This is a genomic window from Halomonas garicola, from assembly GCF_031935715.1.
Classification (GTDB): Bacteria; Pseudomonadota; Gammaproteobacteria; order Pseudomonadales; family Halomonadaceae; genus Vreelandella; species Vreelandella garicola.
Genome location: NZ_JASSZF010000016.1, coordinates 1 through 56308, shown reverse-complemented (window position 1 = coordinate 56308; position 56308 = coordinate 1). Strand labels below are relative to the sequence as shown.

General features: G+C 64.2%; 51 protein-coding genes and 1 riboswitch (1 of these 52 cut by a window edge). Of the genes, 26 read left to right on the top strand and 25 right to left on the bottom strand.

Annotated elements, in window-relative coordinates; translation table 11 throughout:
* Together RS027_RS07630 and ssb are read left to right on the top strand one after the other, a co-directional pair.
* A protein-coding gene (locus tag RS027_RS07630) for an MFS transporter (RefSeq protein ID WP_311955679.1) crosses the window boundary here: on the top strand, nucleotides 1-1216 show its 3' portion. 191 nt of this gene lie to the left of the window's left edge; the window shows 1216 of its 1407 coding nt (coding positions 192-1407); its start codon lies beyond the left edge, outside the window; its stop codon occupies nucleotides 1214-1216.
* 30 nt (nucleotides 1217-1246) lie between these two features.
* Complete coding sequence (ssb, locus tag RS027_RS07625) at nucleotides 1247-1798, top strand: single-stranded DNA-binding protein (protein ID WP_311955676.1); 552 nt, start codon at nucleotides 1247-1249, stop codon at nucleotides 1796-1798.
* Between the two features lie 184 nt (nucleotides 1799-1982).
* Here the strand turns inward: ssb and RS027_RS07620 are convergent, their stop codons facing one another.
* The 3 genes from RS027_RS07620 to RS027_RS07610 all read right to left on the bottom strand — a co-directional run bounded on the left by RS027_RS07620 (nucleotide 1983) and on the right by RS027_RS07610 (nucleotide 4177).
* Complete coding sequence (locus tag RS027_RS07620) at nucleotides 1983-2450, bottom strand: META domain-containing protein (protein WP_311955674.1); 468 nt, start codon at nucleotides 2448-2450, stop codon at nucleotides 1983-1985.
* A 282-nt stretch (nucleotides 2451-2732) separates the two neighbouring features.
* Nucleotides 2733-3914, bottom strand: a complete 1182-nt coding sequence (locus RS027_RS07615; RefSeq protein WP_311955671.1) for a uracil-xanthine permease family protein — start codon at nucleotides 3912-3914, stop codon at nucleotides 2733-2735.
* On the bottom strand, nucleotides 3848-4177 hold the full coding sequence (locus tag RS027_RS07610) for a solute carrier family 23 protein (protein ID WP_311955670.1): 330 nt from the start codon (nucleotides 4175-4177) through the stop codon (nucleotides 3848-3850). Before RS027_RS07610 ends, RS027_RS07615 begins: the two co-directional genes overlap by 67 nt.
* Nucleotides 4178-4680: 503 nt before the next feature.
* Between RS027_RS07610 and RS027_RS07605 the strand changes: the two genes are divergently transcribed.
* The 7 genes from RS027_RS07605 to RS027_RS07575 all read left to right on the top strand — a co-directional run bounded on the left by RS027_RS07605 (nucleotide 4681) and on the right by RS027_RS07575 (nucleotide 13332).
* Nucleotides 4681-5433, top strand: a complete 753-nt coding sequence (locus RS027_RS07605; RefSeq protein WP_311955668.1) for a GntR family transcriptional regulator — start codon at nucleotides 4681-4683, stop codon at nucleotides 5431-5433.
* A gap of 420 nt (nucleotides 5434-5853) precedes the next feature.
* Nucleotides 5854-7638, top strand: a complete 1785-nt coding sequence (gene gcl / locus RS027_RS07600; protein ID WP_311955667.1) for a glyoxylate carboligase — start codon at nucleotides 5854-5856, stop codon at nucleotides 7636-7638.
* A 99-nt stretch (nucleotides 7639-7737) separates the two neighbouring features.
* Nucleotides 7738-8514: a hydroxypyruvate isomerase gene (gene hyi / locus RS027_RS07595; protein ID WP_311955664.1), complete on the top strand. Its 777-nt coding sequence runs from the start codon at nucleotides 7738-7740 to the stop codon at nucleotides 8512-8514.
* A gap of 80 nt (nucleotides 8515-8594) precedes the next feature.
* On the top strand, nucleotides 8595-9482 hold the full coding sequence (locus tag RS027_RS07590; RefSeq protein WP_311955663.1) for a 2-hydroxy-3-oxopropionate reductase: 888 nt from the start codon (nucleotides 8595-8597) through the stop codon (nucleotides 9480-9482).
* Nucleotides 9483-9742: 260 nt separating this feature from the next.
* A complete protein-coding gene (gene pyk / locus RS027_RS07585) occupies nucleotides 9743-11218 on the top strand; it encodes a pyruvate kinase (protein ID WP_311955661.1) in 1476 nt (491 codons plus the stop codon).
* Nucleotides 11219-11350: 132 nt separating this feature from the next.
* Nucleotides 11351-12073, top strand: a complete 723-nt coding sequence (locus RS027_RS07580; protein ID WP_311955660.1) for a GntR family transcriptional regulator — start codon at nucleotides 11351-11353, stop codon at nucleotides 12071-12073.
* A 407-nt stretch (nucleotides 12074-12480) separates the two neighbouring features.
* Nucleotides 12481-13332, top strand: a complete 852-nt coding sequence (locus RS027_RS07575) for a hypothetical protein (RefSeq protein ID WP_311955658.1) — start codon at nucleotides 12481-12483, stop codon at nucleotides 13330-13332.
* Between the two features lie 133 nt (nucleotides 13333-13465).
* On the opposite strand, the gene uraH is transcribed toward RS027_RS07575, so the two are convergent.
* Nucleotides 13466-13843: a hydroxyisourate hydrolase gene (gene uraH / locus RS027_RS07570; protein ID WP_311955654.1), complete on the bottom strand. Its 378-nt coding sequence runs from the start codon at nucleotides 13841-13843 to the stop codon at nucleotides 13466-13468.
* A 316-nt stretch (nucleotides 13844-14159) separates the two neighbouring features.
* Between uraH and RS027_RS07565 the strand changes: the two genes are divergently transcribed.
* Nucleotides 14160-14813 (top strand): peroxiredoxin, encoded by a 654-nt coding sequence (locus RS027_RS07565; protein ID WP_311955650.1) that lies wholly within the window; start codon nucleotides 14160-14162, stop codon nucleotides 14811-14813.
* Nucleotides 14814-14906: 93 nt separating this feature from the next.
* On the opposite strand, the gene RS027_RS07560 is transcribed toward RS027_RS07565, so the two are convergent.
* The 4 genes from RS027_RS07560 to cydD all read right to left on the bottom strand — a co-directional run bounded on the left by RS027_RS07560 (nucleotide 14907) and on the right by cydD (nucleotide 20863).
* Nucleotides 14907-15905 carry a cytochrome d ubiquinol oxidase subunit II gene (locus RS027_RS07560; protein WP_311955647.1) on the bottom strand — a complete coding sequence of 333 codons (999 nt, stop codon included), beginning with the start codon at nucleotides 15903-15905 and terminating at the stop codon, nucleotides 14907-14909.
* Nucleotides 15902-17314, bottom strand: coding sequence for a cytochrome ubiquinol oxidase subunit I (locus RS027_RS07555; RefSeq protein WP_311955646.1), 1413 nt, complete (start codon nucleotides 17312-17314; stop codon nucleotides 15902-15904). The genes RS027_RS07560 and RS027_RS07555 overlap by 4 nt, the downstream gene beginning before the upstream one ends.
* A gap of 137 nt (nucleotides 17315-17451) precedes the next feature.
* Nucleotides 17452-19197 carry a thiol reductant ABC exporter subunit CydC gene (gene cydC / locus RS027_RS07550; RefSeq protein ID WP_311955645.1) on the bottom strand — a complete coding sequence of 582 codons (1746 nt, stop codon included), beginning with the start codon at nucleotides 19195-19197 and terminating at the stop codon, nucleotides 17452-17454.
* The gene (gene cydD / locus RS027_RS07545; protein ID WP_311955642.1) at nucleotides 19190-20863 is read right to left on the bottom strand and encodes a thiol reductant ABC exporter subunit CydD; all 1674 of its coding nucleotides are present in this window, start codon (nucleotides 20861-20863) and stop codon (nucleotides 19190-19192) included. The genes cydC and cydD overlap by 8 nt, the downstream gene beginning before the upstream one ends.
* A 204-nt stretch (nucleotides 20864-21067) precedes the next feature.
* On the opposite strand from cydD, the gene hglS reads away from it, so the two are divergent.
* Entirely contained in the window at nucleotides 21068-22471 is a 1404-nt protein-coding gene (gene hglS / locus RS027_RS07540; RefSeq protein ID WP_311955640.1) for a 2-oxoadipate dioxygenase/decarboxylase HglS, read from the top strand.
* Between the two features lie 40 nt (nucleotides 22472-22511).
* On the opposite strand, the gene RS027_RS07535 is transcribed toward hglS, so the two are convergent.
* On the bottom strand, nucleotides 22512-23756 hold the full coding sequence (locus RS027_RS07535; RefSeq protein WP_311955638.1) for a D-amino acid dehydrogenase: 1245 nt from the start codon (nucleotides 23754-23756) through the stop codon (nucleotides 22512-22514).
* Nucleotides 23757-23921: 165 nt separating this feature from the next.
* Nucleotides 23922-24038, bottom strand: a riboswitch (glycine riboswitch).
* 144 nt (nucleotides 24039-24182) lie between these two features.
* On the opposite strand from RS027_RS07535, the gene RS027_RS07530 reads away from it, so the two are divergent.
* Nucleotides 24183-24476, top strand: a complete 294-nt coding sequence (locus RS027_RS07530) for a hypothetical protein (RefSeq protein WP_311955635.1) — start codon at nucleotides 24183-24185, stop codon at nucleotides 24474-24476.
* Between the two features lie 25 nt (nucleotides 24477-24501).
* On the opposite strand, the gene RS027_RS07525 is transcribed toward RS027_RS07530, so the two are convergent.
* On the bottom strand, nucleotides 24502-25389 hold the full coding sequence (locus RS027_RS07525) for a DMT family transporter (RefSeq protein ID WP_311955634.1): 888 nt from the start codon (nucleotides 25387-25389) through the stop codon (nucleotides 24502-24504).
* 89 nt (nucleotides 25390-25478) lie between these two features.
* Here RS027_RS07525 and RS027_RS07520 point away from each other — a divergent pair, with 89 nt between their 5' ends.
* Nucleotides 25479-26408 carry a sirohydrochlorin chelatase gene (locus RS027_RS07520; protein ID WP_311955632.1) on the top strand — a complete coding sequence of 310 codons (930 nt, stop codon included), beginning with the start codon at nucleotides 25479-25481 and terminating at the stop codon, nucleotides 26406-26408.
* On the opposite strand, the gene RS027_RS07515 is transcribed toward RS027_RS07520, so the two are convergent.
* Nucleotides 26307-26774 carry a TspO/MBR family protein gene (locus RS027_RS07515; protein ID WP_311955630.1) on the bottom strand — a complete coding sequence of 156 codons (468 nt, stop codon included), beginning with the start codon at nucleotides 26772-26774 and terminating at the stop codon, nucleotides 26307-26309. The two genes, RS027_RS07520 and RS027_RS07515, sit on opposite strands and share 102 nt — an antisense overlap.
* Nucleotides 26775-26819: 45 nt before the next feature.
* Entirely contained in the window at nucleotides 26820-27191 is a 372-nt protein-coding gene (locus tag RS027_RS07510) for a hypothetical protein (protein ID WP_311955629.1), read from the bottom strand.
* A 186-nt stretch (nucleotides 27192-27377) separates the two neighbouring features.
* On the opposite strand from RS027_RS07510, the gene RS027_RS07505 reads away from it, so the two are divergent.
* Entirely contained in the window at nucleotides 27378-29096 is a 1719-nt protein-coding gene (locus RS027_RS07505; RefSeq protein WP_311955627.1) for a putative bifunctional diguanylate cyclase/phosphodiesterase, read from the top strand.
* On the opposite strand, the gene moaA is transcribed toward RS027_RS07505, so the two are convergent.
* The 3 genes from moaA to mobA are packed head-to-tail and all read right to left on the bottom strand — an operon-like array spanning nucleotide 29093 to nucleotide 31985.
* Nucleotides 29093-30091, bottom strand: coding sequence for a GTP 3',8-cyclase MoaA (gene moaA, locus RS027_RS07500; RefSeq protein WP_311955625.1), 999 nt, complete (start codon nucleotides 30089-30091; stop codon nucleotides 29093-29095). The two genes, RS027_RS07505 and moaA, sit on opposite strands and share 4 nt — an antisense overlap.
* On the bottom strand, nucleotides 30088-31374 hold the full coding sequence (moeA, locus tag RS027_RS07495) for a molybdopterin molybdotransferase MoeA (RefSeq protein WP_311955623.1): 1287 nt from the start codon (nucleotides 31372-31374) through the stop codon (nucleotides 30088-30090). The genes moaA and moeA overlap by 4 nt, the downstream gene beginning before the upstream one ends.
* A complete protein-coding gene (gene mobA, locus RS027_RS07490) occupies nucleotides 31371-31985 on the bottom strand; it encodes a molybdenum cofactor guanylyltransferase MobA (protein WP_311955622.1) in 615 nt (204 codons plus the stop codon). The genes moeA and mobA overlap by 4 nt, the downstream gene beginning before the upstream one ends.
* Nucleotides 31986-32253: 268 nt before the next feature.
* On the opposite strand from mobA, the gene RS027_RS07485 reads away from it, so the two are divergent.
* Genes RS027_RS07485 through RS027_RS07470 form a run of 4 tightly spaced genes read left to right on the top strand, consistent with a single transcriptional unit; the run spans nucleotide 32254 to nucleotide 34853 of the window.
* A complete protein-coding gene (locus tag RS027_RS07485; RefSeq protein ID WP_311955621.1) occupies nucleotides 32254-32565 on the top strand; it encodes a DUF1244 domain-containing protein in 312 nt (103 codons plus the stop codon).
* Nucleotides 32566-32616: 51 nt separating this feature from the next.
* A complete protein-coding gene (gene moaB / locus RS027_RS07480; RefSeq protein ID WP_311955619.1) occupies nucleotides 32617-33138 on the top strand; it encodes a molybdenum cofactor biosynthesis protein B in 522 nt (173 codons plus the stop codon).
* The gene (locus tag RS027_RS07475; RefSeq protein ID WP_311955618.1) at nucleotides 33131-34354 is read left to right on the top strand and encodes a molybdopterin molybdotransferase MoeA; all 1224 of its coding nucleotides are present in this window, start codon (nucleotides 33131-33133) and stop codon (nucleotides 34352-34354) included. The genes moaB and RS027_RS07475 overlap by 8 nt, the downstream gene beginning before the upstream one ends.
* A gap of 37 nt (nucleotides 34355-34391) precedes the next feature.
* Nucleotides 34392-34853 carry a DUF3465 domain-containing protein gene (locus RS027_RS07470; protein WP_311955617.1) on the top strand — a complete coding sequence of 154 codons (462 nt, stop codon included), beginning with the start codon at nucleotides 34392-34394 and terminating at the stop codon, nucleotides 34851-34853.
* Between the two features lie 2 nt (nucleotides 34854-34855).
* Here the strand turns inward: RS027_RS07470 and RS027_RS07465 are convergent, their stop codons facing one another.
* Nucleotides 34856-35407, bottom strand: a complete 552-nt coding sequence (locus RS027_RS07465; RefSeq protein WP_311955615.1) for a hypothetical protein — start codon at nucleotides 35405-35407, stop codon at nucleotides 34856-34858.
* Between the two features lie 14 nt (nucleotides 35408-35421).
* The gene (locus RS027_RS07460; protein ID WP_311955613.1) at nucleotides 35422-37197 is read right to left on the bottom strand and encodes an OPT family oligopeptide transporter; all 1776 of its coding nucleotides are present in this window, start codon (nucleotides 37195-37197) and stop codon (nucleotides 35422-35424) included.
* A gap of 272 nt (nucleotides 37198-37469) precedes the next feature.
* On the opposite strand from RS027_RS07460, the gene RS027_RS07455 reads away from it, so the two are divergent.
* The 5 genes from RS027_RS07455 (at nucleotide 37470) to RS027_RS07435 (ending at nucleotide 41402) form a co-directional block, all read left to right on the top strand.
* The gene (locus RS027_RS07455) at nucleotides 37470-38408 is read left to right on the top strand and encodes an ABC transporter ATP-binding protein (RefSeq protein WP_311955611.1); all 939 of its coding nucleotides are present in this window, start codon (nucleotides 37470-37472) and stop codon (nucleotides 38406-38408) included.
* Nucleotides 38405-39166 carry an ABC transporter permease gene (locus tag RS027_RS07450; protein ID WP_311955609.1) on the top strand — a complete coding sequence of 254 codons (762 nt, stop codon included), beginning with the start codon at nucleotides 38405-38407 and terminating at the stop codon, nucleotides 39164-39166. The genes RS027_RS07455 and RS027_RS07450 overlap by 4 nt, the downstream gene beginning before the upstream one ends.
* Before the next feature lie 52 nt (nucleotides 39167-39218).
* Nucleotides 39219-40223, top strand: a complete 1005-nt coding sequence (locus RS027_RS07445; RefSeq protein WP_311955606.1) for a nucleoid-associated protein — start codon at nucleotides 39219-39221, stop codon at nucleotides 40221-40223.
* A gap of 87 nt (nucleotides 40224-40310) precedes the next feature.
* Nucleotides 40311-40760, top strand: a complete 450-nt coding sequence (locus RS027_RS07440; protein ID WP_311955604.1) for a tellurite resistance TerB family protein — start codon at nucleotides 40311-40313, stop codon at nucleotides 40758-40760.
* Complete coding sequence (locus RS027_RS07435) at nucleotides 40761-41402, top strand: exopolysaccharide biosynthesis protein (RefSeq protein ID WP_311955601.1); 642 nt, start codon at nucleotides 40761-40763, stop codon at nucleotides 41400-41402.
* A 40-nt stretch (nucleotides 41403-41442) separates the two neighbouring features.
* Here RS027_RS07435 and RS027_RS07430 read toward each other — a convergent pair whose 3' ends face one another.
* Entirely contained in the window at nucleotides 41443-42153 is a 711-nt protein-coding gene (locus RS027_RS07430) for an SIMPL domain-containing protein (RefSeq protein WP_311955598.1), read from the bottom strand.
* 153 nt (nucleotides 42154-42306) lie between these two features.
* Between RS027_RS07430 and RS027_RS07425 the strand changes: the two genes are divergently transcribed.
* A complete protein-coding gene (locus RS027_RS07425; RefSeq protein WP_311955596.1) occupies nucleotides 42307-42855 on the top strand; it encodes a ferritin-like domain-containing protein in 549 nt (182 codons plus the stop codon).
* A gap of 160 nt (nucleotides 42856-43015) precedes the next feature.
* Here RS027_RS07425 and RS027_RS07420 read toward each other — a convergent pair whose 3' ends face one another.
* From RS027_RS07420 to RS027_RS07390, 7 genes are all read right to left on the bottom strand, one after another.
* A complete protein-coding gene (locus RS027_RS07420; protein WP_311955594.1) occupies nucleotides 43016-43987 on the bottom strand; it encodes an ABC transporter substrate-binding protein in 972 nt (323 codons plus the stop codon).
* A 95-nt stretch (nucleotides 43988-44082) separates the two neighbouring features.
* A complete protein-coding gene (locus RS027_RS07415) occupies nucleotides 44083-45450 on the bottom strand; it encodes a GntP family permease (protein ID WP_311955592.1) in 1368 nt (455 codons plus the stop codon).
* A 142-nt stretch (nucleotides 45451-45592) separates the two neighbouring features.
* Complete coding sequence (locus RS027_RS07410; RefSeq protein WP_311955590.1) at nucleotides 45593-47629, bottom strand: TonB-dependent receptor domain-containing protein; 2037 nt, start codon at nucleotides 47627-47629, stop codon at nucleotides 45593-45595.
* Between the two features lie 234 nt (nucleotides 47630-47863).
* On the bottom strand, nucleotides 47864-50350 hold the full coding sequence (torA, locus tag RS027_RS07405) for a trimethylamine-N-oxide reductase TorA (RefSeq protein ID WP_311955586.1): 2487 nt from the start codon (nucleotides 50348-50350) through the stop codon (nucleotides 47864-47866).
* On the bottom strand, nucleotides 50347-51006 hold the full coding sequence (locus RS027_RS07400) for a TorD/DmsD family molecular chaperone (protein ID WP_311955583.1): 660 nt from the start codon (nucleotides 51004-51006) through the stop codon (nucleotides 50347-50349). The genes torA and RS027_RS07400 overlap by 4 nt, the downstream gene beginning before the upstream one ends.
* Nucleotides 51003-52676: a c-type cytochrome gene (locus RS027_RS07395; RefSeq protein ID WP_311955581.1), complete on the bottom strand. Its 1674-nt coding sequence runs from the start codon at nucleotides 52674-52676 to the stop codon at nucleotides 51003-51005. Before RS027_RS07395 ends, RS027_RS07400 begins: the two co-directional genes overlap by 4 nt.
* Before the next feature lie 487 nt (nucleotides 52677-53163).
* The gene (locus RS027_RS07390; protein ID WP_311955578.1) at nucleotides 53164-54690 is read right to left on the bottom strand and encodes a Na+/H+ antiporter NhaC family protein; all 1527 of its coding nucleotides are present in this window, start codon (nucleotides 54688-54690) and stop codon (nucleotides 53164-53166) included.
* A gap of 296 nt (nucleotides 54691-54986) precedes the next feature.
* On the opposite strand from RS027_RS07390, the gene RS027_RS07385 reads away from it, so the two are divergent.
* Both RS027_RS07385 and RS027_RS07380 read left to right on the top strand, forming a co-directional pair.
* Entirely contained in the window at nucleotides 54987-55457 is a 471-nt protein-coding gene (locus tag RS027_RS07385) for a flavodoxin family protein (RefSeq protein ID WP_311955575.1), read from the top strand.
* Nucleotides 55458-55616: 159 nt separating this feature from the next.
* A partial coding sequence (locus tag RS027_RS07380) for a helix-turn-helix domain-containing protein (RefSeq protein WP_311955572.1) occupies nucleotides 55617-56308 on the top strand: 692 nt, incomplete at its 3' end.

Sequence of the window (56308 nt, the reverse complement as noted above, 5' to 3'; positions counted from 1 at the left end):
CTGCCTGCAGATTCCTTTCGGGCTTTTATCCGACCGCTTCGGGCGCAAGCGCATCATCGCCGTGGGCCTGGTGCTGTTCGCGCTGGGCAGCGCGGTGGCCGCCTTGGCCGATTCCATCACCGGCATTATTGCCGGGCGCGCGCTGCAGGGCAGCGGGGCGGTGGCGGCGGCGATCATGGCGCTTCTGGCCGACCAGACCCGGGAGCAGGTGCGCACCGCCGCCATGGCGACCATTGGGCTTTCCATCGGCATTGCCTTTGCCGTAGCCATGGCGCTGGGCCCCTGGCTTGCCGCCAAGGCCGGGCTTTCCGGCGTGTTCTGGTTTACCACCGGACTCACCGCCGTGGGGCTCTTTGTGCTGTGGCGCTGGGTGCCGGCAGCGCCGCGCCGGGTGAAACACCAGGACGTGGGCATGGACCGAGGGCAGCTCAAGCGCGTGCTTGTTCGCCCGGACCTGTGGCGTATCGACCTGTCGATTTTTGCCCTGCACCTGACGCTGATGGCAAGCTTTGTCGCCGTGCCGCTGCGGCTGGTGGACGCGGGCATCGAGGCGTCCTGGCATGGCCTTGCGTATCTGCTGATCATGGGTGGGGCCTTTGTGCTGATGATTCCGCTGGTGATCGTGGCGGAAAAGAAGCAGCTGATGAAGCCCGTCTGCCTGCTGGCTATCGGTGTCATTACGCTGAGCCTCGCCGGGCTGGGACTGCCGCTGTCCCACGGGGTGGGGCTGTTTGTGCTGCTGCTTACGTTTTTCACCGGCTTTAATTTGCTCGAAGCCATGCTGCCCTCCATGCTCAGCAAGCTGGCGCCGGCGGGCGCCAAGGGGACCGCCATGGGCGTGTACTCCACCGGGCAGTTTCTGGGCGCTTTTCTCGGCGGTACCCTGGGCGGCTGGCTGTCCAGCGCCTTTGGGCTCAACGCCGTATTTTTGGGCTGCGCGGCGCTGGCGCTTGCCTGGTGGGCTATCATGTGGTCCATGCCCAAGCCGCCGCCCCTGGCAAGCGAAGTGGTAGCGCTTGACGAGGCGCCGGCGGAAACGCTGGACGCGCTGCTCGAGCGCCTCGCTCAGGTGGCCGGCGTTGAGGACGTGATGCTGGCACCCGAGGAGCGCGTCGCCTATCTCAAGGTCAATCGTCAGACCCTCGACGAAGCGGCGCTTTCCCGGCTGTTGCCGGCGGCGGCAACACATTCCCGTGATGCCGGCGACGCCGGCTGACACCCTTACTGACGCATCAAGGAGCATCTGATGGCTCGCGGTATCAATAAAGTTATTCTTATCGGCAACCTCGGCCAGGATCCCGAGGTGCGTTTTGCGCCCTCGGGGACGGCTGTGGCCAACCTCAATCTGGCGACCACGGACACGTGGATGGATCGCCAGAGCGGACAGCGCCAGGAGCGTACCGAGTGGCACCGCATCGTGCTGTTCAGCAAGACCGCGGAGATCGCCCAGCAGTACCTGCGCAAGGGCTCCAAGGTCTACATCGAAGGGCGGCTGCAAACGCGCAAATGGCAGGACCAAAACGGCCAGGACCGCTACAGCACCGAGGTGGTGTGCAACGACATGCAGATGCTTGACTCTCGCGGCGGTGGCGGTATGGGCGGCCAGCAGGGGTATCAGCCCCAGCAGGGCGGCGGGCAGCCCCAGCAGCCCGCGCCTCAGCCGCAGCAGGGCCACCCCGGCCAGCAGCAACAGCAGCCGGCGCCGCAAAACCCGCCGCAGCAGGGCCAGCAGGGCGGAAGCTACGGCGCGCCCAACCCGGACAGCTTCGACGACTTCGACGACGAGATTCCCTTCTAAGAGCGACCTTGCTATGGCAAAAGCCCCGTTTTGACGGGGCTTTTTTGTGCCGGTGCGAGGGGCGCCGGGGCATGGTGTCAGCTCAGCGTCTGTACGCCACCGCCGACGTTGTTGACCAGCACGTGGCTACTGCCAAAGGTCTTGAGGGTCTTGTCGATCAGCGCTCGTCATCTTCAGGTCGTCCTCAGTACAGATGAACGGCCTGGAAGCGGGCCAGCGTCTCGCTGTCATCATTGGTAAGCGTCAGTGTCTTGCCGTTGACTTCCCAGCGCTCGACCTGGTTCAGGGCGTTGAGATAGGCGCGTTCGGCACCGGCCGTCTCCGGGCAGGCCATCATGGTGGTCGCCAGCTGCTCGAAGGCAATATGCGTATCGTCTTGGCTGTAGTTGCCCATCAGCTGGTTGCAGCCCGTGGCGCCGGCGACGCGCTGATCGTCTTCGTGCAGCACAAAGTGCGCCTCGCGCTGGTCATCCTGGGTATCCGCCACGGGGCCGTCGGCCAGTTCCGTGAGCTTCCAGTAGGTGTTGGCAAGGGCAACGTCGGGCGTGTCGTCGGCGGCGCTCTGGTCGGTGCTGTGGGCGGCACAGCCGGAAAGCCCCAGGGCAAGCCCCAGTAGCAGTGAGTAACCGGCTGTTCTGGTGACGTTTTTCATGCTTTCCCCTTGTGTTGAGCAGAACGGTTTCGTGTCGCTATTCGGTGCGCTTGCAGCAGCGCCCTGTCTTAGAGTCCTGTGCGGTCGCAAGTTCCCGATAGCTTTATAAGCTTATCATCAATGTATATGTGGACTGACCGTCACTGGCGTTAGCCGGGTGGATTGCTGTCGCACTCATGATGAGTTGGCGCGGGCAGAAAAATGCCGTGAACACGGCGTGTCCACGGCATCGTTAGCGGGCTTTTGCCTCGGCCGTTGGCGGCCGGGGTCAAGGCTCGCGCATCAGCTTGCGCTGTTGGCCTTGGCGCCAGGCTGATGGGCGACGGAGTCTTCGGCCGCCTCGGCGGCTTCGATGGCTTCGCGCTCCTTGGCCTCATCGGACAGCGACTTGTTGGGCAGTACGATGTTGAGCACAAAGGCGGTGATGGCCGCCACCACGATCGGCGCGCCGCCGATGATGTTCCGCACTACTTCGGGGAACTGCGCGATTGCTTCGGGAACCGAGGCGATACCCAGGCTCAGCGCCAGCGCCAGACCCACAATGGTCATGTTGCGGGCGGACATTTCATCCTTCACCAGCAGCTGGATGCCGGTCATGGTAATCATGCCGAAAACGGTAATGGTCGCGCCGCCCAGCACCGGGTACGGGATGGTGGTCATCACCGCGCTGAACTTGGGGCTCAGGCCGGCGAGGATCATGAAGACCGCGGTGATGGCGAGAACGAAGCGGCTGATGACCTTGGTCATGGCGACGATACCCACGTTCTGGCTGAACGTAGAGGTCGGCAAAGCGCCGAAGAACGCGCTGACGGCGGTGGTCAGGCCGTTGCCCAGCAGGCCACCGGTGAGCTCCTTGGTTTCCAGCTCGCGGTTCATGCCGCCAACCGAAGTGGCCGAAAGATCGCCGATGGTCTGCACCGAGTTGATCACGCAGATCACCACCATGGAGGCGATGGCGGCGCCGTGGAACTCCATCTCGAACGGCATTACCCTGGGTACCGAGAACCAGGCTGCTTCGCCGATGCTTGAGAAGTCGACCATGCCCAGCGCCAGGGAAATGATGTAGCCAACCACGATGCCCACGATGATCGCGGACAGCTTGATCACGCCCTTGCCGAACTGCGAGGCAAGCAGCACGGTCACCAGGGTGATCCCGCCAACGGCCCAGTTGATCAGATCGCCAAAGCCTTCCGCCGAGGTGTTACCGCTGCCGGCCATGTACTTTACGGCAATGTCGTAAAGCGAAAGCCCGATGACCAGAACCACGGTGCCGGCCACGACCGGGGGAAAGAGCTGGCGGATATACTGGATGAAGTAGCCCACCAGCATCATGACGATGCCGCCGATCAGCTGGGCGCCGAGAATACCCTCGATGCCAAAGCCGTTGCCGACGGCAATCAGCGTTGGCACATAGGCGAAGCCCACGCCGAAGAGATGGCCGGCAGGCGGGCGCCGAACTTCCACACGCCGTAAAGGTGGAAAATAGTGCAGATACCCGAGGCGAGTACCGCTACCTGAACCAGCAGCAGCTGCTCCTGGGGCGTGGCGTCAACGACGCCGGCAACGATGATCGGCGGCGTGATGACGCCGGCGATCATGGCCAGCAGGTGCTGCAGCGAAATGGGCAGAGCCTTGTAGAATTTGGGCCGGCTGTAGAAGTCGAACAGGGACCGGTTGGTCGTGTCTGTACGCTTCCCCAGTTCCGGAGATGCGCTTGCGTCGCTCATCGGGATTTCTCCTTAGCTTTGTTGTTGTATGCACTACAAAGAGTAGGTTGTTTCATCAATATCGAGCCACTGTACACAAAACGGTTGTGAAAAATAAATATGCTTGGCGTTTTTCTTTGCTGCCGTGACACCGCTCGGCGTTCGCCAGCTTCGCTGCGGCAGGCGCGGTAAGAGCGTCGCTGTAGCGCTGAAACAAAGTAAATTACTGAGTAAAACAACACGTTAATGATTTTTCTGTGGCTTTGGCGGCGCGTGGCGGACGGGTTTTTTATGCGCTTGGGGCGCTTATGATGCAGGCCGGTCCGGGCTAAGGGCTAGGTTAAGCCTTTAGTATAAGTGTATTTTTGTATACAAAAAGGGGCGATACTGTCTGCGTTATCGCGGCTATCGTTGACTCGAATGCCGGTGTAGCCGCTGCGCTGATGCTGTTACGCGTCCGATAGCCGAGCGCACCTGTCACCGCTGGATAAGCCCCGTTGGAGAAGACGAAAAAGGACTCAGCCATGGATAAGTTGCACGATAAGGAAAGCCAGCCGTCGGCGCCGGCCCGCGGCGGAGGGGCCGGTAAAAATGGCGACGGCGCCGAGCGGCATGAAGCCATTTACCGGGCCATCAGCGATGCGATTATCGAACATCAGCTGCTGCCGGGCGCCAGGCTGCGGGAGGATGCCCTGGCCGAGGTATTCAGCGTCAGCCGCACCGGGATACGCAAGATTTTGCAGCGGTTGGCTCTGGAGCAGCTGGTCACGCTCACGCCCCGGCGTGGGGCAAGTGTGACCCGGCCCACGGCGAGCGAGGCCCGGGACGTGTTCGCCGCCCGGCAGCTGGTGGAGTGCGGCCTGATGCCCGACGTCGCGCGGCGGATTACGCCGGAAGACGTCCGCGACCTGCGCCAGATGGCGCGCGCAGAGCGCGATGCCCTGGGGCGGAGCGAGAAAAGTCGGGCCATCAAGCTTTCTGCCGCGTTTCACGAGCGCCTGGGCGAGCTTTCCGGCAATGCCGCGCTTGCCGGTTTTATCCGTCAGCTGTGCTCGCGCTCCTCGCTGATTCTTGCCGTATACGGCAATACCGGCCACCTGGGCTGCGAGTCTCACGACCACGATGACCTGGTGGGGTACCTGGAGCGTGGCGAAGGCACCAACGCCAAGGCGTTCATGCAGCGCCATCTCAGGGAGGTTGAAGCCTCGCTTGCGGTAGTAGAAGAGCAGGCCGGCGCGCCCGACCTGCACCAGATATTCGGGCTGGGCGGCCACTAAAGCGCCGGGCTTTGCGGTGCGGTAACGCCGCCGCCGCGTGCCTGCTGACGGTGGCTAAACTCTGCGCTGGCCCTGGTCGCTGGGTTGAAGCTCCCTCCTTATCTCACAGTTTATTGACTTAATGCCTTGATTAACCGGTGAAAAATGAGCCGATCGGCAAGGCAGATGCCATTTTTTCATTTTAATGGAAAATATTTCCACAAATTATTGACAGCTCGGCGTCTAGCGCATACTTTTGAATACAAGTACTGGATACCGTTGTGGCCACCGCCCTTTAAAGACCGACGGTCGGGTGGCCGGTTTTGAACACAACCGTATCGGCTACGGCAATGTTCCTGACGGCGGGACGTTCGTTTATCGAGGGGCGCTGGCGCTTGCCTGATCAGAGCAGCCGGGGTTCCTGACTGAGGAGAGATTCAAATGGCTAAGATGACTGCTGCTGAAGCCGCCATCCACGTGCTCAAGAAAGAAGGCGTGGACGTGACGTTCGGCCTGCCCGGCGCGGCGATCAACCCGTTCTATGCGGCCATGCGCAAGGTGGGCGGCGTGGATCACGTGCTGGCACGCCACGTCGAGGGCGCCTCGCACATGGCCGAGGGTTACACCCGCACCGAGGCGGGCAATATCGGCGTGTGTGTGGGCACCTCGGGCCCGGCCGGCACCGACATGATCACCGGCCTTTACTCGGCCAGCGCCGATTCCATTCCGATCCTGTGCGTGACCGGCCAGGCGCCGGCGGCCAAGCTGCACAAGGAAGACTTCCAAGCGGTCGATATCCAGGCGATTGCCGAGCCGGTTACCAAGTGGGCGATCACCGTGCTGGAGCCGGCCCAGGTGCCGCGTGCCTTCCAGAAAGCCTTCCAGCTAATGCGCAGCTCGCGCCCCGGCCCGGTGCTGATCGACCTGCCCATCGACGTGCAGATGAGCGAAATCGAGTTCGACCCGGATACCTACGAGCCGCTGCCGGCGTACAAGCCGAGCGCCAGCCGGGCGCAGATCGAAAAAGCGCTGGGCATGCTCAACGAGTCCGAGAAGCCGCTGCTGGTAGCCGGCGGCGGCATCATCAACGCCGATGCCAGCGACCTGCTCACCGAGTTTGCCGAAACGGCGGGTATTCCGGTGATCCCCACGCTGATGGGCTGGGGCGCGATTCCCGACGACCACGAGCTGATGGCCGGCATGGTGGGGCTGCAGACGCACCACCGCTACGGTAACGCCACCATGCTCGAGTCCGACTTTGTCATGGGCATCGGCAACCGCTGGGCCAACCGTCACACCGGTGACGTCGCGACCTATACCGAAGGCCGCCAGTTCGTCCACGTCGATATCGAGCCGTTCCAGATCGGGCGCATCTTCGGCCCGGACTACGGCATCGTCTCCGACGCCAAGGCAGCCCTTGAGCTGTTCGTCGAAGTGGCCAAGGAGTGGAAGGCCGCGGGCAAGCTGAAGGACCGCAGCGCCTGGGCCAAGGAGTGCTACGATCGCAAGCGTGACACGGCCATGCTGCGCAAGACCGACTTCAAGGAGACGCCGGTCAAGCCCCAGCGCGTTTACCAGGAAATGAACAAGGCGTTCGGCAAGAACACGCGCTACGTCTCGTCCATCGGCCTGTCGCAGATCGCCGGCGCGCAGTTCCTGCACGTCTACAAGCCGCGCCACTGGATCAACTGTGGCCAGGCCGGCCCGCTGGGCTGGACCATTTCGGCGGCGCTGGGCGTGCGTCGCGCCGACCCGAAGACCGATATCGTCGCGCTGTCCGGCGACTATGACTTCCAGTTCATGATCGAAGAGCTGGCCGTGGGCGCGCAGTTCAACCTGCCCTACATCCACGTGCTGGTGAACAACTCCTACCTGGGCCTGATCCGCCAGTCCCAGCGCGGCTTTGACATGGACTATCAGGTTCAGCTGGCGTTTGAGAACATCAACTGCCCGGAAATCAACGGCTACGGCGTTGACCATGTCTCCGTGGTAGAAGGGCTGGGCTGTAAAGCCATTCGCGTCACCGACCCGGAAGAGATTGCTCCGGCTTTCGAGAAAGCCAAGCAGCTCAAGGAAGAGTACCAGGTGCCGGTCGTGGTAGAGGTGATTCTCGAGCGGATCACCAACATCTCCATGAGCGGCAAGGATCTGAGCACCGTTAACGAGTTCGAGGCGCTGGCCGAAAACGAGACCGACGCGCCGAGCTCCATCGCTTCCCTGCGCTAAGCAACGGCTACTCTCCGGCGCCGGCGGTTACCGGTGCCGGGCACTTTGATAGGCACGCCAAGCGCGTTGACATACACGCAAACACACAGGGAGATTGATATGGCTAAATTTGCCGCGAATCTCAGCATGCTGTTCACCGAGGTGGATTTCCTCGACCGCTTCAAGGAAGCCGGCGACGCGGGCTTCAAGGGCGTGGAATACCTCTTCCCCTACGACTTCGAAGCGTCCGAGATCAAAAAGCGCCTGGACGACAACGGCCTGGAACAGGTGCTGTTCAACCTGCCGGCCGGCGACTGGGGGGCCGGCGAGCGCGGCATCGGCTGCCACCCGGACCGCGTGGACGAATTCCGCGAAGGCGTGGACAAGGCCATCGAGTACGCCAAGGTACTGGGCAACACCCAGGTCAACTGCCTGGCGGGTATCCAGCCGGAAGGCGTCAGCGACGACGAGGCGCGCAAGACGCTAATCGACAACCTGCGCTTTGCCGCCGACAGGCTCAAGGGCGAAGGGCTTCTGCTGATCGCCGAGCCGATCAACACCCGCGATATCCCGGGCTTCTTCCTCAACCGCACCGAGCAGGCGATCGCGCTGTTTGACGAGGTCGGCAGCGACAATCTCAAGCTGCAGTACGACATCTATCACATGCAGATCATGGAAGGCGATATCGCGCCGACCATCGAAAAGCATCTCAAGCGTATCGCCCACGTGCAGCTGGCCGACAACCCGGGCCGCCACGAGCCGGGCACCGGCGAAATCAACTACCCCTTCCTGTTCGCCCACCTCGATGGCCTGGGCTACAGTGGCTGGATCGGCTGCGAATACAAGCCGAAGGCCGGTACCAGGGAAGGGCTTGGCTGGCTGAAAGACGCGCGCTAAGCCATACACAAGACATAAGCCGTACGTGTCCACCTTACCCACAGGGGACACGTATTCAGTGCAAGTGATAGGAGACTACTATGAGCAAGATCGGTTTTATCGGACTGGGTATCATGGGTCGCCCGATGGCAGGCCATCTGCTGGACGCCGGCCACGACATCTACACCGTTGTGCACAACTCGCCGCTGCCGTCTGACCTCAAGGAAAAGGGCGCCAACGTCGTCGACACCCCCAAGGCGGTTGCCGAGCAGTCCGAGATCATCATCACCATGGTGCCGGACACGCCGGACGTGGAAAACGTCCTGTTCGGCGAGAACGGCGTGATCGAAGGCCTGAAGAAAGACACCCTGGTCATCGACATGAGCTCCATTGCGCCGATGCCCACTCAGGACTTCGCCAAGCGCATCAAGGAGGCCGGCGGTGACTACCTCGACGCCCCGGTATCCGGCGGTGAAGGCGGTGCCATCAACGCTGCGCTTACCATCATGGTAGGCGGTAGCGAAGCTGCCTTTGAGCGCGGCAAGCCGGTTCTCGAAGTGATGGGCTCATCCATCACTCACATCGGCGAAAACGGCTCCGGCCAGACCTGTAAGGTCGCCAACCAGATCGTCGTGGCGCTGACCATTGAAGCCGTTTCCGAGGGCCTGCTGTTCGCCTCCAAGGCGGGCGCCGACGTCGCCAAGGTGCGCGAGTCGCTGCTCGGCGGGCTGGCGCAGTCGAAGATTCTGGACGTCCACGGCGAGCGCATGATCAACCGCACCTTCGACCCGGGCTTCAAGGTCAAGCTGCACCAGAAGGATCTTAACCTGGCGCTGGAAGGCGCGCGGACGCTGGACGTGTCCCTGCCGGGTACCGCCAACGCCCAGCAGCTCTTCCAGGCCTGCGCGGCCAACGGCGGCGCCGACTGGGACCACGCGGGCATGGTGCGCGCGCTGGAAATGCTGGCCAACCACGAAGTCGGCAAGTAATCCGCCGCTTGCGGCGCGCGACCGTGAGCGCCGCGTCCTGAGTCAGGTGCCACCCCCGGGCAAAGAGGGTGGCACCTGTTGCCACCATGCAAATGGTGCCCCTATCCCGGCGTCAGGCCCGCATCGTCGCTTGTTAAAGCGCCTGACGCCGGTTTTCCTCCCTCCCTCTTTGCCCCCTGGAACATTCAAGCGTGACGGGGACAGCCAACCCGCACCAACGTTAACGAATTTCGCGCCTCTCCGGCGCTGCCGAGGTCCGTATGAATAACAATACCTATGTTCCCATTCGCCGCACCAAGATCGTCGCTACGCTGGGGCCCGCCAGCGACCGCGAGGGCGAGTTGGAGCGCATGCTGCGCGCCGGCGTCGACGTCGTTCGCCTCAACTTTTCCCACGGCTCGGCGGACGACCACCGCCAGCGGCTGACTCAGGTGCGCGAGATTGCCGATCGCATCGGCAAGAGCGTCGCCGCCCTTGCCGACCTGCAGGGCCCCAAGATCCGCATCGCCCGCTTCAAGGACGGTGAAGTCGAGCTCGAAGAAGGCAAGCCCTTCGTTCTCGACATGGAGCTGGACAGCGACGCCGGCGACGACACCCGGGTAGGCTGCGACTACAAGACCCTGGCCGATGACCTGGACGTCGGCGATCGCCTGCTGCTGGACGACGGCCGCCTGGTGCTCGACGTTGACGCGGTCAAGGGCCGCGAAGTCCACACCCACGTTATTGTCGGCGGTACGCTTTCCAACAACAAAGGCATCAATAAGCTGGGCGGCGGCTTGTCCGCGCCGGCGCTGACCGACAAGGACAGGGAAGATCTGCAAACCGCGCTGGACATCGGTGTGGACTACATGGCCGTGTCGTTTCCGCGGACCGCGGCCGACATGGAAGAGGCGCGCCAGCTGCTGGGCGAGAAAGGCAAGGAGATCGGCCTGGTGGCCAAGATCGAGCGCGCCGAGGCGGTGGCCGACGACGACACCCTGGACGGCATCATCAAGGCCTCCGAAGCGGTCATGGTCGCCCGGGGGGATCTGGGCGTGGAAATCGGCGACTCCCAGCTGATCGGCGTGCAAAAGCGCATCATCAAGCGCGCGCGCACCCTGAACCGCGCGGTGATCACCGCCACCCAGATGATGGAGTCGATGATCGAGTCGCCGCTGCCCACCCGGGCCGAGGTCTTCGACGTGGCCAATGCCGTGCTCGACGGCACCGACGCGGTGATGCTTTCCGCGGAAACCGCCGCCGGCGACTACCCGGTGGAAACCGTCGAGGCCATGGACCGCGTGTGCCTGGGCGCCGAGCGCGAGCGCAGTACCCAGGAATCCGGCCACCGCATTCACCAGGGTTTCACCCGCAGCGATGAGACCGTGGCGCTGTCGGCGATGTATGCCGCCAACCATCTGGAAGGCGTCTCCGCCATTGCCTGCATGACCTCGAGCGGCTACACCGCGCTGATTGCCTCGCGTATTCACTCCGGTCTGCCCATTGTGGGGCTCGCCCACAGCGCTATTGCCCAGCGGCGCATGGCGCTTTACCGCGGCGTGGTGTCGCTTGCGTTTGATACCAGCCGCATGGAGGCCTCGGCGCTTCACGGCAATGCCCTGGCGCTGCTGGTCAAGGAGGGGCTTGCCCACGTCGGCGACCACGTCATCGTGACCCGCGGCGATCACATGAACGCCCACGGCGGCACCAACACTATGAAAGTGCTGCGCGTCACCGACGCCCACCGGCGAGACTGACCCGGCGAAGCCGGGCGTCAGCGCGATCCATCGCGGCAGAAAGGCGGCATCCTGAAGCAGACGCTGTCTTTTTGCCGCCTTTCGGGGCTAAAATGCGCCGTTTTATGGTGAACTCATTGTGGAGAACGGTCGATGAACCCCGTCTGGCGTAAAACGCTGTCGCCGTCTGCGCGGGAGCGCGGTCGCGTCAGCGATCAGGATATTGTGGATCACATTCGCGCGGCGGTGCTGATGCAGCGCCTGCCGCCGGATACCCGGCTGCCCGAAGTCACGCTGGGCGAGGTGTTCGGCGTCAGCCGTTCGGTGGTGCGCAAGGCGCTCACCCGGCTGGCCTCGGAGCACGTGCTGGACCAGCGCCCCAACCAGGTGGCGCGGGTGCGGGCGCCCACCATCGAGGAAACCCGCGACACCTTCGCCGCGCGGCGGCTGGTAGAAGGCGAAGCCGTGGCGCTTCAGGCCGGCAGCCTCGACGCCAAAGCGCTGGACGCGTTGAGCCATCACGTCGAGCAGGAAAAGCTGGCCTACGCCAAGGGCGACGAGCCGGCGCGCATCGAGCACTCGCTGAGCTTCCACCATCTGCTGGCGGAGCATGCGCCCAACCGTATCCTGGGCTCCATGCTTACCGACCTGATCGTGCGGACGTCCATTGTGATTGCGCTGTACAAGCGCCCGAGCCTGGGCTCCTGCTACCTGGAAGGCGACCATCCCCGACTGCTGGAAAGCCTGCAGCGCGGCGACGCCGAGGCGGCCAGAGCCGGCGTTGACCACCATCTGTACAGCCTGGAGAACCTGCTGGACCTGTGCCCCCGAGAGGCAGAAACCGATCTGATGGCCATCTTCGGCGCTCGTAGCTAGCGCGACTCAGGCCGACTCACCCCCAGCCGCTTCCGGCTGCATCGCAACGGCGCCCCACGGGCGCCGTTTTTTGTGGGCGGTCGTGGGCGGCGCGCTGCCGGGGAAGCGGCGAAAAACCGGCTGTGTGCCGGATGAAGGCATAAAGAACAACAACATTTCGGCGAAACTGTTGTCGCTTCGTGGCATTTTGTGTAGGTTATTATTGTATACAAGGGGTGTCGGGATCATGACCGGCGCCTTGTTCGGCTGACGCCCCTTTAGCTGTCAATCCGGACGTATCGCAAGCTGACTGTGACCCCGACAACAAAGCGCCAAGGCGCAACAACGCGGCGGGGCAGTCGGAGCCAACAGCCGGCGCTAAAGCACCGGCCTCGACTCTTACAATAAAACCAAAGGGTATTTGACTGATGTTTAACACCAAACACTCCGTGGCCGCCCTGGTAGGTGCCACGACGCTGGCGGCGTGCGCCTTCACCCAGGCCCAGGCGGCGACCTGGAGCGACTCTTTCATCGGTTATCGCTACGGCACCGACTTTACCGAGCCGGGCCCCGGTCCTCAGAAAGACGGGGACAAGCACATCGAAAAGCATATTCTTCAGTTCAACTACGTTGGCGGCCACTCGCTGGGCCAGCACCTGTTCAACATTGATCTGCTGCAGTCCGACAGCAACGACCCGACAAGCGGCGGCGATACCGGCGCGACCGAGGCCTACGTGATGTATCGCAACCAGCTGCACTACGGCAAGCTGTTTGGCGATGAGCTGGCGTTTGGCCCGGTCAAGGACGTGGCGCTGACCGGCGGCGTGGATCTCAATACCAAGAACACCGAATTTGCCCCGCGCAAGCGCCAGCTGCTGGCGGGCCCGACGCTCAAATTTGACGTGCCGGAAGGCTTTCTCGACCTGAGCCTGTTCTACTCCTACGAGTGGAACCACGCCAACTTCATCGGCACCCGTGAGTTTGACGACTACTACCAGGTCAACCTGGCGTGGGGTCTGCCCTTTGAAGCGGGTCCGGTGCCGATGAAGTTTCAGGGCTTTTTCAACTACAACGGCGCCAAGGGCAAGGGCGGCGGTAGTGAACATACCAAGCCCGAGCGCCTATCACGCCCGTCGCTGATGATGGACGTCGGCAAGCTTGCCTGGGGCGAGGAAAACCGTCTCTGGGCCGGCGTGGGCTACGAGTTCTGGCGCAACAAGTTCGGCAACAAGGGCGTGGATACCGATGCCGCCACGTTTAACCTGGAGTGGCACCTGTAGGCACTCCTATCGCAGCACGGCCAGGCTCGCACTAGCTTGCTGAAAAACCTGCCCCCGTTGCCTTGCGGCAACGGGGGCAGGTTCGTTTGGGGCGCTATACGGGAGCTAATAGTGCCGCTGGCGGCGATACGCTTTAGTTGCCGCGGTAGGTGGAGTAGCCGTAGGGGCTCAGCAGCAGCGGAATATGGTAGTGGTCCAGCTCGCCGTCGATGGCGAAGACTACCGGCACCTCGGGGAAAAAGGTTTCGGTGTCGTGGCTTTCGAACCATTCGCCGGTATCGAACGTCACCCGGTAAACGCCGTTTTCAAGCTCGGTATCTTCGGGGTAGAGCGCGTTGATGCGGCCGTTGTCGCCGGTGACGGCGCTGTTGATTTCTTTCCACTCGCCGTCGTCGTGACGCTGCTCAAGCGTGACGTTGACGTCCGGCGAGGGCAGGCCGTTTTCGATGTTGAGCACGTGCACGCTCATGGGGTTGTCGGCGGCCAGGCTGGCGCCGGCAATAGTGGCCATCAGGCTGCCGGTAGCAGGGCGGTAGTCAGCGCTGTTTTCATCAAAGGCTCCTAAGGTTGTCCAGTTATTGTACACAGTATATTTTTTATAGCACTTTCTGGTCGGCGTCAAGAAAAACCGAGCATCGACGCCGATGGCTGATCGGAGCGAAAGCTGGCAGAGCGGGTGGGAAGAGCAGGCAGAATCGTAATTAAGTAATAAGAATTTTGTATTTAATGCTATTTGTACATAAGTCGCTGCCGGGTCTATGATGGAAGCGTATGGATCAAGCTGCGTCCAATACGGACGCCAGAAACGCAACTGTCAGGAGTCAACGATGTCGCTACGTATCAACGAGACCGTCCCGGATTTTGACGCGCCGACGAGCCAGGGCAATATCAGCTTTCACGACTGGATCGGCGACGACTGGGCGATCCTCTTTTCCCACCCGAAAGACTTCACCCCGGTGTGCACCACCGAGTTTGGCGCCGTGGCCACGCTGAATGACGAGTGGCAAAAGCGCGGGACCAAGGTAATCGGCGTCTCCGTTGACGGCGTGGAGGATCACCAGGGCTGGGTCAAGGATATCGAGTCCTACGCCGGCTGCGCTGTAGGTTTCCCGATCATCGCCGACGAAGACCTCAAGGTTTCCAAGCTGTTCGACATGCTGCCGGCGGAAGCCTACCTGCCGGACGGCCGCACGCCGGCGGACAGTGCCACGGTGCGCTCGGTGTTCATCATCGGCCCGGACAAGCAGCTCAAGCTGTCCATGACCTACCCGATGAACGTCGGCCGTAACTTCGGCGAAATCCTGCGCGCGCTGGATGCCCTGCAGACCGCTGCCGGCCACGGCGTTGCTACGCCGGCCGACTGGACCGTCGGCGAAGACATCATTATTCCGCCGAGCGTGTCCGACGACGATGCCCGGGCCAAATTCGGCGAGTTCGAAGCGCCGCTGCCCTACGTGCGCAAGGCCAAGCAGCCCCAGTAAGGGTTTTGCCCGACGCCGTGCCATAAAATAAAAGCCGCCTCGCATGGCTGCGAGGCGGCTTTTTTCGTGCAGGGCTAGCGCTTCACGGCGCTATCAATGGTAGCCGTCGTCGGCCTTCACCTTGCCGCGGAACACCCAGTACGTCCAGGTGGTATAGGCGAGGATGACGGGGATAACGAACACCGTGCCGATGAGCAGGAAGACCTGGGATTCCGGCGCCGAGGCGGCGTCCCAGATGGTGTAGTCCGGCGGCACGATGACCGGCCATTTGCTGGCGATCATGCCCAGATAGGTAAAGATAAACAGCCCCAGCGCCATGATGAAGGGGCGACCCTCCTCGCGCTGCTTGACCGCGCGGTACAGGGCGGCGGCGCAGGCCATGGCGAGAATAGGGAATACCCAGATCAGGTGAATATGGCTGAGCCAGCGCTCGCGGACGTCCACGCTTACCAGCGGCGTCCACAGGCTGATCACGGCAAACACGCCGAGCACCGCCCAAAGCAGCCGGGGGGTAATGGCGTAGGCCCAGTTCTGGACGTGCCCTTCGGACTTGAGGATCAGCCAGGTAGCGCCGAGCAGCGCGTAGCCCGCCATCAGCCCAAGGCCGGTGACCACGGTGAACGGCGTCAGCCAGTCGAAGGCGCCGCCGACAAAGACCCCGTCTTCCACCGGGAAGCCCTGAATATAGGCGCCGACCACCGCCCCCTGGGCGAAGGTGGCCACCACGGAGCCCCAGCAGAAGGCGCGGTTCCACCAGTGGCGGTTCCGCTTTGCCTTGAAGCGAAACTCAAAGGAAATGCCGCGGAATATCAGCCCCGCGAGCATCAGGAACACGCCGATATAAAGCGCCGGCAGAAACACCGAATAAACCAGCGGAAAGGCGCCGAGGAGGCCGGCCCCGCCCAGCACCAGCCAGGTTTCGTTGCCGTCCCATACCGGGGCCACCGAGTTCATCATCACGTCCCGGGAGTTTTCGTCCGGGGCGAAGGGGTAGAGGATTCCCAGCCCCAGATCAAAGCCGTCCATCAGCACGTACATGATGACACCAAAGCCGATAATGCCGGCCCATACCAGGGTAATGTCCAGATTCATGACTTGGCTCCCTGCAGGTCGTTGTCGTCAAAGGGCGTATGCGCGGCGGACAGCGGACGCTTGGCGCTTCCCATGCCGTCGTTGATTTCGTCGGGCTCGGGCAGCATGCCGTTGCTGATGACCCGGGTCAGATAGTAAATACCGACCATGAACACCACGGCGTATACCGCCATATAACCAATCAGGGTGAACAGCGCCATGGCGCCGGTGAGCGACGGCGTCAGCCCCTCGGCGTGGGTCATCACGCCGTATACCAGCCAGGGTGAGCGGCCGGACTCGGTGACCACCCAGCCGGCCAGCACGGCGACGAAAGGCGCGCCGATCATGCCCACCAGGGTCTTCAGGTAGAGCGGGTGGCGATAGACGCGCCCGCCCCGGCGCAGGACAAGCCCGGCCAGCGCCACGGCGATCATCGCCAGGCCCAGGCCCACCATGATGCGAAACGACCAGAAGACGATAAACACCGGCGGCTGCTCTTCGGCCGACACGTCCTCAAGCCCCGGCACCGTGCCGTCGAGGTCGTGGGTCAGGATCAGGCTGGCGAGACGGGGAACCGCTATTTCCAGGTGGTTGGTCTGGGCGCCCTTGTCGGGCAGGGCAAAGAGCAGCAGCGGCACGCCGGAGTCAGTTTCCCAGTTGCCTTCCATGGCCGCCACCTTGGTCGGCTGATGCTCCAGGGTGTTGAGGCCGTGGAAGTCGCCCACCACCGCCTGAGCCGGCGTCAGAATCAAGAGCATCCACAGGCACATGGAGAGCGCTTTCTTGTTGGCCTCGACGTCGCGCTTGCGCAGCAGAAACCAGGCGCTGACGCCGGCCACCACAAAGCCCCCGGTCAAAAACGACGCCATGACCATGTGGGCAAAGCGGTAGCGGAAGGAGGGGTTGAAGATGGCCTCGGTCCAGGAAGTAATATGAAAGCGGCCGTCGATCAGCTCATAGCCCACCGGCGTCTGCATCCAGCTGTTGGCGGAGAGGATCCAGAACGAGGAAATGAAGGTCCCAAGCGCCACCATGAGCGCAGCAAACAGGTGCGCGCCTTCGGGCACCTTGTCGCGGCCAAACAGCAGCACGCCGAGAAAGCCGGCCTCGAGGAAAAACGCCGTCAGCACTTCGTAGCTCAGCACCGGGCCCAAAAAATTGGACGTGGCCTGGGAGAAGTTGCTCCAGTTGGTGCCGAACTGGAACGACATGACGATGCCCGACACCACGCCCATGCCGAACACCACGGCAAAGACCCTGGTCCAGAACAGCGCCAGGCGGTCCCAGGCGGGGTTCTTGGTTTTGTAGAACAGGCCGTGCAGCAGGGCGATGTAGGATGCCAGACCGATGGTGAACACCGGAAAAATGGCGTGAAACAGCACCACGAAAGCAAATTGCAGCCTGGAGAGCAGAAGCGGATCCAGCTCCATGATGACCTCCGGGGGATAAAAGGGGCGTACCGAAACAAGCCGGCAAATGTGCAGCTAAGTTTCATTCATATAGAGGTTAGCGCTTTTTGCAGCGGATTAGCACTGACCTATCGTCTATACGCTGTGTGAATATCCTATTACTGCGGGCTGCCCTCAGGGCCGTGGTGTATGGTCGCAGCGCGCGTCGGCCGGCCGTTGACCAGCGATATCGTCTGCTGAATGCCCGGTAGCGCGACCTCACCGCCGGCCTTGTGCACCAGATAAACCACGCTGCGCCCGGCAAGCCAGGCGTCAAGCGCGGCGCCCAGCGCCTGCGCCGTGGTTCGGTCGACGCCGGCAAAGGGTTCGTCGAGCACCACCAGCGCCGGGTCGCGCAGGAAAAGCCGCGCCAGCGCCACCCGGCGCGCCTGGCCGCCGGAAATCCGCCGGCCGCCTTCGCCCACCCGAGTCTTTAGCCCCTGGGGGAGCGCTCCCGCCCAGGCGGCAAGCGAGACCTGGTCGAGCGCCTGCCAGAGCGCTTCGTTGTCGGCCTCCGGGTTGGCCAGGCGCAGGTTGGCGGCGAGGCTATCGTCGAGCAGCTCGGTCTGCTGGGTCAGCACCGCGACCCGGCGGCGCAGCGCCTCCTCGGGCCAGGCGTCGAGCGCTATATCGCCAAGGGTGATGCTGCCTTCCGACGGCGCCAGCTGGCGGCCGAGCAGGGCGGTGAGAGTCGACTTGCCCGAGCCGGAAGCGCCCTCGACGGCCAGCCGCTCACCCGGAGCAAGGCGCAGCGAGAGCCCGTCCAGCGCCGGCTCCAGCGCGCCCGGGTAGCGCACGCCGACGTCGTCGAGGGTCAGCGTCAGTTCGCCCGAGGGGGGTGCTTTGGTGGGCTCCGGCTCGGCGGCAGGCGCGGGGTCGGCCAGCTCGTTGAGCCGCTCGGCCGCGCCCCGGGTGGCGCCGAGCCAGGTAAAGGCCGCCGGCAGCGCGCCGAAGGCCTCGTTCATGGCCAGCACCGCCATGGGCAGCATCACTGTTACCGCGCCGCTGATGCTGCCGGCCTCGAAGGCGCCGGCGGCAAGCCACAGGGTGACCGCAACGGCGGTGCCGGTCAGCCATACCTGCAGCGCGTTGCCCAGCGCCACCCGGCGGCCAAGCTGGCGCTGGCTTTCGTGCAGGCGGGCTTCCAGCCGTTCGAGCCGTTGCTGGCGCTCGGCCAGGGTGGCGTAGGCTTCAAGCTCCGCAAGCCCCTGCAAGGTTTCCATGACGCCGCCGCGCAGCGCCTCAAGCTCGCTTACGTGGCGGCGGCTCGCGGCCATGCCCAGCCGCGCCTGCCCCAGGGTAAACCACAGCCAGCCGGCCAGCAGCGCAGCGCCCAGCACCGCGCCGGCCAGGGGCACAAAATATGCCACGAAGGCGCTGAGCAGGGCCCCGGCTACCAGCGCCACGGCGGGCGGCGCCAGCAGCCGCAGGTAGAGGCTGTCCAGGGTGTCGATGTCCGCGGTCAGGCGGTTGAGCCAGTCGCTGGCCCGGCGGCCGGCGAGCACCCGGCTGCTTTGGCCGGCCAGCGCGGCAAACAGCCGGGTGCGCAGATCGGCGAGCAGGCGCAGCACCGTATCGTGGTTGTACAGCCGCTCCAGATAGCGGCTCGCCGTGCGGGTGACGGCAAACAGGCGGATCAGGCCGCCGGGCACGTAGACGTCAAGCGTTGCCGCCACGCCGGCGGCGAACAGCAGGCCGGTGAGGCCGGTCGCGGTGATGAACCAGCCGGACACCGCAAACAGCCCCAGCGCCGACAACAGCGTCAGCGCCATGAGCCCCCCGCCCAGCCACAGCCGGCGGCGGCGTTTGGCGAGCACGCCGAGCCAGGGGCGCAGGGTGCGCATAAGGGATGAAGAATCAGCCATGGGGCACCTCCTCGAGCCGGCCCTGATCCAGCTGCCAGCGGCGGCTGGCCAGGGCAATCAGCGCCGGATGGTGGGTGGCGATGATCAGGGTGCGCCCGGCGGCCTTAAGCGCCTCAAGGGCGCTCATGATCGCCTGCTCGCTGCGGGCGTCGAGGCTGGCCGTGGGCTCGTCGAGCAGCACCAGCGGCGCGGCCGAGAGAAACACCCGGGCCAGCGCCAGCCGCTGGGCCTGGCCGCCGGATAGCCCGGCGCCGCGCTCGCCGACGGGCGTCTGGAGTCCCTGGGGCAGGCGCGCGAGCAGCTCGCCCAGGTGCGCGCTTTCCAGCGCCCGGGTGAGCGCGGCGTCGTCGGCCTCCGGGTCGGCCAGGCGCAGGTTGTCGGCAAGCGTGCCGTGGACCAGCAGCGGGCGCTGGTCCATCCATGCAAAGCGCAGGTTTGGGGCGCGCCGGCAGGCGCCGTCCTCCTCGGGGGCGACAAAGCCCGCCGCCAGCTGCAGCAGCGTGGACTTGCCGCTGCCCGAGGCGCCGGTGATCACGATGGTATCGCCCCGGTTGACCGTCGTCGTGACCGGCCCCAGCACCGTGCCGCGGCCCGGATGGGCGACGCTTGCCGCGTCGAGCACCAGCAAATCTTCCTCGCTTGCGGGGGGCGGCGACGGGGCATCATTGCGGCGCGTGGCCGGCACCGGCTGGTCGAGCAGTTCGGCAATGCGTTCGGCCGCGCCCAGGGCGGCGGCGCGGTCGTGGTAGTGCTGGGCGAGGCTGCGCAGCGGCTGAAAGAACTCCGGCGCCAGCAGCAGGATGAAAAGCCCGCTGAACAGCGTCAGCTCGTCGGCGGGGCCGTAGCCGATATAGCCCAGCAGCCCGAAGCCCACGTAGATGGCCACCACGGCAATGGCCACCGAGGCAAAGAACTCCAGCACCGCCGAGGAGAGAAACGCCAGCCGCAGGGTGCGCATGCTGCGCACGCGGTAGCCGTCCGCCGCGGCGTGAATGCTCTGGGTGGCGCGCTCGGTGTGGCCGAACAGCCGGAGCGTGGTGAGGCTGCGCACGCGGTCGATGAAGTGCCCCGACAGCTGCGACACGGCGGCGAACTGCTCGCGGTTGAGCCGCTCGGCGCCCATGCCCACCAGCGCCATGAACAGCGGAATCAAGGGGGCGGCCAGCAGCAGAAAGATCGCCGCCAGCCAGTCGAGGTAGAGCGTGATGCCAAGCACCAGCAGCGGCACCGCCACGGCGAGTACCAGCTGCACGCGAAAGCGCGCCAAGTAGCCGTCCAGCGCCTCCACCTGCTCCACCGCCTGGTAGGCAAGCGACGCGGTGTGGTGCCCGGCCACCTGCACCGGCCCCAGCCGCGCCAGGTGATCCAGCAGTCGGTGGCGCAGGCGCTTGCGCACCGCCAGCGAGGCGTCCTGGGCCAGGGTTTCCCGGGCGTAGCCGAGCAGCCCGCGTAGAGGCAGCGTTGAAAGCCAGAGAGCAAACGGCAGCGCCATCCGGGCAAGCGGCCGGTGATCGACCAGCAAGGCGCTGGCGATCCAGGCAAAGAGCCCCGCCTGAAGTACGACCAGAGCCCCTTCCAGCAGGCCGCAGCCGGCGGCCAGAGCCAGGCGCCGGCGCTGGGTGGCGGCAAGGTCGGTGAGTAGCCGGGTGGCGGTAAGCGCGGGCATGAAGGCTCCTTGGCAGCACGGGCAACCAGCTTAAGCCCTGCGCCGGCGTTCGCCAACGTAACGCGCCGCCGGCGCCGGCCTTTTAACCCCTTTGCGACCTCGCTGGCGCCTTTATGCAGAAAAGCGGGGCAATTGTGGTACACGTCGCGGCCAAAGGGCGGTTATGGTGTGAGCACACGCTGCTGCTTGGCAAGGAGTCACTCCATGAGTCAGTGGATAAGTCCCGATCAGATACGCGCGCGCTTTGCCCGGGCGATGTCCGATATGTATCGCAAGGAGGTGCCCCAGTACGGGGCGCTGGTCGAACTGGTAGAGGCGGTTAATCGCGAAACTCTCGCCGCCGATGTCGGGCTTGCCGCCCGCCTGGCCTCCGCCGACGGGGTGCGCCGGCTGGGCGTGGAGCGCCACGGTGCCATCCGCGTGGGCACGCCGGCCGAGCTTGCCATGCTGCGCCGCCTGTTCGCGGTCATGGGCATGTTCCCGGTGGGCTATTACGATCTTTCCCCGGCCGGCGTGCCGGTACATTCCACGGCGTTTCGGCCGGTCGCCGACGACGCCCTCCAGGAAAATCCGTTTCGCGTGTTCACTTCATTGCTGCGTCCCGAGCTTATTACGTCGGACGACCTGCGCGAGCGGGCGCTGGCGCTGCTCGACGCCCGGGACATTTTTACCCCCGGCGTAAAAGAGCTAATCGAGCGCAGCGAGGCCCAGGGCGGGCTCGACGAAGGCGACGCCAAAACGTTCGTGAACGAGGCGCTGGAAACGTTCCGCTGGCACAGCGACGCCACCGTGGACAAGCCCACCTACGACGCGCTTAGCGCCGAGCACCGGCTGATTGCCGACGTGGTGTGCTTTCGCGGCCCGCACATCAACCACCTGACGCCGCGCACGCTGGATATCGACGAGGTCCAGCGGCGCATGCCCGACTACGGCATCGAGCCCAAGGCGATCATTGAAGGGCCGCCGTACCGGGGCTGCCCGCTGCTGCTGCGCCAGACCAGCTTCAAGGCGCTCGACGAGCCGGTGCGCTTTACCGGCGATGCTCAGGGCTCGCATACCGCTCGGTTCGGCGAGATCGAGCAGCGCGGCGTGGCGCTGACGGCCAAAGGGCGTGCGCTGTACGACCGGCTGCTGGCAAGCGTCAACCAGCAGGCGCCGGCCGCGGACAACGCCACCCACCAGGCGCGGCTGACGGAGGCCTTTGCCGAGTTTCCCGACGACGACGCCGCGCTGCGCCGGCAGGGGCTGGCATTTTTTCACTATTGGCCGGCTAGTGACCTGCGGGAGTCCCAGCGGCTTTCCGATGAGGCCCTCCAGACGGATAACGTCGAGGCGCTGGTGGAGCGCGGCGCGCTGCTGGCAACGCCGATGGTGTACGAGGACTTTTTACCCGTGAGCGCCGCGGGGATTTTCCAGTCGAACCTGTCCGGCGAACCGCCGCACCGGGACGACGGGAAGGAAAGCCGGGACGAGGCGCCGCCGGACGGCTCGAGTCAGGCGCAGTTTGAGGCCGCGCTGGGCGCCGAGGTGATCGATGAAATCGCGCTCTACGCCCGGCGCGAGCGCGGTTCCCTGGAAGCGGCCCTGAAGGCGCTGAAAAGCCGCTGAGCGGCGGCATCGGGCCATTACCCATGGCCGCCGCGCCTGCTTAGCGGGCCCGGGCCGGCTGCCCTGTGCTTGAGACGTCGGTGACGGTATCGGCCAGCATCTCGGCGGTAATGGCGGAAAGCGTCCAGCCCAGGTGGCCGTGGCCGGTGTTATAAAATACCGTCGGCTGCTTGCCTTGCCCGACGTGGGGCATCATGTCGGGCATCATCGGGCGCAGCCCGGCCCAGGGCACCACCCGGCGGGTGCTGACGCCGGGGAAGCACTCTTCCACCCAGCGGATCAGCGGACGAATGCGCTCGTCGCGGATATCCTTGTTGAAGCCGTTGAACTCGGCGGTGCCGGCAACGCGGAAGCGCCTGTCGCCCAGGCGGCTGGTCACCAGCTTGGTTTCATCGTCCAGCAGGCTCAGCGTGGGCGCGGCGTCCTGGGAGGCCCGATCATCAAGCTCCACGGTGATGGAGTAGCCCTTGACCGGATAGACGTTGACGCGGTCGCCAAGCTTTGAAGCCAGCGCGCGGCTGGCGGTGCCGGCGCAGATCACCAGGCCGCCAAAGGTCTGGCGCACCGGCGCGCCGCCGGCGCTTGAGGTGACCCAGGCGCCGTCCTGGTCGGCGCCAAGGTCCTCGACGCAGTAGCCGTAGTGAATATGGCCGCCGCGGCGCTCTATGGCCCCGGCGAGCCCTTGGGTAAACTGGTGAATATCGCCGGTGGCGTCGCTTTCTGTATAAAAGCCGCCGTAATACTCGCCGGCAAGCGTCGGCTCCAGCTCGCGCATTTCGTCCGGGGTCACCGCGCGGCGCTCAAGCCCGCCCCGGGCCAGCAGCTGGGAGACTTTGGCGGCGTGGTCGAAGCCGGCCTTGTGGCGGTAAATATGCAGAATGCCCTTGTGCTTGAGGTCAAAGTCGATGTTTTCCTCTTCCGCCCAGCGAAACAGGTGTTCGCGCGCGGCAATGGCCAGCCGCGCGGTTTCGGTGGTGTTGTCGCCGTAGCGCGGGATGGCGCGCATGAACTCGGCAAACCAGCTGAGCTTGTGCCAGCCGGGGCGCGGATTGACCAGCAGCGGCGCGTCCCCGCGCAGCATCCAGCGCAGCCCCTGGACAATAGTGGGCCAGTGGTTCCAGACCTCGGCGTTGGAGGCCGACAGCTGGCCGCCGTTGGCAAACGAGGTTTCCATGGCGGCGTAGCGGTTCTGTTCGAACACGCTGACGTCAAAGCCGCGCTTCAACAGGCTATAGGCGGTGGTAATACCGGTAATGCCGCCGCCGATGACAGCAATATGGCGCATGGTGTGCTCCCGAAGCAGGGGAAGAAGGGGATTCAAAAGCGCTGTAAAACAGCCGCGAATCGCTGTTCAGCGTTTGCCCCTTCCGTCTTGAACCTGAGAGATTCACGCGCGTCGGCGCTTGCTCCTTCGGTGCGCCGGCGGTGGCCGGCTGCTCTTCGGAATGTCGTTGTGCAGGCGGTCCGGTTGCCTGAGAGTTTCCGGGGCTGTTGCTCCTTCGGCGCTGCCGCTGGCGGCGCGTCTCTACACCACGCTCGCCAGGGCAGTCTCTCCCGCCTGCACTGACTCTGGGATACCCCGGGATAGAACGCAAAAGCAATGGGGCAAAGGTCTATACGGACGGCCTGACGTGTCGCCGGGGCAGGAAAGTTGCGCCAGGCGCAGCGATCAAGGGATGATGGGCGGATCATCTGCAAAAGGGAATGAACCATGCTGGCCAACGGATTTTTCGACGATGTCGGCGAGGCGATCGGCAACGCCATTCACGCGCTTGTCACCTTCCTGCTGGCGCTATTTGGCAACGCGTTTGCCGCCGTCGACGACTTTGTCGACGGCCTGACGCGCTCGCTTGGAATCAGCGACTCGTTTTTCAGCATCCTGGTGCTGGTGGTAGGGCTTTTCCTCCTGCTGGGCGGCTTTCGCGCCCTGCTTCGCGGGGGGCTACTCGGGGCGATCGTGCAAATTGGCCTGGGGCTATTGATCCTTGGCTGGCTGATGGTGTGACCGCGGCCGGCCGCCGCGCTTGCCGTCAGGCGCGCTGGCTCAGGCGGGCCTGGAAGATGCCGCCGGCGAGCACCAGCCCGCCGCCGGCCAGCTGCAGCGCCGTCAGCGCCTCGCCAAACAGGCTCCAGCCAAACAGCACCACGGCCAGCGGCTCGCAGTAGGCAAGCGTGCCGTATAGCGCGGTCGGCAGACGGTTGATGGCGAGCACGGCAAACAGCAGCGCCAGAAAGCCGGGCACCAGGCCGGTGCCCAGCAGCCACGGCCACTGCCAGGGCGCGGCGGTGAGCCCCTCGGGTCTTAACAGGGCAAACGGCAGAATGGCCAGGGCGCCGAAAAACAGCTGCCAGAATGCCCCAGTGCGGTCGTTAAGGCGTCGTGGCAGGCCGCGGTTGCTGAGGATAAAGCCGCTGTAAGCGAGCATGGCCAGCAGCCCGAAACCCAGGCCGACGGCGTCGCGCCCGCCGCCCAGCTGCAGACGAAACTCCTGCATCATGGCAAAGCCGAAAAGGGCGGTGGCAATACAGAGAATCTGGGCGCGCCCCAGCCGCTCGCGGAACAGAAAGTGGGCGACCACGGCAGAAAACACCGGCGCCAGATAGACCATCAGGATAGCGTTGGCCATCTGCGTATAGTTCATGGCCTGGACGTAAAACAAAATAAAAGCGGCGAGAAAGCCGCCGCTGATCACAACGCCCCAGCCCGGCGCGTAGCGCAGGTAGCGCCCGCGCCGGGTGAGCACCAGATAGAGCAGCAGAAAACAGGCGCCAAGCCCCAGCCGGTAAAAGGTGATGCTTTCGGCGTTCAGCCCGGTAATGCGCGAGATGACCCCGATGGTGGCCATGCCCACAGCGCCGGCAACGGCAAGCAGCAGGCTGGAAAGCGGAACGGCGGCGGGCCGGGACGAGGCGGGCATGGTACTCCTTGGGTATGACGGCAGTCGGTGCACGCCATGCTATGCCAGCGCCTTGGCATAGCGCCACTCTCCAATAGAAGGACGACGCAGTGTCAGACTCCAGGCGCGCGATTTTTCTGGTCGATAACGGCTCGCTGCGGCCCCAGGCAACGCACAGTCTGCGCCGGGTAGCGGCGCGGCTGAGCGAGGCCTGCGGTGAGCCGGTGCAGGCGGCATCGCTTTTGCATTCGTACAAGATCCCCGCTGACGAGCTCGGCGGCGAGCCGGCGATCACCCTGGGCCCGGCCGCCGAGCGGGCCGCCTCTCGGGGGGCAAAAGAGATCGTCGTGATCCCGTTTTTCTTTGGCCCCAGCCGGGCGCTGACCGACTATTTGCCCAGGCGTCTGGGCGAGATGCAGGCGCGCTTTCCAGGCGTTGGCGTGACGGTAGCGCCGCCGCTGGTGGACGAGCAGGCCCCGGTAGACCTGCGCCTGGCGCGGATACTCGCCGACCACGTGCGCGCCTGCGCCCCGGCAGACGCGCCGTTCAACGTGGTGCTGGTGGATCACGGCAGCCCCGCCCCCGAGGTCACCGCGGTGCGCAACCGCCTAGCGGGCCAGCTCAGCGTGCTGCTCGCCGGCGAGGCCACGGGCGTGATGCCGGCCTCCATGGAGCGCCGCGACGGCGAGGAGTATCGCTTTAACGAACCGCTGCTGGAGCACGCGCTGGAAAGCGAGGCCCTGGCCGGCAGCGACGTGGTGCTGGCCCTGCTGTTTCTCTCGCCGGGCCGCCACGCCGGGGAAGGCGGCGATATTGACGGCATCTGCGCGGCGGCCAAGCGCCGGCCGGGCCGGCGCATCGTCTCGACGGCGCTGGTGGGCGAGCACCCGGATATTGTCGCCATTCTGGCCTCGCGGGTGGCCCAGGCGCTGGGCGGCTCAGGCGCGGCGGTTGCGCCGCCAGACGCTGGCGTTGAGCGCCAGCGCCAGCGTGACCCAGAGCAGGTACGGCACCATCAGCCAGGCGGCAAGGACGCTTGAGCGGGCGAACAGCGCGATGGATACGGCGATCAGGCCCAGCAGCAGGGCGATATCCAAAAGCCCGAGCAGAATTTGCCGGCGGCCGAAGAACAGCCACGACCAGGCCGCGTTGGCGGCGAGCTGGAGCGCATAGACGATCAGCCCCGCCGTGCGCCAGGTCGACGGCTCGGCGAGAAACACCCGCCAGGCGGCAAGCGCCATGAGCAGGTACAAAATGCCCCAGGCGATGGGAAATGCCAGGTCGGGGGGCGTCCAGGCGGGCTTGGCCAGCTGGCGATACCAGCCGTCAGGACGGAAGCGCGCGCCGCTGGAGGCCGCCGCGCCCACCAGGCCGAGCGAAATCAGCAGGCTGAACAGTGAAAGCAAGAAAGGTCTCCCGGGTTGACGGCATCAGGTAGCGCCAGCATACGCTCAGCGCCGCTGCCAGGGCCAGCGGCGCTTCGGGGCCGGCAGCTCCAGGCATGCCAGGGCGCCGCCAAGAGGGAGCAGAATAGCCGCCAGCTGGCGATGGCAAACCGTGCTGCTGAGCACCCCGGGGCACTGTTTGAGGAGCAATTCGCAGCGCTCGCCGGCAATGCCGAGCTGGTCGCAGGCCTCCCGGGAGAGCGGCCGGGCCTGCTGCTGGCAGCGGCACAGCTCGCGCAGCAGCATGGTCAGCAAGGTGGCGTCCAGCCAGCACGGCAGCGGGTCGTCCAGGCGACCGGCAATGGAATGCTGCACCGCCTCGAAGGAGGTGCGCAAAAAGATCAGTGTCTGGCGCAGTTGGCGGGCTTCGCTGTTCATGACCGGGACGCCTTTGTAGTGATTCTCATTTACTTTAAAATAAAGTTAGCGGCAATCCGGCGCGCTGTCAAATGCCCACCCCCTGCCGTATGCCGGGTATAGCGCCGGCAGATACTTTACTGCTGCGCTGGATCTGGCATGCTATTGCAAGATAATCAACGCGATAACCAAGACCTTGCTGGCACCATGACTGACATATCCCCTATAGCGGACGGCCGCCCTGAAGACGCCGAGCTGCGCATTGCGGCGACGGCGTTTCATACCCATCTGGGCATGGCCATCACCGACCCCCAGTGTTGCATTCTCAAGGTCAACGAGACGTTTTTGCAGATGACCGGCTACGCCGAGGAAGAAGTGCTGGGCAGGCACCCGCGCACGCTAAGCGCCGGGCGCCACGGCGACGATTTCTACACGGCGCTTTGGCAAAGCGTTAACCGCCAGGGGTTCTGGGAAGGCGAGCTCTGGAACCGGCGCAAAAGCGGAGAGGTATATCCGCAGTGGGCGACGCTGAGCGCGGTGCATGACGAAAGCGGCGAGCTGACCCACTATGTCGCTACCCTGAGCGATATGAGCGAACACAAGGCCGCCGAGCGGGAGATCCAGCGGCTGGCGTTTTATGACCCGTTGACCGGGCTTGCCAACCGCCGCTTGCTCCTCGACTGCCTGGGCGAGAGCCTGACGGCCGCCCGGCGCGAAACGACGCACTGCGCGCTGCTGTTTCTGGATCTGGATAACTTCAAGCAGATCAACGATACCCTGGGCCACTACGCCGGCGACCAGCTTTTGCAGCGCATGGCCCGGGAGCTCAGGAGCACGCTTGGGCCAACCGACACCCTCTCGCGGCTGGGCGGCGACGAGTTCGCCGTCGTGCTTCATCAGCTGGATGCCGACCTCGGGCCGGCGGCGGAGCAGGCCGAGCGTATGACCCACAAGCTGCTGGCAGCGATCGGGCGGCCGATGGCGCTGGGTAGCGCCACGGTGACGGTGACCGGCAGCATCGGCATTGCCATGCTTGACGGCAGCGAAGACGGGGTGGAGTGCTGCCTGCAGCAGGCCGACATGGCGCTGTTTCAGGCCAAGGACGCCGGGCGCAATACCCTAGCCTTCTTTGACCCGCGCATGCAGGCCAAGCTGGTCAACCGGGCGCGGCTGGAGGCTGACCTGCGCCATGCGCTGGCCAACGACGAATGGCGGCTGTACTACCAGCCCCAGGTCAACGCGGCCGGCGAGCTCAACGGTGTTGAAGCGCTGCTGCGCTGGGCGCACCCCGAGCGCGGCCTGATATCGCCGGGGGAATTTATCCCGCTGCTGGAAGGGTCGCGAATGATTAATGAGGTAGGCGCCTGGGTGCTGGAAAGCGCCTGCGCGCAGCTGGTGGCGTGGCAGAGCGACCCGCGCACCGCGGCCTGGGAGATGGCCGTCAACATTAGCCCGGTGCAGTTTGTCGAGGCTGACTTCGTGCCCCGGGTCGAGGCTATTCTGCAGCGTACCGGCGCGCCGGCGTCAAGGCTCAAGCTGGAGATGACCGAGTCGCTATTCGTCGAGGCCGGAGACGAGACCCGGAAGAAAATGCAGCACCTGCGCGAGCTCGGCCTGCGCTTTTCGCTTGATGACTTCGGTACCGGCTATTCGTCGCTGGCGTATCTGGCCTATCTGCCGCTGGATCAGCTCAAGATCGACCAGAGTTTCGTGCGCGAGCTGCCCGCAAGCAAGGCCAACGGCGCTATCGTGGAAAGTATCATAGCGCTGGCCGGAAGCCTGGGGCTTGCGGTAATTGCCGAGGGCGTGGAAACCCACGCCCAGCATGAGTGGCTGGCCGCGCGCCGCTGCTGCGCCTACCAGGGCTATCTGTTCGACCGACCGCTGCCGGTGGCCGAGCTTGAGGCCTGCTGGCGCGACGCTTAGCCGCCGGTCATGTTCATGAAGCGCACCACCTGGACATCACCGTCGGTGGTGAAGTGGTGGCGCTCGGGCTTGAGCGGCATGGCGTTGATGATCGCCTCTTTCAGCGCGTCCATGTCGCCGGGATAGCGGCGCAGCACGGCGCGCAGATCCACCGAGTGCTCGTTGCCCAGGCACAGCAGCAGCCGGCCTTCCACCGTCACCCGGACGCGGTTGCAGGTGGAGCAGAAGTTATGGCTGTGCGGCGAAATAAAGCCGATGCGCGAGTCGCTGTCCGCCATGCGGAAGTAGCGCGATGGTCCCGGCGTGGCCTCGGTGGTGGGCACCAACGGATAGCGCGACTCGATGTCCGCCTTGACGTCGTCGCTGGAGTAGTAGGTCTCGTCCCGGCCGTGGTCGGACACTTCGCCCAGCGGCATTTCCTCAATGAAGCTGATGTCCAGCCCTTCATCCCGGGCGAAATCCACCAGGTCGAGGACTTCGTCTTCGTTGCGGCCCTTGAGAATTACCGCGTTGAGCTTGATGCGCTTAAAGCCCGCCTCCTTGGCGGCGCGGATGCCGCTGATGACCTTGTCAAGGTTGCCGGTGCGCGTCAGGCGCTTAAAGCGCTCCGGGTCCAGCGAGTCAAGGCTGATGTTGAGCCGGCGCATGCCGCCGTTATACAGCGCCTCGGCGTGCTTGGGCAGGCTCGCGCCGTTGGTCGTCATGGTGAGGTCGTCGAGCCCCGGCAGCGCGCCGATTTCGTCCACCAGCTTTGTTACCCCGCCGCGCACCAGCGGTTCGCCGCCGGTCAGGCGAATCTTTTCTACCCCTAGTTCGGTAAACGCCCGGGCGACCATGCCCAGCTCTTCCAGGGTGAGCACCTGGGCCCGGGGCAGGAAGGTCATTTCTTCGCTCATGCAGTACACGCAGCGAAAGTCACAGCGATCGGTAACCGACATGCGAACGTAGTTAACGCGCCGGCCGAAGCTATCGATGAGCTGTTGTTGTTGCGTCATGGGTCTCTCCTCAACGGCTGAATCGTGACCGTGTCGCCCGGCGATACCGCCGCGCAGGTATCGGGCAGTTCGATCAGGCAGTTGGCGTCGACCATCGACGCCAGTATGCCCGACCCTTGGGCGCCGGTGCTGCGCACCCCGAGTCGCCCTCGGGCGTCCACGGTATACACCCCGCGGATAAAGTCGCAGCGGCCTTCGCGCCCGGTAAAGGTTTCTTCGGCCACTGCTTGCCGCCGCGTGGGCGGGCGCGGCGGCCGGTCTTCCAAGCGTTCCAGAAGCGGTGCCACAAATTGTAAAAAGGCGACCATAGCCGCTACCGGGTTGCCCGGTAGGCCGACGAACGGCGTGCGCGCTTCGCCCAGCCAGCCGCAGGCCAGCGGACGCCCCGGGCGCATGGCCACGCGCCAGAACGCCAGTTGGCCAATCGCGTCCAGCGCCTCTCGGGTGTAGTCGGCCTGGCCCATGGAAACGCCGCCGCTGGTCAGCACCAGGTCGGCATCGGCGGTGGCGCGGTCAAGCGCCTCGCGGATGGTGGCCGGGCAGTCGGGCAAAATCCCCAGGTCAATGACCTCGGCCTGGTGCTCGCGCACCAGCCCGCCCAGGGTAAAGCGGTTAGCGTCAAAAATGCCCGCGGCGGGCAGCGCCTCGCCAGGGGCAGTGACCTCGCTGCCGGTGGAGAACACCGCCACCCGGGGACGGCGATACACGGCCACCTCGCCGGCACCCAGCGAGGCGGCAAACCCCAGACGGGCAGCGTCGAGCCGCTCGCCGACGGTAAGCGCCACGCTGCCCCGAGCGATGTCTTCGCCGGCCTGGCGGACGTTTTGCCCGGGCGTCACGCGATCCGGGGAGGCTACCATAACGTGGTCGGCGTGTATCTCCAGCTGCTCGCGCATGATCACCGTGTCGGCGCCGCTTGGCAGCGGCGCGCCGGTGGCAATGGTAACGCACTCGCCGGGGGCCAGCGTCGTGGTGAAGGGCGCTCCGGCAAGCGCCTGGCCGGCAAGCGCCCAGCGGGCTTGCCCGGCCTGCCAGGCAAGGGCGATGCCGTCCATGGCGGCGTTGGTGTTTTGCGGCACGTCGATGGGGGCGGTAATGCTTTCTGCCAGCCGCCGGCCGTGGGCAGCGTGCAGGGCAATGCGCTCTTGGGGGAGCGGCGCTTCCACCAGCGTCAGCAGGGTGTCGCGCGCTTGCTCCACGCTTAGCTGGCGGTCGTCCAGGTCGAAGCAGGAAAGCGGCCCGTCAGGCGCTTTTGCTGCGGGTGTTACCGGTGACGGGGTCATGAGGCCTCCCTGGCAAGCGTGGCTTCAAGGCGTGCCTTGTCGGCGGGCGTATTGACGTTGACAAGCTCGCCGGCGCAGTCGGCCATGTCTACCTCGTTGACATAGCGGCCGGCATAAAACTCGCGCACCGAGCGCTTGCCGGCGTCCAGCGCCTGGCCCAGCGCTGTAGCGAGATCGGTGCGCATCAGCGCGATGACCGGGTGCACCCGCTGGCCGTCGTGGGCCACGGCGATATCGGCATTGCCAAGGCCCTGGATCAGGCGCGCGGCGAAGTCTCGGGGCAGCGCCGGGATATCGCAGGGGGCGACCAGCAGCCAGGGCGTGCGCGCCGTGCAAAGCCCGGCGTAAAGGCCCATCAGCGGGCCGTGAAAGTTGCCGCGCTGGCCGTCCAACGCTTGGTCGGCCACGACCCGGTCGCCGTAGCGCCGATAGTTTTGCGGATGGCGGTTGGCGCTGATCACAAGCTCGCTCACCTGGCCGGCAAAGCGCTCGCTGACGTGGGCCACCAGCGGCCGGCCGGCGAGGAGCTCGAGGCCTTTGTCGCGCCCGCCCATGCGCCGCCCTTCGCCACCGGCGAGAATCAGCCCTGTGAGATCGTTAGGGGGTATCATGGCGGGGTCTCCCGTAGCCAGCCGTTGAGGTCATCAGGGGCACGGCGAGGCGCGTGCGATACCTGAGTAAATTTGTCGACTATGTGAATGATGGCGCCCGCGCTCCCGCTTTGTCCAGCCTGTTTGTTGACCAACTGATCAACATACGCTGTGATCGGCGGGCGTGGCAGGCGCTGGCCGCCGGCGCGCTTTTTGTTAAGCTGGCCGGTAGCCTCGCCTCATCGTCATACACGCTGCTTTGCAAGCGGCCTTTCTGAAGGAACCCCAAATGCAATCGTTTGACCATGCTACCCGCACCGAGCTTGAAGCCGCCGCCTTTCGCCGTCTGCTGCGTCACCTTGACGCGCACAAGGAAGTACAAAACATTGAGCTGATGAACCTGGCCGACTTCTGCCGCAACTGCCTGTCCAAGTGGCTCGTGGCCGAGGCCGAGGAGCGCGGCGAATCCCTGGACTACGAAACCGCCCGGGAGTACGTCTACGGCATGCCGTACAGCGAATGGAAGGCCCGCTATCAGGAGAAGGCCACGCCGGAACAGCTGGCCGCCTTTGAGGCACGCGAGGCACAGAAGCAGGGCTAAAACACCACGCCACCTTTTTCACGCCACCTTATTACAGAGGGCAATATCGCCATGAGCGAACCGATGATACCGCTGAATATCGCGGTGCTGACCGTTTCGGACACCCGTACCGAAGACACCGACAAAAGCGGCCGGACGCTTGTGGAGCGCGCCACCGAGGTCGGGCACCGAGTGGTGGAAAAGCGCCTGGTGGCCGACGACGTTTACCACGTCCGCGCGATTGTCGCCGGCTGGATCGCCGATCCCGACATCCAGGTGGTGCTGACCACCGGCGGCACCGGTTTTACCGGCCGCGACTCCACCCCAGAGGCCGTTTCGGTGCTGTTGGACAAGGAAGTCCAGGGCTTCGGCGAGCGTTTCCGCCAGCTCAGCGGCGACGAGATCGGCAGCTCTACGGTGCAGAGCCGCGCGCTTGGGGGGCTTGCCAACAACAGCGTGATCTTTTGTCTGCCCGGCTCCACCGGCGCCTGCCGCACCGGCTGGGACGGCATCCTCGCCGAGCAGCTCGACAGCCGCCACAAGCCGTGTAACTTCGCTAACCTGGTGATTCCGGGGCGGGGGCAGCATGGCTGAACAGTCTTCTCCTGAGCTTGGCACCGTTGAGCAGGCGCTGGGCGCGCTGCTGGAAGGCGTTACCCCGCTGGAGAGCGAACCGCTCTTGCTGGATCACGCCGGCGGGCGGGTGCTGGCCGCAGACCAGATCGCCCGGCTGAACGTCCCCGACTTTGATAACAGCGCCATGGACGGCTACGCCCTGCGCGCGGCGGATGGCGGCCAGTGGCTGTCGGTCAGCCAGCGGGTGGCCGCCGGCAGCGCCCCGGAGCCGCTGGCTCCCGGCACCTGCGCGCGGCTGTTTACCGGCGCCCCGGTGCCCCCTGGAGCCGACTGCGTGGTGATGCAGGAGCGCGTCGAGCGCGAGGGCGAGCGCGCCCGCTTCCCCGAAGAGCTGACCGTCGGCGACAGCATCCGCCGGCGCGGCCGGGACGTCGCCAGCGGCAGCGTTCTGCTTGCCGCCGGCACTCGGCTGGACGCCGCCGCACTCGGCCATCTGGCCGGGCAGGGCGTGGTCGAAGTCGAGGTGCGCCGCCGGCCGCGGGTGGCGCTGTTATCCACCGGGGATGAGGTCATCGATCCCGGCACGCCGCTGGGCCCCGGCCAGCTTTATAACACCAACCGGCCCATGCTCAAGCGCCTGCTGGAAAGCTTTGGTGCCGAGGTCACCCGCTGCGTCAACGTGCCCGACGACTTCGACGAGACCCGAGCGATCCTTGGCGAGGTTGCCTTTGATGCCGACGTGGTGATCAGCACCGGCGGGGTCAGCGTGGGCGAGGAAGACCACGTCAAGCACGCCCTGGAAAGCCTCGGCCAGCTGGACCTCTGGCGGCTCGCCATCCGCCCGGGCAAGCCGCTGGCCCTTGGGCGTTTACCCAACGCCCGAAACGGCGGCGACACCCGCTTTATTGGCCTGCCCGGCAACCCGGTTTCCAGCTTTGTTGGCGCCTGGCTGTTCCTGCGCCCGCTGATGGGCGCGTTTTCCGGCTGCCCGGCGCTTGACGCGCTGCCGGCGATCCCCGCCACCGCCGATTTTGCCACCCGCACCGGCCCGCGCAGCCACTACATGCGCGCCGCGCTTGCGTTTACCCCCGAAGGCCCGGTTGCTACGGCCTTTGCCGACCAGAACTCCGGCGTGCTCTCGTCGTGTGTGGGCGCCGACGCCCTGGTGGTCGTGCCGGCCCATACCGCGGTGGAGAAGGGCGACGCCGTGACCTGCCTGTGGATCAAAGGCTGATAAGCAGCCCTGGCGCCATTTTGAAGGAGCGGGTGGGATGAAAAGAGCGGGCGTATGGGGGCTGCTGCTGGCGATGATGATCGCCGGCATGGCGCAGTACAGCCCGTCGCTGCTGTCGCGGATCACCGGCGACGCCGGCCCGCCGGCGCCCGCCGCGGACGAGCAGCAGGGCGACGGCGCCCACCCGACTTACCAGCGGCGCCACCACCGGCAGCAGATTGCCGATAGCGGGCGGGTGGTAGCGATACTGGACGATGACCTGGACGGCAGCCGCCACCAGCGGTTTATTCTGCGCCTGGCCAGCGGGCAAACCTTATTGGTTGCCCATAATATCGACCTGGCCCCGCGGGTCAGCGGGCTGGAGGCCGGCGATACCGTGGCGTTTTACGGCGAGTACGTGTGGAATGACAAGGGCGGCGTACTGCACTGGACCCACCGCGACCCCCGGGGCGCCCATCCGGGCGGCTGGTTAAAGCACCGGGACCGCCGCTATCAATAGCTTCAAGAGGCCGTATTACTGTGCTGCTTTTGCGCCGCATCGAACACGTCCAGCGCGTGTTTGAACTGGTCGTTGGCCTTGGAGACGTACAGCAGCACTTCATCGACATAGCCGTCGGTTGAGGCCGACCAGATGCGGTTGATATAGCGCTCGCCCGCGGCAAAGGAGCTCATGATGTCAGCAAAGCTTTGAATGCCGAAAAGGTGCTTCATGCTGTTGCGCGCATCGGCAAACTGGCGTAAATCCTCGCGAAACAGATGATCAATTTCAAAGCGCATGTCATAGGTAGGCACCTTGTCCTTGCGGCCTTCCAGGGCGTTCAGGTTGGCCACGATGTTATGCAGCGACGTGTCCATGGTCGTCTGGTTGTTCTTGAGCGTATCGCTATGGATGGCGGCTTTGTTGGACTCCTTGATATACACAAGGGCACTCACAAAGCCCACCAGCATGGTCGGGGTAAACAGTAGCCAGTTAACCTCGTTTTCGTCCAGCGAGGCTAAAAAAGCACCGCCTAAAAAGGCGAGGATCACCAAAATAAAGGCTGCGTTTTTCATCTGTCTATTCCTTGTCAGGCCGATGCAATCACGTAAACGGCGTTGCCCACGCCAACCAGGGCCTCACCGACGATGAGGCCTGCGGCAATCGGAATGCCTTTATTTTCTGCCCACGCCTGGCCTTTGGTGCGGTCCACAATCTCGCGGATTAACGTGCCCACGGCGTAGGTGAGAACAATACTGAAGGGCAGATAAAAGCCCAGGCCGACGGTAATGCCCAGCCCCGTTTGCAGTAGCGACAGCAGGCCGCCCAGCACCGCCCCGGCGATGTACTTGGCGGCCGGCACGTCGCCGCCGGTAATGCCTTCTACCATAGAGGCCAACGCCTGACCCTGGGGCGCGGGGAACTCCTCGCCCCCGAGGCCAAAGGCCTTATGCAGCATAAAAATGAGAATGATAACGATGATGGGGCCAAGCCAGGCCCCCATAAACTGGCCCAGCTGTTGCTTGCGCGGGGTCGCCCCGACCAGGTAGCCGGTTTTCAAGTCCAACATCAGGTCGGTTGCCTGGCTCATCGCCACGCAGGTGGCAGCGCCCACGGTAATCGCCGCCACGATGGCCGGGCCGGTGCTCATGCCGCCAAACATCTGGGTCACCATGATCAACAGGGTAACGGCAATCAGGGTTAACCCCGACAGCGGCGACCAGTTGGTACGGCCAATGGATTCGGACAAAATTATACCCGCCATCCAAATCCACAGAGTACCTAGCGCGGCCATCACGACACCGCGCAATAAGCCCACTTCCTGGGCCGACGTCACGGCCATGACGCCGAGCAATATAGCGGCACCCACCACCGCGAAGTAGAGTAGCTTGATGGGCATTTCATCCTTGCTTAACGCCGCATTGTTCTTGGCTGATGACTGCATCGACTTGATCGCCGAGGCGATGAGCGGCAGGGCAAATAAAACCCCCACAATGGCGCCGCCAATCAGCATGCCGATCCCGGTAGGCCTGAATAATATTAACCGTAATTGGTTCGGGTCAGTGATGGTGGTGCCATCAACGACGGGAAACATGCCGGTAATATCCAGTAGCGGGGCTAATACCCAGTAGCAAACGAAGCCACCGATGATAAACGCAAGCCCGCCACGGCCGGCAATAAAGGCCACGGCGGCGGTCATTAAGGACAGATACCAGGTGCCGTTGAGGTAGGCCGGCAAGCCCAGCTGTTCGAACAGGGGCCAGTACTCAACCCCCGACACGAGAGAGACGACGTGCACGATGCCCGACAGCAGCATGGCGCCGACCAACAGCAGCGCCTTGCGAATGCCCGCCCCGGGCGATTTCAGAATCGACGCCACCGCCACCCCGCCGGGGTAGGTCAGGCGTTCGTAGTCGATCATCTGCTTGCGCAGGGGGATAATAAAGGCGATCCCCAGAAAGGCCCCGGCGATAGCGCCAAACGTCAAGACGTAAGGGTTGAACTCGGTGCCGTAGCCCAGAATAAAAATCGCCGGTACGGAAAACATCATGCCGGACGAGGCCCCGTTAACGCCGGAGGCCACCGTTTGAACCACGTTATTTTCCACGATGGACCGGCGACGCAGCATGCCGCGCAAAATACCAAAGCCTAAAATCGCCGCCAGCTCGGAGCCTTCGATGGAAAAGCCCAGCTTCAACGACGCATAGCCAATCGAAATGGCGAGAACAATACCCAGAAGATAACCCACAATAATGGCATGCAGCGTGAGTTCCGGGTAAGGACCTCGGGTAAGAGGGTCGTGGCTAAGGGAGCCTTGGGTCAGGGAGCCCTGGCTAGGCGGGGCGTCGGGGCTTTTTTTAGACATGCTGTTCTCAAGCTATATGCAACGAATTGACGGGCCATATGGCGTGCTTACAAGAGCGCGTTATACTTCTGCCACCTTGGCTGGCTGGCGTGAAAAATCCGCCGAAAATAACATGAATATAAAGTATGCCTCAAGTTGAAAATAAGCGCCGAGTTTGCCCATGCTGGCCGTCGCCAACGCCGCGGTAGAGCCGGGCGATACGTGCGGCTGGCGAGCGCTACCCCTAAGCGTGCTAAGGTAGAACGCCTTTACGTCTTGCTCGGGAGGCTGTGGTGAACGATTCCATCATTCGTATCAACGGCGTGGGCAAGACCTACGAGGGCGGCTTTGAGGCGTTGAAGCGCGTGGATCTTGAGATCCAGCGCGGCGAGATTTTTGCCCTGCTCGGCCCCAACGGCGCGGGCAAGACCACGCTGATCAGCATTATCTGCGGGCTGGTATCGCCCAGCAGCGGGGATATCCGCGTAGCCGGGCACGACATCATCACCCAGTACCGCGCCGCGCGAAAGCTCATCGGCCTGGTGCCCCAGGAGCTGACCAGCGAAGCGTTCGAAACGGTGTGGAACACGGTGAGCTTCAGCCGCGGCCTGTTCGGCAGACCGCCAAGCCCCGCGCACATTGAAAAGGTGCTGCGCGCGTTAAGCCTCTGGGACAAGCGCAACAATCGCCTGATGACGCTCTCCGGCGGCATGAAGCGCCGAGTGCTCATCGCCAAGGCGCTGTCCCACGAGCCCCGGGTGCTGTTTCTTGACGAGCCCACCGCCGGGGTCGACGTTGCCCTGCGCCGGGAAATGTGGGGCGTGGTGCGCCGGCTGCGCGAAGACGGCGTGACCATCATTCTCACCACCCACTACATCGAGGAGGCCGAGGAAATGGCCGACCGCATCGGCGTGATCAATCACGGCGAAGTGGTGCTGGTAGAAGAAAAGGCCGCGCTGATTCAGAAGCTCGGGCGCAAGCAGCTCACCCTGCAGCTGCACACGCCGCTTTCCCGGGTGCCCGAGGTGCTCGCGCCCTTTGATCTGACGCTTGCCGACGACGGCGCGACGCTCAAGTACACCTACGACGCCGCGGCGCGGGAAGAAGGCGAGCACGGCATCGCCGCACTGCTGAGCGCGCTAAAAACCGCCGGTATTCGCGTCAAGGATTTGAACACCCGGCAAAGCTCTCTGGAAGATATCTTCGTTGACCTGATTCAGGAGCGTGCATGAACCTCTACCCCGTCCGGGCCATCTACATGGCCGAAATTGCCCGGGTGCGCCGCACCCTGCTGCAGAGCATCGTCTCGCCGATTATTTCTACCTCGCTGTATTTTGTGGTGTTCGGCGCGGCCATCGGTTCGCGCATCGACCAGGTCGGCGGCGTGAGCTACGGCGCCTTTATCGTCCCCGGGCTGATCATGCTGATGCTTTTGACCCAGAGCGTGTCCAACGCCTCTTTCGGCATCTTTTTTCCCCGCTTTTCCGGCAGCATCTACGAGCTGCTTTCGGCGCCGATATCGTATCTGGAGATCGTCATCGGCTACGTCGGCGCGGCGGCGACCCGGTCGATCGTGCTGGGGCTGATTATCCTTGCCACGGCCAACTTCTTTGTGCCGCTGCACATTGCCCATCCGCTCTGGATGGTGCTGTTTCTGGTGCTCACCGCGGTGACCTTTAGCATGCTCGGGTTTATCATCGGCATCTGGGCCGACGGCTTTGAAAAGCTCCAGCTGGTGCCGCTGCTGGTGATTACGCCGCTGACGTTTCTCGGCGGCAGCTTTTATTCCATCGATATGCTGCCGCCGTTCTGGCAGGGCGTGACCCTGTTCAACCCCGTTGTCTATCTGGTCAGCGGCTTTCGCTGGAGCTTCTACGGCGTCAGCGACGTCAGCATCGGCGCCAGCGTGGCGGTCATCGCGCTGTTTCTGGCCCTGTGCCTGGCGACCGTGGCGTGGATATTCCGCACCGGCTACCGCCTCAAGCCCTGAGCCGGCGTTTCGGCCCAGGCCTTTATCCCGTACTGAATAAAAGACAGCCGCCATGCCGCTATTGCACAGCATCGTTCATCGCCTTGACCCGACTCTTGACGGCGAAACGCTAACCCTGACGCCCGCCGACGCCGCCCACCCGCTGGATGACCCGCACCTCGAGGCGCTGGCGGCGGCGCTGCATGAAACCTTCAACGCCAAGCCCAAGGGCTGGGGCCGCTTTGCCGAAGAGGGCGCCGAGGCCGCGCCGGTATCGGCCTGGCTGCAGGCCTGGCTTGACGGCAGCGATAATTTTGCCGGCGTGACGCAAAAGCTGGCCGAACGCCTGGCCAACCGCCTCGCCGGGCAGCTGGGCGTTGGCGGCTATCTAGTGCTCGTTGACCAGCAGCAGGGCGATACCCGCACGCTGCTCGTGGCGCTGGTTCACCAGCGCGAGGGTATCGGCATTGACGCCTCGCACCACGCCGTGCCCGCGGCCCAGCTCAACGTGCGCCAGCTGACCTTTGCCGCGCGGCTGAACATCACCCAGTGGCAGGGCGGCGACGGGCAGACCCAGTACGCGTCTTTTCTTAAGGAGCGCGGCGGCAGCAAGCTTGCCCTGGCGCTGGCCGAGTGCCTGGGCATTGTTGAGGGCGCCGACGCCCCGGCGGATACCCGCACTCTGCTCAAAGCGTTCAGCGACTACGTCGAGAAAGAGGACCTGGACGATACTGCCAGCCGGGAGAAAACCGACGCCCTGGTGGGCTACGCCAACGAGCAATTGAGCCGGGGCGAGCCGATGACCCTGGAAGACGTCTCGGAGCTGGTGGACGAGCAGCAGCCCAAGGCGTTTTACGACCATATCCGCAACGCCGACTACGGCCTGGCGGCGGAAATCCCCCCGGATAAGCGCACGCTCAATCAGTTTCGCCGCTTTACCGGCCGCGCCGGCGGGGTGTCGATCAGCTTCGATTCGCACCTGCTCGGCGGCAGCGTGGAATACGACGAGGCCGGCGACCGCCTGATCATCAAACAGGTCCCCGCCAAACTGAAAGAGCAGCTGAAAGGCCAGGGCTGAGCCCGGCGGTGCAACTCTGGCCTGTTGGCACGGTCAGAAAGGCCCACCGCCGCCCTTTAAAGATGACAGAACAAACAGGAGTCCCGCATGCTGGACGCCGTAACCCAGTTTTTTCAGCGCGCCCTGGCCGAGCCCGAGCAGAGCCGGGACCCGGCGCTGACCCTGGAGCTCGCCTGCGCCGCGCTGCTGTGTGAAGTCATGCGCGCCGACTTTGACTCAAGCGCCGACGAACGCGCCGCCCTGCGTACCATGCTGGTCTCAAGGCTTTCCGTGAGCGCCGACGAAGTCGACGAGCTGATGGCGCTGGCCGAGCAAAAGGTCGACGACTCCGTGGATCACTACCAGTTCGTGCGCCTGATCAGCGAGCACTACGGTGAGGTCCAGCGCTATGAGCTTGTCAAGCTGATGTGGCAGATGGCCTGGGCCGACGGCGAGGTCGACCCTCTGGAAGAGCACCGTATCCGCCGGCTGGCGGGGCTTTTGTACGTCAGCCACAGCGATTTTATCCGCGCCAAGCTGGCCGTAGAGGAGCGCTGAATGTCCGAGTCCGATACCTCCCAGACAGCGGCGGCAGAAGTGAGCGAGGAGGAAGAAGCGCCGTTAACCGCCAACCTCACTGAGCTTTTGGCGCTGCTGGAACGCATCGAGCGGCACAACCCCAACATCAGCGTGGACGACGTGCTGGCGGCCATCGGGCGGCGCTCCTTCGGCCCCATGCTGCTGATCGCCGGGCTGATCACTCTTGCGCCGCTGATCGGTGACATCCCCGGCATGCCGACCCTCATGGCACTGCTGGTGCTGCTCACCGCCGGCCAGCTGCTGGCCGGGCGCAAACGTTTCTGGCTGCCCGGCTGGCTGGTCAGGCGCAGCATCTCTCGGGAGAAGTTCGACAAGGTCCTGCCGTACATGAAAAAGCCCGCCCGCTGGGTGGATAAGCTCTTGCGCGTGCGCCTGCCGTGGCTCACCGGCTACTGGGGCAGCCGGCTTACCGCGCTTGCCGGCATCGCCATTGCCCTTGCCATGCCGCCGATGGAGTTCATCCCCTTTACCGCCAACGGCGCGGGGCTTGCGCTTGCGCTGTTAGGCCTGGGGCTTGTCGCCCGGGACGGACTGGTGCTGCTGATCGGCTTTACCCTGACCGTCGCTACCTTCGCCATTGTCGGGGTGAACCTGTTTTAAACCGTTCCTTTTAACATGCCCGGCGTTTCGGCGCGGCCGCTTATTCCAGGTAATAGTCCACCGTGGTGACCACGCGGACGGTCTTTTCGGCCTGCTGGGTCTGGCTGACGCCGGCGGCGTGGTCCCGGGCGCGGATCTGGAAGACGCCCTGATTGGCACGGCGAAGCTTGCCTACCTCGGCGCTGGCGTCTTCGGCAAACTGCTCGGCGGACTGCCGGGCAGCGGCGGTGGCGTTGGCGATCATTTCCGGCTTGATGTCGTTGAGCTGGCTGAACAGGTAGCTAGGGCCGCTATCGCCGTAGTCGGACGACAGCACCACGCCGGCATCCACCAGCTCGCCGATGGCCTGGGCGGCCTGGCGCACGCGGTCGATATTCTGGCTGCGCACGGTGAGGGTCTGGTTGATGATGAAGCTCGGCCCGCCGTCGCTGCTCTGGTAGGGATCGGCGCTGGTATCGTTGACGCTGAGCTTTTGCAGTTCCACGGCGTCGGTGTCGATCTGCTGGCGGTCGAGAAAGGCCATGACAGCGCGCTGGCTCTCCCGAGCGTTGGCCTGGGCCTTTTCCAGGGTGTCGCCGGTCGCCACAAAGCGCAGCGGCCAGAGGGCAGTGTCGGCGGTGACGTCGCGCTCGGCCAGGCCTTTTACCGTCACGTAGCGGTCGCCGGTGCCCAGATCGGTCAGGCCGCTGCCGATGAAGGTGGCGGCGATGATGCCGGCGGCGCCGAGAATCAGCGCGGGGACGATACGCATAGCGGCCTCTCTGTGTGATGCTGGATGAATACTGGGTTAACAAGTGACGCGCGGGCGCGGGGTTGTGGTGTATCACGGTAAGGTGAAATACTGCAAACACCGTGTAGCCCCGGAACCCGCCGAGGTACGCACATCCACAGAAGGAGAGACGTTATGGTTGATCAGCCGTTTCTGACCGACATCAAGACCATTCGCGAGCGCGCCCGCCGGCACATCGAGCAGGGTGCGGTAACGGAGGGCTACACCGCCGACCGTGAAAACGTCATCCGCCTGCTGAACGAGGCGCTGGCCACCGAGATTGTCTGCACCTTGCGCTACAAGCGCCACTATTACATGGCAGAAGGACTCAGCGCCAGCGTGGCCCAGGCGGAGTTCCTGGAGCACGCCCAGCAGGAGCAGCAGCACGCCGACTGGCTGGCCGAGCGCATCGTGCAGCTGGGCGGGGCGCCCAACTTTTCGCCGGAAGGGCTGGTGACTCGCTCCCATGCGGAGTATACCGAGGGCGATTCCCTGCGCGAAATGATCAAGGAAGACCTGATTGCCGAGCGCATCGCCGTGGACAGCTACCGCGAGATTGCCACCTACCTGGGTGACAAGGATCCGACCTCCCGCCGGCTGATGGAAGATATCCTCGCCCAGGAAGAAGAGCACGCCGACGACATGGCCGGCCTGCTCGACGGGCTGGATGCCATGGGCCGGTAAGTCGCTTGCCGGCGCGCGTAGAGCCGGCATGTGACGAAGACGGCATCAGAAACAAAGCGGCCGCCCCGAGATACAACTCGGGGTAGCCGCTTTGTTTTATGCCTCTATCCTGAATTCACGCTCCCCGCCGGGGAGCACTCTTTCCAGGCGATGTGGCTGATCAGGCGTCGGGGATCTCCAGCGCGTCCTGTACGGCGGGCCAGGCTTCCTGTTCGCCGCTGCGGGTGGTGACGCCTTCCGTGAAGGCCTTGACCTTTTCGGGGTGTTCCTTCAGCCACTCCCGGGCGACGTCGTCGGCGGGCTTTTCGTCAAAGCTGAAGCCGTAGATCATCGCGCTCTGGTCGTCGGCGCTGAAGCTCAGCTGGTCGAGCAGCCGGGTGGCGTTGGGCTGATCCTCGGCAAAGGCCTGGCGTACCAGGGTGCGCACGTTGCTGCGGCCGCCTTCGTCGCCCCAGAAGTCTTCGGGATCGTCGAGGTAGCGCACGTCGTACTCGATGTTCATCCAGTGCGGTGTCCAGGCGGTGAAGACCACCCACTCTTCGCGCTGTAGTGCGGATTTTACCGTGCTCAGCATGCCCGGGGTGGAGGTTTCGGATACGTTCCACTGGGTCAGGTCGTAGGTGTCCTTGTCCATGTTATCGTCAAGAATCTCGCTGATGCCCGAGCCCACTTCGATGGCATAAATCGTATCGCCAAACTTCTCGCGCAGCTCGGGATCCTTGAGGTCCTCACCCGAAGTCACGCCGGCATCATAGACGTAGGTGGGTACGGCAAAGCCCAGCCGCGCGCCGTCGACGTTGTTGCCCAGGTCGTTGATTACGCCTTCTTCCATGGCGGTGTCGTAGGAGGTGCTCTGGCCGGGCAGCCAGGCGGCAAGGTAGACGTCCACGTCGCCCTGATTCAGCGCCTCGTAGGCGATGGTGGAGCCCAGCTCTTGCTGCTTCGGCTCGTAGCCCAGCGCTTCCAGCAGCTGGCCGGCAAGCTCGCTCTTGACGGTGACCCCGGGCCAGGACGGCACGGCAAAGCGTACGTCGGCGGGCTCTTCGGCCACAGCGGTAGCGCTGGCGGCAAGCGCACCGACGAGTACGGCAGCGCCCAGGGCAGGGGGAACAAAGCGTTGATGGGAGTACATGGCGGCTCCTTGAAAATCCACGAATAGACATTCTACAAATAAAAGGTCAGAGCCAAACCTTACCCGCCGGCGCGCTCAAAGAGCAAAAAAGGCGGCTACAGCAGCACAAGCGACAGCAGATAGACCAGCAGGATGGCGGTGACGCCCTGCACCAGGGTGGCAAGGGTCTGGGCGCGGTAGGCCAGACCCACGCTCATGCGGCTGAAGCGCGAGACCACCCAGAAAAAGCTGTCGTTGGCGTGGGAGACGGTCATCGCCCCGGCGCCGATGGCCATCACCGTCAGCGTGCGTCCCATGTCGCTGCCCAGGCCCAGGGAGTCAAGCATCGGTGCGACCAGCGCCGAGGTGGTGACCAGCGCCACGGTGGACGACCCCTGGGCGGACTTCAGCCCGGCGGAGACGATGAACGGCATGAAGATGCCGATGCCCAGGGTGGAAAGCGTGTTGCCCAGATAGTCGCCCAGCGGCGAGGCGCTGAGCACCGCGCCAAACGCGCCGCCGGCCCCGGTGATCAGCAGGATGGGCGCGGCGGAGACGATGCCTTCGCTGATGCGCTCGCTGAACTCGCTGATCTTGCTGTCGCTTTTCAACAGCGTCGTGGACAGCAGCAGGCCGATGAGCAGGGCGGTAAGCGGCTGGCCCAGCAGGCTGAGTACGGCCATGGCGGTGCCTTCGCCGAAGGGCGCGGCGGGTAGCCGGGCCACGGTGCCGATGCAGATCAGCGCGATGGGCACGATGATCGGCGCGAACGCCGCCAGCGGCCGGGGCAGGCGGCCGTAGCTGGCCTTGAGCGCCTCCCAGTCCTGATGCTGGTGGCGGGCTTCCGCTTCCGTCAGGGTGTCGTCCACGTCGGGCTGGGTATTGACGAAGCGCCGCGCCCAGAGCATGCCGGCAAGCGCCGCCACGGCAGCCACGGGAATGCCGGCGGCAATGACCAGCCCCAGGTTGGACTCGAGCCCCAGGTTGCCCGCCGCGGCGATGGGCCCCGGCGTGGGCGGAATGAAGGTGTGGGTGGCGTAAAGCCCGGTGGCCAGCGCCACGCTCATGGCGATGGGCGAGGTGTCGAGCTTTTTGGCCAGCGACTCTTTCAGCGAGTTAAGGATGATAAAGCCCGAATCGCAAAACACCGGTATGGAGACGATGTAGCCGATCACCGACATGGTAAGCGTAGGGAAGCGGTCGCCGAGTCTGGCGATCATGACGTCGGCCATGGTGATGGCAGCGCCGCTCTTTTCCAGGATCACCCCGATGATGGTGCCCAGGACGATGACCAGGCCGATGTAGCCCAGAATGCCGCCAAAGCCGGAGGTGATGGTCTCGACCACCGAGTCGATCGGCAGCCCGTAGGCAAACGCGGCGATGAACGCCGCCCCCAGCAGGGCAAGAAACGGATGCAGCTTAAGCTTGCTGGTGGCGAGCACGATAAACCCCACCACCAGCAGTAATATTACGATCAAACCCATGGTTGTCCCCTGCGCGTTGCGTTTTCATGTCGGGCGGCCGCCGTTGCAGCGCCGCAAGGTGCTTTAATACGCACCCGCCGGGGAAATGTAAAGAGGGCAAAACCGCGCCTTGTGCCCGCACCTCGGCGCGGGCACCGGGCGGTTAAAATTCCACGGTAACGCCGAGGTTGTAGCGGCGTCCGTCGAGGACCTTTTCGAAGTCGGCGTAGTTCACGTCCTTGTCCAAGGCGTTGTACACGCCGCCAAACAGCTTGGCGCTGGGCGTGAGCTGATAGGCGGTGCCCACGTCGACAAAGGTGTAGGAGGGGATTTCCCGACCGCTGCTGCCGTGGAACTGCGGCGCGCCGCTGGAGCGGCCGCGGAAGTTGACCCGGGTCCAGGCCGAGAGCGGGCCTTGCGGCTCCCAGTCAAGGGTGGCGTTGGCCATGTGCTCGGGCAGGTTGTTGAGCGAATCTCCCTTGTCGTCGCCGCTTTTCTGCTCGGAGTCGGTATAGGTGTAGCTGGCGGTGAGCGAGTAGGCCTCGGCCAGCGGCAGGGTCAGCGTGGCTTCGACGCCCTGGGTCACGGCCTTGTCGATATTCTTGCGGGTGTCGATATAGGCGTACTCGTGGTCATCGCCTGCTACTACGCACTCTGGCGCCACGTCGTCGCCGCGGTAGGCGCCGCTGTAGCACACCGGGTCTTCGGCGATCTTGTCCTTGAACTCGTTATGGAAGACGGTGAGCCCCACCTGAGTGCCGCTGTCGTTGCCCCAGAGCACCCCGAGCTCTTTGTTCAGGCTTTTTTCCGGCTCTAGGTCCGGGTTGCCGATGAGCAGCGCGTTGCCGCCGGGTCCGCCCGTGGCCTGGCCCCAGCCCGGCGCGGTATAGCGCAGGTCCGGCGCGCGGTAGCCGCTGGTGATACCGCCTTTTACCGTCCACTGCGGCGTCGTGTTCCACACGCCGTAAAGGCGCGGTGACCAGTGGGTGCCGTAGTTTTCGTCCTTGTTCAGGCGCGCTCCGCCGGTGAGAGAGAAGTCCTCGGTCAGCATCCACTCGTCTTCGACGAACAGCGCCCACTGCCAGCGGTCGATCTTGCCTTTATCGTCCGCCAGGGTGTTGCCCTGGCTGGTGAGCTTTTGCGTCTCGTACTGGCCGCCAAGCGTCAGCATGTGCATGCCCAGGGGCAGCACCGTCTGGGTATTGAACACGGTATCTTCGTAGTTGATGCCGCCCCGGGCGTTGGGGTTGCGGACTTTCTCGTGCTGGACGTAGCTGTCCGAGGTGCCGATGTCCCAGCTCCCTTTGTGGCTGAGCGTATAGTGGCGGCGGTCGTATTCATCCTTGGAGCGGGTGTTGGGGCCGCGCCGACCCTCTTCGGCGATGGATTCGCCGGGATTGGTGGTGCGCTCCTGCTCGCTATAGCCGGCTTCCAGGGAAAGGTCGTGATCCTCGGAGGCGTTCCAGCTAAGCTCGGCCGTGGCGTTGGCCAGGCGCTGGTCGTTGTAGCCGTTGACGATCTGGTCTTCGTCGCGCTGGGAGTACTGCCCGTAGACCTTGAGCCCGAGCACGTCTTCCTTGAGCGGCCCGCCCACGTAAAAGCGGCTCTGCTGCCGATTGCCGGAGTCGGCGTCTTCCTGAATCGTGGTGTCGACGGTGACGCTGCCGCCCCATTCCCGCTCGACGCTGCGGGTGATGATGTTGACCACGCCGCCCAGCGCATCGGAGCCGTATAGCGACGACATCGGCCCGCGGATGACCTCGACCCGCTCGATAGCCGAAAGCGGCGGCAGCCAGCCCTGCTCGATGCCCGGGCCGTCGCTGCCGGGGCGCGTCTCACGCGAGCCCTGGCGCTTGCCGTCGACCAGCATCAGCGTGTACTTGGCGCCCATGCCGCGAAGGCTGATGTCCTTTGAGGAGCCGCCGCCGGTGACGACCACGCCGGGCACGTCTTTCAGCGCGTCGGTGACGTCGCGGTAGGCCTTGTCGTCAAGCGTCTGACGGTCAATCACGCTGATCGAGGCCGGCGCATTTTTGGTCTGCTGCTGGTAGCCCGTGGCCGTGACCACGACGTCATCGAGCTCGGCGGTGTCCTGGGCCTGGACAGCGGCGCTGGCAAGCCCGGCCATGGCCAGCGCCAACCCACGCTTGGGAAACCTGGGGTGGGGTCGTGAGGCCTGCCGGGGCGGAAGAAATGACATGATGTTCCCTTACGGTGCGTTGTATGAATTAGCAGCGCGGCATAAGATAATGGGAATACTTTTTATTTGCAATAACTATCGCATCCATGCAGGGAACTTTTTAGCGTTAAAAATGCCGCCGTCCGACGGTGCGCGGTCGTTGCCAAACGCCAGGCATAAATACCAGACACAAAAAACCGGGCCGCGTTGGCGGCCCGGTTAAGGGGATGGCATCAAACGTTTCGCCTGTCAGCGTTAGCCGGCGTCGCGCGGTGACGGCTGGGAGAATACCGTTACCTCGGGCAGGTCATCGGTAAACTTCTCGACGTCGGCGACCCCGGTCTGTCCGCAGTTGGCCTGGGCCAGTTTGGAGGTGGCGATGCCCGGCGTCAGGACGTTGACGTCGCCGTAGCTGCACAGGCTGCCGATCTCGGTCGGGTCGACGGGGTCGAACCAGCCGCCTTCCTGGACGCGAATGACGCCGGGCATGATGTCTTCGGTTACGACCGCGCCGGCGAGCAGCTGCCCGCGATCGTTGAAGACCCTCACGACGTCGCCGTCCTTGATGTCGCGCTCCTCGGCATCCCGGGGATTGAGCCAGCAGGGCTCCCGCCCCTGCACCGCGTAGGTCTCGCGGAAGGAGGTGCCGCAGATCTGCGAGTGCAGGCGGCCGCGGGGGTGGTTGCTGGCAATGCTCAGCGGGTAGCGGGTCGTGGGGCCGTCCAGGCGTTCGATGGGCTCAAGCCAGGTTGGGTGCGGCGGGCAGTCGTCGTAGTCGTACTCGGCGATGGCCCGGGAGTAGATCTCGAACTTGCCGGTGGCCGTGCCCAGGGCGTTGAGAATCGGATCTTCGCGGAAGGCTTCGTGCCTGACGAAGTATTTCTGCTCGTCCTTCAGCGGAAAGCCCAGCGGCTCGTTGGATTCCCAGAAAACGTCAAAGACCGGCATTTCCATGCCCTTGGCGCGGGCTTCGATCTTGGCGCCTTCGTAGAACCCGCGAATCCAGTCCATCTCGGAGCGACCTTCGGTAAACTCGTAGCCTTTACCCATTTTGTCGGCAATGTCGGCGAAAATATCGAAGTCGCTGCGCGCCTCGAACTGGGGCTCGACGATCTTTTTCATCGCCACGACATGGCTCAGGGCGTAGTCGCCGAGCTGTTCGATATCGTTGCGCTCGTAGGAGGTGGTGGTGGGCAGGACGATGTCTGCGTGCCGGGCGGTGGCCGTCCACTGGAAGTCGTGGACGATAAAGGTGTCCAGCTCCCGCCAGGCGCGGAGCATCTCGTTGCGGTCCTGGTGGTGGGCAAAGGGGTTGCCGCCCGCCCAGTAGGCCAGCTTGACCAGCGGAAGCTTAATCTCGTTGCCGTTGAACTGCATGGTCTCGCCGGGATTGAGCAGGGTTTCCACAAAGCGCGCTACCGGAATCATGGTGTCGCTGCCGGACTCGTCAACGGAGCCGCCGTCGCCGCCGCCGGCGGCATCGCCGATGGCCTTGAGAATGGGGCTTTCGTGAGTCGGCGCGCCGCCGGACGAGTAGTGATAGCTGAGGCCGTAGCCGCCGCCGGGCAGGCCGATCTGGCCGAGCATGCAGGCCAGGGTGACCAGCATCCAGGTGGACTGCTCGCCGTGGTGCTGGCGCTGCATGGAATAGCCCAGCGCAAACATGGTGCGGTGGTTGGCAAAGCGCCGGGCCAGGTCGCGGATGGTGTCGGCCTCAAGGCCGCAGATCTCCGCCGCCCAGTCGGCATCCTTGGGTTGGCCGTCGGCCTCGCCGGTCAGGTAGGGGAGAAACTCGTCGAAGCCGCTGGTATAGCGGTCGAGGAAGTCCTGATCGTGGAGATCTTCGCTGTACAGGGTGTGGGCGATGCCCAGCATCAGCGGAACGTCCGTCTGCGGCTTGGGCGCGATCCACTCGCCGTCCAGGTAGTCGCAGGTATCGGTCATCAGCGGGTCGATGGAGAGGGTGTCGACGCCGGCTTCCTTGAGCGCCTCCATGCCCTCGAAGGCCCCGTGGTCAGCGATCTGCCAGGAGATCTGGGAGTTGTTGCGCGGGTCGCAGCCCCAGTACACCATGAGCTCGGTATGCTCTGCGAGCACCGGGTAGGTGGTGCACTGCTCATACACTTCGATGGATCCGCTCACGTAGGGCAGAATGACCTGGGCCGCCCCGGTGGAGTAGTCGCCGATGCTCGAGGTAAAGCCGCCGGTCAGGTTCAGCATGCGCCGCAGCAGCGTCTTGCAGTTGTGCAGCTTGCCGGGGCTTTTCCAGCCGTAGGAGCCGCCGTACACCGCCTGCTGGCCGTAGGTGTCGCGCACCCGGGTAATTTCCTTGGCGACCAGGTCAATCGCCTCTTCCCAGGAAACGCGGACGAAGTCGCCGTCGCCGCGGCTGTCCGGGTCGGCCCCCGGCCCCTGCTCCAGCCAGGCGCGACGCACCATGGGATAGCGGATGCGCGAGGCGGAATAGATCGAGTCGCGCACCCCGTCAAGCATCGGGGTGGGGTGCGGGTCCTTCGCCCAGGGCTTGAACTCGACGGCGCGGCCGTCTTCGACGATGCCCTTGAAGGCTCCCCAGTGGCTGCCGGACAACATTTCCTGCTGGCCGGTCTGGGCCAGGGCGCCGCGGCTCAGCAGCGACATCGAGAACGGCATGGAACCCAGCGCCACGGTGGCGGCAGAGCCCTGGAGAAAACGGCGCCGGGAGAAGGCGCTGACGGGAGCGTCGGAAAACTTGGTACTCATGCGAACTCTCCTTCAATTCGTTCGGTCGCTATCGCTTCTTCCCCCTCGAGCGCAGCGGCGGACTCGCGGATCAGGGCAAGCAGTAAATCGCCCGCGGCGCCGTAAAAGCCGCCGGCGTCCTGGCGGGTGAGCGCCGCGCAGAAGGCCGGCACCCAGCCCTGGAGCCGGCGGATCAACTCTTGAGCGATGCGTTTCTGGCCGTCGCGCAGCGCCATGGCAAGGGCGGCAAGCTCGATGGCCAGGTGGTCGGCCGGTTCACAGCACTCGCCGCTTACGTGCAGGTCGAGGGCGCGCAGCGTGGCTTCCATCTCGGTAACCGGCGTGCCGCCGAGCACCGTGCCGTCGGCGCCGGGCTGCCAGGCGCTTTCGTAGGGCAGCACGGCGCTGGGCGGGAAGATTCCCTCGAACAGCGCCGTATAGCGGCGCTGCAGCGTGACGGCAAGCGGTGTGGGCGCTTCCCGGGTCAGGGCCTGGTCGATGGCTTGGGCCGCTTCCCGGGCGCTCAGCTGCTCCCCCATTTGCGCCAGCGCGTCGCGCCCGGCCGGGGCGACGTACGTTTCCACCAGCCCCGCGTCGGGCGGCGCGGCGAACACGCCGCCAAGCCAGTCGGCCGCGGTCATCAGCGCGCTGACGTCGGTTGCGGTGTCGCGGCTCATTGCGGCACTCCTTCACTGGCGTGCTCCGGCACCGCCTCGCCGGCTTTTTCGGGGGTCAGATCGCTTGAGTGGTTCTGCAGGTACGCAAGGATCAGGCGATACTCGTCGTCGCTGAAGGTGGTAAAGCGCTTCATGGACTTGAGCGTACCGATCCACTGGTTGGCGGTGTAATGCCCCTTATCCGGCAGCGTATGGCAGGACGAGCAGCTGGTCTGGTAGGCATCCTTGCTGTAGCTCCATAGCTCATCCAGGTCGAGATTGACCTCGTCGGCGGCGGACCAGGCTTCCAGAGAGACCGGGCGCCAGACCTGATCGGTGTTGGGGTCGGTTTCGCTTTCGCCGCGCTGGGTGGCTTCAATCGCCCGGTCGCCAAGGGCGGCCATGATCACCCGCTGACCCTTTTCCTGATAAATGACCGTGGGCGAGTTCTCCGGCTGCCAACCCTTGATCTCGAACTTGAGCCTGTCGTTTTCCCGGTCCAGCACTTCAAGGGAGGCGCCGCCCAGCAGCTTGCCGTCTTCGCCCTCGCCGTCCTGCTCCGCCGAGGAGAGGAACAGCGACTTGGTGCCGGCCACGTGGACGCGATCGCCCACGTCGACCTTCTGCGGCTCGCTGGTCGGCAGCGGCGGCCGGCTGTCCACCATGGTGTCGAGCATCACCACTTCTTCGGTGCGGTTGGGTTCGGGCATGCCCGGGGCCGGGTTATCAATGGCCGGCAGGTGGTTCAGATAAACGGCCATGGCCTGCAGATCTTCCCAGGGCAGCTGCGACGTATTGTCGATGACTTCCGCCATGTCGCCGCCGGCGGTACGGCCGATGGGGCTGATGCCGGTATGCAGGTAGTTGGCGATGGACGCGGCCGACCAGAAGCCGATGCCGGTCTCGTCCGGGGTGATGTTGGGGTAGTGGCCGGTACCTTCGGGGTTTTCACCGCCGGCGTAGCGCTTGTCGCCGGGGACGTTACCCATGAAGGTACGCGGCGAGTGGCACTCTACGCAGTGGCCGGCGCCTTCCACCAGGTAGCGGCCCTTTTCGAACTGTTCGCGATCGACGTCTTCGGGCAGGTTGTCAGCGCTGACGCCCACTTCCTCGGTGCTCTTGTCGTTGAGAAAGGCAAGCCGCCAGACACCGATGCCCCGGCGCAGGTTGTAGGGGAACTTGAGCTCGTGATCGGGCACTGCCTTGTCGCTTGCGGGCAGCTCCATCATGTAGGCGTAGAGGTCGCGCACGTCTTCCGGCTCCATGCGGACATAGGAGGTATAGGGAAACGCCGGATACAGGTTCTTGCCGTCGGGCCAGAGGCTGCTGGGACCGACGCCCTCGCGCAGCGCGCGGTCAAACTCGGCCAGGGTCCAGCCGCCGATGCCGTGCTCCGGGTCGGGCGAAATGTTGGGCATGTGAAACTTGCCGAAGGCGGTATCCAGCACCATGCCGCCGCCCAGCTGTTCGTCGCTCTCCTGGTCGGTCGTCGCGTGGCAGGTGGCGCAGTCGGAGGCGACAAAAATGCGCCGGCCGTTGTCGAGGTCCGCCTCGCCCTCGGCGCTTTCAATATCGGGGATGTCGTGTGTCGCTGACCACATCCAGGGGGAGGTCAGGACGAGGAATCCGGCGATGCCGATGATGACGAGTACCACCATCGCAACGGAAATTTTCTTGCCTTTGCTTGGCATGGCTTGCTCCCATGGTTGCCGCAATGGTGATGCGCATGACTCACGCAATATCCCGCTTGGGGATCGGTTATGCTCAAGCGCCCGACCAGTGGGTCATCAAGTTTCCTTGCACTGTCTATTCATTATTATATTCTTTTACGCTAAAGGTGGGCGACACTAGTGACAACAGCGGTGGTGTTTCAATGGGACTTTGGTTGATGTGAGTCAAAAAAGAGCGCTTTTTATTTTTGACGTTTTAACCACCTCGGCAAGTTTTATTCGTTATTATAAAGGTGCTTTTAAAATACGCCTTATTAAGGGTAAAAGAAGTATATAGTTTGCATTTTACTATGGCTGTCGTTCTTTTAAGGCGGCGCCTATCAATGCTCGCCTAGTTAGCGGTTACCAATAAAAAAGCAGCTCCCAAAGGAGCTGCCGTTTATCCATCAAACCAGCCATCAAAGAGGCCGGGAGGCTTTATCAGGCAAGCCTTGACGGGGTCGCCGGGTCATGACGTTTCCGGCGTTTTCCGGGAAGCCAGAAACTTGATCAGCAGGCCCTGGATCACCACCCCGATCAGCAGTAGCAGGTAGGGCGACGCGACGACGATAGAGCCCACATAAAGCAGGGCGCTTACCGCCGCCGGGACCGCAGCATAGGGGATCTGCGTGCGCACGTGGGCCACGTGGTCTGAGCCGGAGAAAATGGACGCCATCACCGTGGTGTCGGAAATGGGCGAGCAGTGATCGCCAAAGATGGAACCCGAGAAGATGGCCCCAATAGCCATGCTGACCAGCGTCATGTCGCCGATGTTGAAGGCTAGAGGGACGCCGATGGGGGTCAGAATCGCCATGGCGCCCCAGGAGCTGCCGGTGGAAAAGGAAATGACCATGGCGATGAGAAATATCAGCAGCGGAAGCAGGTTGGGTGACAGCCACTCGCGGGTCGCCTCGATGACGTAGTCCCCGGTTTCCAGGGCGTCGGTGACCGTGCCGATTGACCAGGCCAGCACCATGATCACCAGGGCGGGAAGCATCGTTCTGAAGCCCGCCAGCAGAGTTTTCTCGCAGTCTTCCATGGTCTGCTTCTGCAGCAGGGCCATTGCCATGCCTACCGCGACCATGGCGAAGGCCGCCCAGCTTAGCGCGACGCTGACGTCGGTATCGGCAATGGCGTCCATCAGCGGCTTGCCTTCGGCGCCGCCGCCGGTATACCAGAGCGCCCAGCAGCCGAAACCGATCAGCACGATCAGCGGAACGATGAAGTTCCACACGCTGCCGCGTCCTTCGGGGACCTCGCCCAGGTCTTCTTCCACGCTGGAAAGGGGCGTATCGCCGGGCGCAATCAGTTCGCCCTTTTCCGACGCCCGCCGCTCTGCCTTGCGCATGGAAGCAAAGTCGCCCATCAGGATGATCATGGGAACGGAGATCAGGCACAGCAGGGAATAGAAGTTCCAGGGGATTGACTGCAAAAATACCCAGTAGGGCTTTTCGTCGGTTAGGCTAATGACGGCAAAGGCGCCGGCAATCAGGGAGACCTGGTAGCCGATCCAGTCCGAAACGGGGCCGATGGTCGCCATGGGCGCCGAGGTGGCGTCCATGACCCAGGCGAGCTTTTCACGGGAGACGTTCTGCTTGGCGGTCAGCTCGCGCGACGCGTTGCCGACGATGACCGAGTTGACGTAGTCGTTGAAGAAGATAAGCACGCCGAGCGCCCAGGTGAGCAGCAGGGAGCCCCGGGAGGTGGATATTTTTCCGGATAGCCACTGGGCCAGCGCCTGGGAGCCGCCGGTGCGATGCATGAAAGCGGCCCCGGCGCCGAGCAGAGAGACGAGCACCAGAAACCGGGCGTTCCACTCGTCGGTCATGACCGCGGCAAACCAGTCGAACGTCTGGGCAATACCGGCAATCGGGTTGCCGGTGAATATCCAGCCGCCTATCCAGATACTCACGAACAGCGAGATGTTGACCCGCCGGGTCGCAAGGGCAAGCGCTACCGCAAAAAGCGGGGGCAATAGCGAGATGAAAGCGTCCAAGGCCGGTCTCCTGCACGTTGTTTTTCTGCTGTCTGTCTACTGATCGTAGTCGCCCCCGGCGGGATGAACAATTCGCTTGCGTTCTACTTTAGTGGCCGTAGTGGTAATGGTAGTGGCAGTGGCCATAGCGGTTATGGTGGCTGCTGGCTGGGGGAGGGTGACGGTATCCGGCGTGGGGTGATGGCCGCTCAAGAAAGTGCCGGGTCTGGTACCGTGAAGAGGCCGGGGGATGCTATAAGGCCCGCGGCGGTTCGCACTCGGAATGGCATTCGTCCTCACACAATTCGGAGGCCCCCATGCCGGAAAGCAAAACGCTTCTGATTATTGCGCACGCGCCCTCTCCCAATACGCAGAAGCTGTCCCGCGCCGTTGCCAGCGGCGCGTCGGATGCCGACATCGACAACGTCGCCGTGCGGTCGCTGGCACCGCTTGATACCCAGCCCGACGATATCAACAGCGCCGACGCCGTTATTCTGGGTACCACGGAAAATCTTGGCTATATGGCCGGCTTAATGAAGGACGTCTTTGATCGCTGCTATTACCCGTGCCTGGAAAAAAACCAGGGGATGCCGTTCGCGTTTTATGTTCGGGCCGGCCACGATGGCACCGGTACGAAGCGAGCGATTGAAAGTATTACCCAGGGGATGAGCTGGAAGCTGGTGCAGGACCCGCTGATTTGCCGAGGAGAGTTTCAGGAAGCGTTTGTCGAACAGTGTGAAGAGTTGGGGCTATTGATGGCGGCGAGTTTAGACGCCGGCATTATCTGACGAGCCCTTAAGTGCTCATACTAAGTCATCATATAAAGCACTCATATAAAAAAGCAGCCCCACGAGGGGCTGCCGTTTATCGGCTCTTCGACGTCGGGTGTGGAATTCACCCCCTGAGCTAGGCCAGGATATGACCTCCACGATGACAGGAGGTAGGACATGAACGGCACTCAGATTCTAACCCTTGGCCTGGGTCTTGAAGCGCCCTGGATTCTCAAGGACCAGCACCTGGATACTACCGTGTCACCTCACCGGCTGGAGCTTCATGTTGAAGCCGAACGAGGTAGCCTCTACCCCTGCCCGGAGTGCGGTAAGGCCTGCCCGGCCCACGACTTTGCCGACAAGACCTGGCGCCACCTGAACTTCTTCCAGCATCACTGTTACCTGCACGCCCGCGTGCCTCGCACCCAGTGCCCCGAGCATGGCGTCAAGCGCATCGAGGTGCCCTGGGCGCGGCCGGGCAGCGACTTCACCCTGCTGTTCGAGCAGGCCGCCATGGCCCTGGTCCGGGAGATGCCGGTGCTGGCCGCTGCCCGCCTGATCGAGATCACCGACAAGCGCCTGTGGCGCATCGTGCATCACTATGTCGGCCGCATGCTCGAGCAACTCGATTTATCCGCGGTCAAGGCCGTGGGCCTGGATGAAACCGCGGCCAAGCGCGGCCACCGCTACGTCACCGTGTTCCTCGACATGCAGCGCAAGACCGAGCCGGTGCTCTTCGCCGTGCCAGGCCGGGGCAAGGCCACGATCGAGGCCTTCAGCGACTTCCTGGCCGCGCATCAGGGCGCTCCCGGCAAGGTGCTGGAGGTGGTCTGCGACATGTCGCCGGCCTTCCTCAAGGGCGTGGAAGA

Excerpts from the sequence above, each read along its gene's own strand:
- ssb (WP_311955676.1), top strand. The coding sequence starts at position 1,247 with ATGGCTCGCGGTATCAATAAAGTTATTCTTATCGGCAACCTCGGCCAG.
- RS027_RS07620 (WP_311955674.1), bottom strand. The coding sequence starts at position 2,450 with ATGAAAAACGTCACCAGAACAGCCGGTTACTCACTGCTACTGGGGCTT.
- RS027_RS07610 (WP_311955670.1), bottom strand. The coding sequence starts at position 4,177 with ATGAGCGACGCAAGCGCATCTCCGGAACTGGGGAAGCGTACAGACACG.
- RS027_RS07605 (WP_311955668.1), top strand. The coding sequence starts at position 4,681 with ATGGATAAGTTGCACGATAAGGAAAGCCAGCCGTCGGCGCCGGCCCGC.
- gcl (WP_311955667.1), top strand. The coding sequence starts at position 5,854 with ATGGCTAAGATGACTGCTGCTGAAGCCGCCATCCACGTGCTCAAGAAA.
- hyi (WP_311955664.1), top strand. The coding sequence starts at position 7,738 with ATGGCTAAATTTGCCGCGAATCTCAGCATGCTGTTCACCGAGGTGGAT.
- RS027_RS07590 (WP_311955663.1), top strand. The coding sequence starts at position 8,595 with ATGAGCAAGATCGGTTTTATCGGACTGGGTATCATGGGTCGCCCGATG.
- pyk (WP_311955661.1), top strand. The coding sequence starts at position 9,743 with ATGAATAACAATACCTATGTTCCCATTCGCCGCACCAAGATCGTCGCT.
- RS027_RS07580 (WP_311955660.1), top strand. The coding sequence starts at position 11,351 with ATGAACCCCGTCTGGCGTAAAACGCTGTCGCCGTCTGCGCGGGAGCGC.
- RS027_RS07575 (WP_311955658.1), top strand. The coding sequence starts at position 12,481 with ATGTTTAACACCAAACACTCCGTGGCCGCCCTGGTAGGTGCCACGACG.
- uraH (WP_311955654.1), bottom strand. The coding sequence starts at position 13,843 with ATGGCCACTATTGCCGGCGCCAGCCTGGCCGCCGACAACCCCATGAGC.
- RS027_RS07565 (WP_311955650.1), top strand. The coding sequence starts at position 14,160 with ATGTCGCTACGTATCAACGAGACCGTCCCGGATTTTGACGCGCCGACG.
- RS027_RS07560 (WP_311955647.1), bottom strand. The coding sequence starts at position 15,905 with ATGAATCTGGACATTACCCTGGTATGGGCCGGCATTATCGGCTTTGGT.
- RS027_RS07555 (WP_311955646.1), bottom strand. The coding sequence starts at position 17,314 with ATGGAGCTGGATCCGCTTCTGCTCTCCAGGCTGCAATTTGCTTTCGTG.
- cydC (WP_311955645.1), bottom strand. The coding sequence starts at position 19,197 with ATGGCTGATTCTTCATCCCTTATGCGCACCCTGCGCCCCTGGCTCGGC.
- cydD (WP_311955642.1), bottom strand. The coding sequence starts at position 20,863 with ATGCCCGCGCTTACCGCCACCCGGCTACTCACCGACCTTGCCGCCACC.
- hglS (WP_311955640.1), top strand. The coding sequence starts at position 21,068 with ATGAGTCAGTGGATAAGTCCCGATCAGATACGCGCGCGCTTTGCCCGG.
- RS027_RS07535 (WP_311955638.1), bottom strand. The coding sequence starts at position 23,756 with ATGCGCCATATTGCTGTCATCGGCGGCGGCATTACCGGTATTACCACC.
- RS027_RS07530 (WP_311955635.1), top strand. The coding sequence starts at position 24,183 with ATGCTGGCCAACGGATTTTTCGACGATGTCGGCGAGGCGATCGGCAAC.
- RS027_RS07525 (WP_311955634.1), bottom strand. The coding sequence starts at position 25,389 with ATGCCCGCCTCGTCCCGGCCCGCCGCCGTTCCGCTTTCCAGCCTGCTG.
- RS027_RS07510 (WP_311955629.1), bottom strand. The coding sequence starts at position 27,191 with ATGAACAGCGAAGCCCGCCAACTGCGCCAGACACTGATCTTTTTGCGC.
- RS027_RS07505 (WP_311955627.1), top strand. The coding sequence starts at position 27,378 with ATGACTGACATATCCCCTATAGCGGACGGCCGCCCTGAAGACGCCGAG.
- moaA (WP_311955625.1), bottom strand. The coding sequence starts at position 30,091 with ATGACGCAACAACAACAGCTCATCGATAGCTTCGGCCGGCGCGTTAAC.
- moeA (WP_311955623.1), bottom strand. The coding sequence starts at position 31,374 with ATGACCCCGTCACCGGTAACACCCGCAGCAAAAGCGCCTGACGGGCCG.
- mobA (WP_311955622.1), bottom strand. The coding sequence starts at position 31,985 with ATGATACCCCCTAACGATCTCACAGGGCTGATTCTCGCCGGTGGCGAA.
- RS027_RS07485 (WP_311955621.1), top strand. The coding sequence starts at position 32,254 with ATGCAATCGTTTGACCATGCTACCCGCACCGAGCTTGAAGCCGCCGCC.
- moaB (WP_311955619.1), top strand. The coding sequence starts at position 32,617 with ATGAGCGAACCGATGATACCGCTGAATATCGCGGTGCTGACCGTTTCG.
- RS027_RS07475 (WP_311955618.1), top strand. The coding sequence starts at position 33,131 with ATGGCTGAACAGTCTTCTCCTGAGCTTGGCACCGTTGAGCAGGCGCTG.
- RS027_RS07470 (WP_311955617.1), top strand. The coding sequence starts at position 34,392 with ATGAAAAGAGCGGGCGTATGGGGGCTGCTGCTGGCGATGATGATCGCC.
- RS027_RS07465 (WP_311955615.1), bottom strand. The coding sequence starts at position 35,407 with ATGAAAAACGCAGCCTTTATTTTGGTGATCCTCGCCTTTTTAGGCGGT.
- RS027_RS07460 (WP_311955613.1), bottom strand. The coding sequence starts at position 37,197 with ATGTCTAAAAAAAGCCCCGACGCCCCGCCTAGCCAGGGCTCCCTGACC.
- RS027_RS07450 (WP_311955609.1), top strand. The coding sequence starts at position 38,405 with ATGAACCTCTACCCCGTCCGGGCCATCTACATGGCCGAAATTGCCCGG.
- RS027_RS07445 (WP_311955606.1), top strand. The coding sequence starts at position 39,219 with ATGCCGCTATTGCACAGCATCGTTCATCGCCTTGACCCGACTCTTGAC.
- RS027_RS07440 (WP_311955604.1), top strand. The coding sequence starts at position 40,311 with ATGCTGGACGCCGTAACCCAGTTTTTTCAGCGCGCCCTGGCCGAGCCC.
- RS027_RS07435 (WP_311955601.1), top strand. The coding sequence starts at position 40,761 with ATGTCCGAGTCCGATACCTCCCAGACAGCGGCGGCAGAAGTGAGCGAG.
- RS027_RS07430 (WP_311955598.1), bottom strand. The coding sequence starts at position 42,153 with ATGCGTATCGTCCCCGCGCTGATTCTCGGCGCCGCCGGCATCATCGCC.
- RS027_RS07425 (WP_311955596.1), top strand. The coding sequence starts at position 42,307 with ATGGTTGATCAGCCGTTTCTGACCGACATCAAGACCATTCGCGAGCGC.
- RS027_RS07420 (WP_311955594.1), bottom strand. The coding sequence starts at position 43,987 with ATGTACTCCCATCAACGCTTTGTTCCCCCTGCCCTGGGCGCTGCCGTA.
- RS027_RS07415 (WP_311955592.1), bottom strand. The coding sequence starts at position 45,450 with ATGGGTTTGATCGTAATATTACTGCTGGTGGTGGGGTTTATCGTGCTC.
- RS027_RS07410 (WP_311955590.1), bottom strand. The coding sequence starts at position 47,629 with ATGTCATTTCTTCCGCCCCGGCAGGCCTCACGACCCCACCCCAGGTTT.
- torA (WP_311955586.1), bottom strand. The coding sequence starts at position 50,350 with ATGAGTACCAAGTTTTCCGACGCTCCCGTCAGCGCCTTCTCCCGGCGC.
- RS027_RS07400 (WP_311955583.1), bottom strand. The coding sequence starts at position 51,006 with ATGAGCCGCGACACCGCAACCGACGTCAGCGCGCTGATGACCGCGGCC.
- RS027_RS07395 (WP_311955581.1), bottom strand. The coding sequence starts at position 52,676 with ATGCCAAGCAAAGGCAAGAAAATTTCCGTTGCGATGGTGGTACTCGTC.
- RS027_RS07385 (WP_311955575.1), top strand. The coding sequence starts at position 54,987 with ATGCCGGAAAGCAAAACGCTTCTGATTATTGCGCACGCGCCCTCTCCC.